Source organism: Paenibacillus sp. FSL F4-0125 (genome assembly GCF_038008565.1).
Taxonomy (GTDB): domain Bacteria; phylum Bacillota; class Bacilli; order Paenibacillales; family Paenibacillaceae; genus Paenibacillus_AQ.
In genome coordinates, this window is sequence record NZ_JBBOZJ010000001.1 from 5,882,492 (window position 1) to 5,940,162 (window position 57,671).

At 42.6% G+C, this 57,671-nt stretch carries 54 protein-coding genes and 2 pseudogenes (2 of these 56 running past the window's edge); 8 read left to right on the top strand and 48 right to left on the bottom strand.

Translation table 11 applies throughout. The annotated features are described in order from the left end of the window. Positions 1–437: the 5' portion of a CPBP family intramembrane glutamic endopeptidase gene (locus tag NST74_RS26135; RefSeq protein ID WP_341115244.1), read on the bottom strand. The gene continues 373 nt to the left of window position 1, outside the view; the window shows 437 of its 810 coding nt (coding positions 1–437); its start codon is at positions 435–437; its stop codon lies off the left edge, out of view. A gap of 248 nt (positions 438–685) precedes the next feature. Here NST74_RS26135 and NST74_RS26140 point away from each other — a divergent pair, with 248 nt between their 5' ends. Continuing rightward, positions 686–865, top strand: a complete 180-nt coding sequence (locus tag NST74_RS26140; RefSeq protein ID WP_076120322.1) for a hypothetical protein — start codon at positions 686–688, stop codon at positions 863–865. Between the two features lie 64 nt (positions 866–929). Here NST74_RS26140 and NST74_RS26145 read toward each other — a convergent pair whose 3' ends face one another. From NST74_RS26145 to NST74_RS26205, 15 genes and pseudogenes are all read right to left on the bottom strand, one after another. Next, the gene (locus NST74_RS26145; RefSeq protein WP_197069716.1) at positions 930–1,514 is read right to left on the bottom strand and encodes a dihydrofolate reductase family protein; all 585 of its coding nucleotides are present in this window, start codon (positions 1,512–1,514) and stop codon (positions 930–932) included. 59 nt (positions 1,515–1,573) lie between these two features. Further along, a complete protein-coding gene (locus NST74_RS26150; RefSeq protein WP_042131118.1) occupies positions 1,574–2,572 on the bottom strand; it encodes a globin-coupled sensor protein in 999 nt (332 codons plus the stop codon). Positions 2,573–2,808: 236 nt separating this feature from the next. Continuing rightward, entirely contained in the window at positions 2,809–3,432 is a 624-nt protein-coding gene (locus NST74_RS26155; protein WP_341115250.1) for a nitrite reductase, read from the bottom strand. A gap of 32 nt (positions 3,433–3,464) precedes the next feature. Beyond that, positions 3,465–5,897 carry a heavy metal translocating P-type ATPase gene (locus tag NST74_RS26160; protein ID WP_341115253.1) on the bottom strand — a complete coding sequence of 811 codons (2,433 nt, stop codon included), beginning with the start codon at positions 5,895–5,897 and terminating at the stop codon, positions 3,465–3,467. Between the two features lie 206 nt (positions 5,898–6,103). Then, positions 6,104–6,433: a four-helix bundle copper-binding protein gene (locus NST74_RS26165; protein WP_341115255.1), complete on the bottom strand. Its 330-nt coding sequence runs from the start codon at positions 6,431–6,433 to the stop codon at positions 6,104–6,106. A gap of 121 nt (positions 6,434–6,554) precedes the next feature. Next, a complete protein-coding gene (locus NST74_RS30050) occupies positions 6,555–6,740 on the bottom strand; it encodes a glutaredoxin family protein (RefSeq protein ID WP_445668218.1) in 186 nt (61 codons plus the stop codon). Then, positions 6,728–6,820 (bottom strand): glutaredoxin family protein, encoded by a 93-nt coding sequence (locus tag NST74_RS30055; protein ID WP_445668161.1) that lies wholly within the window; start codon positions 6,818–6,820, stop codon positions 6,728–6,730. The genes NST74_RS30050 and NST74_RS30055 overlap by 13 nt, the downstream gene beginning before the upstream one ends. A 111-nt stretch (positions 6,821–6,931) precedes the next feature. Next, complete coding sequence (locus NST74_RS26170; protein ID WP_042131123.1) at positions 6,932–7,252, bottom strand: metal-sensitive transcriptional regulator; 321 nt, start codon at positions 7,250–7,252, stop codon at positions 6,932–6,934. Between the two features lie 74 nt (positions 7,253–7,326). Continuing rightward, a complete protein-coding gene (locus NST74_RS26175; RefSeq protein WP_341115257.1) occupies positions 7,327–8,337 on the bottom strand; it encodes a cation diffusion facilitator family transporter in 1,011 nt (336 codons plus the stop codon). Positions 8,338–8,575: 238 nt separating this feature from the next. Continuing rightward, positions 8,576–9,292, bottom strand: a complete 717-nt coding sequence (gene deoD / locus NST74_RS26180; protein ID WP_341115259.1) for a purine-nucleoside phosphorylase — start codon at positions 9,290–9,292, stop codon at positions 8,576–8,578. Between the two features lie 114 nt (positions 9,293–9,406). Then, a complete protein-coding gene (locus NST74_RS26185) occupies positions 9,407–9,538 on the bottom strand; it encodes a hypothetical protein (RefSeq protein ID WP_341115261.1) in 132 nt (43 codons plus the stop codon). 15 nt (positions 9,539–9,553) lie between these two features. Continuing rightward, on the bottom strand, positions 9,554–10,228 hold the full coding sequence (locus NST74_RS26190; RefSeq protein WP_341115263.1) for a methyl-accepting chemotaxis protein: 675 nt from the start codon (positions 10,226–10,228) through the stop codon (positions 9,554–9,556). Between the two features lie 225 nt (positions 10,229–10,453). Beyond that, positions 10,454–11,983 (bottom strand): alkyl hydroperoxide reductase subunit F, encoded by a 1,530-nt coding sequence (ahpF, locus tag NST74_RS26195; RefSeq protein ID WP_283909160.1) that lies wholly within the window; start codon positions 11,981–11,983, stop codon positions 10,454–10,456. Between the two features lie 14 nt (positions 11,984–11,997). Then, positions 11,998–12,561 carry an alkyl hydroperoxide reductase subunit C gene (ahpC, locus tag NST74_RS26200; protein ID WP_042131127.1) on the bottom strand — a complete coding sequence of 188 codons (564 nt, stop codon included), beginning with the start codon at positions 12,559–12,561 and terminating at the stop codon, positions 11,998–12,000. A 229-nt stretch (positions 12,562–12,790) separates the two neighbouring features. Further along, positions 12,791–13,668, bottom strand: a pseudogene (locus NST74_RS26205) (aminoglycoside phosphotransferase family protein). A gap of 170 nt (positions 13,669–13,838) precedes the next feature. Between NST74_RS26205 and NST74_RS26210 the strand changes: the two are divergent. Further along, positions 13,839–14,432: a YdeI/OmpD-associated family protein gene (locus NST74_RS26210; protein WP_341115265.1), complete on the top strand. Its 594-nt coding sequence runs from the start codon at positions 13,839–13,841 to the stop codon at positions 14,430–14,432. 82 nt (positions 14,433–14,514) lie between these two features. Here the strand turns inward: NST74_RS26210 and NST74_RS26215 are convergent, their stop codons facing one another. From NST74_RS26215 to yidC, 4 genes are all read right to left on the bottom strand, one after another. Further along, positions 14,515–18,060 (bottom strand): alpha-amylase family glycosyl hydrolase, encoded by a 3,546-nt coding sequence (locus tag NST74_RS26215; RefSeq protein WP_341115267.1) that lies wholly within the window; start codon positions 18,058–18,060, stop codon positions 14,515–14,517. A gap of 747 nt (positions 18,061–18,807) precedes the next feature. Then, positions 18,808–19,212, bottom strand: coding sequence for a GNAT family N-acetyltransferase (locus NST74_RS26220; RefSeq protein ID WP_341115269.1), 405 nt, complete (start codon positions 19,210–19,212; stop codon positions 18,808–18,810). Between the two features lie 211 nt (positions 19,213–19,423). Continuing rightward, positions 19,424–19,774 (bottom strand): DUF6678 family protein, encoded by a 351-nt coding sequence (locus NST74_RS26225; RefSeq protein ID WP_341115272.1) that lies wholly within the window; start codon positions 19,772–19,774, stop codon positions 19,424–19,426. A gap of 330 nt (positions 19,775–20,104) precedes the next feature. Continuing rightward, entirely contained in the window at positions 20,105–20,947 is an 843-nt protein-coding gene (gene yidC / locus NST74_RS26230; RefSeq protein ID WP_042132504.1) for a membrane protein insertase YidC, read from the bottom strand. Between the two features lie 23 nt (positions 20,948–20,970). Here yidC and NST74_RS26235 point away from each other — a divergent pair, with 23 nt between their 5' ends. Beyond that, on the top strand, positions 20,971–21,120 hold the full coding sequence (locus NST74_RS26235; RefSeq protein WP_341115275.1) for a hypothetical protein: 150 nt from the start codon (positions 20,971–20,973) through the stop codon (positions 21,118–21,120). 437 nt (positions 21,121–21,557) lie between these two features. On the opposite strand, the gene NST74_RS26240 is transcribed toward NST74_RS26235, so the two are convergent. From NST74_RS26240 to NST74_RS26255, 4 genes are all read right to left on the bottom strand, one after another. Then, positions 21,558–22,046: a DUF2199 domain-containing protein gene (locus tag NST74_RS26240; protein ID WP_341115277.1), complete on the bottom strand. Its 489-nt coding sequence runs from the start codon at positions 22,044–22,046 to the stop codon at positions 21,558–21,560. Positions 22,047–22,261: 215 nt separating this feature from the next. Beyond that, positions 22,262–22,930 carry a Type 1 glutamine amidotransferase-like domain-containing protein gene (locus tag NST74_RS26245; RefSeq protein WP_341115279.1) on the bottom strand — a complete coding sequence of 223 codons (669 nt, stop codon included), beginning with the start codon at positions 22,928–22,930 and terminating at the stop codon, positions 22,262–22,264. A gap of 106 nt (positions 22,931–23,036) precedes the next feature. Then, positions 23,037–23,537: a cysteine hydrolase family protein gene (locus tag NST74_RS26250; RefSeq protein WP_341115984.1), complete on the bottom strand. Its 501-nt coding sequence runs from the start codon at positions 23,535–23,537 to the stop codon at positions 23,037–23,039. A gap of 100 nt (positions 23,538–23,637) precedes the next feature. Beyond that, positions 23,638–24,543, bottom strand: coding sequence for an NAD(P)/FAD-dependent oxidoreductase (locus NST74_RS26255; protein WP_341115281.1), 906 nt, complete (start codon positions 24,541–24,543; stop codon positions 23,638–23,640). A 429-nt stretch (positions 24,544–24,972) separates the two neighbouring features. Between NST74_RS26255 and NST74_RS26260 the strand changes: the two genes are divergently transcribed. Then, positions 24,973–25,131, top strand: coding sequence for a hypothetical protein (locus NST74_RS26260; protein ID WP_341115283.1), 159 nt, complete (start codon positions 24,973–24,975; stop codon positions 25,129–25,131). A 498-nt stretch (positions 25,132–25,629) separates the two neighbouring features. Here NST74_RS26260 and NST74_RS26265 read toward each other — a convergent pair whose 3' ends face one another. From NST74_RS26265 to NST74_RS26355, 19 genes are all read right to left on the bottom strand, one after another. After that, positions 25,630–26,595 carry a glycoside hydrolase family 43 protein gene (locus NST74_RS26265; protein ID WP_341115285.1) on the bottom strand — a complete coding sequence of 322 codons (966 nt, stop codon included), beginning with the start codon at positions 26,593–26,595 and terminating at the stop codon, positions 25,630–25,632. Positions 26,596–26,747: 152 nt separating this feature from the next. After that, positions 26,748–27,602: a carbohydrate ABC transporter permease gene (locus tag NST74_RS26270; protein ID WP_042131138.1), complete on the bottom strand. Its 855-nt coding sequence runs from the start codon at positions 27,600–27,602 to the stop codon at positions 26,748–26,750. Continuing rightward, positions 27,592–28,578, bottom strand: coding sequence for a carbohydrate ABC transporter permease (locus tag NST74_RS26275; RefSeq protein ID WP_042131139.1), 987 nt, complete (start codon positions 28,576–28,578; stop codon positions 27,592–27,594). Before NST74_RS26275 ends, NST74_RS26270 begins: the two co-directional genes overlap by 11 nt. 62 nt (positions 28,579–28,640) lie before the next feature. Further along, positions 28,641–30,047, bottom strand: a complete 1,407-nt coding sequence (locus NST74_RS26280; protein ID WP_341115288.1) for an ABC transporter substrate-binding protein — start codon at positions 30,045–30,047, stop codon at positions 28,641–28,643. 202 nt (positions 30,048–30,249) lie between these two features. Further along, positions 30,250–31,503, bottom strand: coding sequence for an extracellular solute-binding protein (locus tag NST74_RS26285; protein WP_341115290.1), 1,254 nt, complete (start codon positions 31,501–31,503; stop codon positions 30,250–30,252). A 69-nt stretch (positions 31,504–31,572) separates the two neighbouring features. Next, complete coding sequence (locus NST74_RS26290) at positions 31,573–32,376, bottom strand: response regulator transcription factor (RefSeq protein ID WP_341115292.1); 804 nt, start codon at positions 32,374–32,376, stop codon at positions 31,573–31,575. Next, a complete protein-coding gene (locus NST74_RS26295; protein ID WP_341115295.1) occupies positions 32,373–34,124 on the bottom strand; it encodes a sensor histidine kinase in 1,752 nt (583 codons plus the stop codon). Before NST74_RS26295 ends, NST74_RS26290 begins: the two co-directional genes overlap by 4 nt. A 255-nt stretch (positions 34,125–34,379) precedes the next feature. After that, positions 34,380–34,751: an iron chaperone gene (locus NST74_RS26300; RefSeq protein WP_341115297.1), complete on the bottom strand. Its 372-nt coding sequence runs from the start codon at positions 34,749–34,751 to the stop codon at positions 34,380–34,382. A gap of 787 nt (positions 34,752–35,538) precedes the next feature. Beyond that, positions 35,539–36,360: an acyltransferase domain-containing protein gene (locus NST74_RS26305; RefSeq protein ID WP_341115300.1), complete on the bottom strand. Its 822-nt coding sequence runs from the start codon at positions 36,358–36,360 to the stop codon at positions 35,539–35,541. Between the two features lie 316 nt (positions 36,361–36,676). Continuing rightward, complete coding sequence (locus NST74_RS26310; RefSeq protein ID WP_170880365.1) at positions 36,677–37,102, bottom strand: hypothetical protein; 426 nt, start codon at positions 37,100–37,102, stop codon at positions 36,677–36,679. Between the two features lie 141 nt (positions 37,103–37,243). Further along, a complete protein-coding gene (locus NST74_RS26315) occupies positions 37,244–37,549 on the bottom strand; it encodes a MerR family transcriptional regulator (RefSeq protein ID WP_341115303.1) in 306 nt (101 codons plus the stop codon). A 535-nt stretch (positions 37,550–38,084) separates the two neighbouring features. Next, positions 38,085–39,917, bottom strand: a complete 1,833-nt coding sequence (glmS, locus tag NST74_RS26320; RefSeq protein WP_042131171.1) for a glutamine--fructose-6-phosphate transaminase (isomerizing) — start codon at positions 39,915–39,917, stop codon at positions 38,085–38,087. A gap of 638 nt (positions 39,918–40,555) precedes the next feature. Further along, positions 40,556–41,896, bottom strand: coding sequence for a phosphoglucosamine mutase (glmM, locus tag NST74_RS26325; protein WP_042131172.1), 1,341 nt, complete (start codon positions 41,894–41,896; stop codon positions 40,556–40,558). 111 nt (positions 41,897–42,007) lie between these two features. Further along, positions 42,008–43,465 carry a CdaR family protein gene (locus tag NST74_RS26330; protein ID WP_341115306.1) on the bottom strand — a complete coding sequence of 486 codons (1,458 nt, stop codon included), beginning with the start codon at positions 43,463–43,465 and terminating at the stop codon, positions 42,008–42,010. Then, a complete protein-coding gene (cdaA, locus tag NST74_RS26335; protein ID WP_042131174.1) occupies positions 43,458–44,288 on the bottom strand; it encodes a diadenylate cyclase CdaA in 831 nt (276 codons plus the stop codon). Before cdaA ends, NST74_RS26330 begins: the two co-directional genes overlap by 8 nt. 214 nt (positions 44,289–44,502) lie before the next feature. Then, positions 44,503–45,117 carry a zf-HC2 domain-containing protein gene (locus NST74_RS26340; protein WP_042131175.1) on the bottom strand — a complete coding sequence of 205 codons (615 nt, stop codon included), beginning with the start codon at positions 45,115–45,117 and terminating at the stop codon, positions 44,503–44,505. Between the two features lie 121 nt (positions 45,118–45,238). Further along, on the bottom strand, positions 45,239–45,805 hold the full coding sequence (gene sigW / locus NST74_RS26345) for an RNA polymerase sigma factor SigW (protein ID WP_036681288.1): 567 nt from the start codon (positions 45,803–45,805) through the stop codon (positions 45,239–45,241). 513 nt (positions 45,806–46,318) lie between these two features. Continuing rightward, positions 46,319–49,111: a phosphoenolpyruvate carboxylase gene (gene ppc / locus NST74_RS26350; RefSeq protein ID WP_341115310.1), complete on the bottom strand. Its 2,793-nt coding sequence runs from the start codon at positions 49,109–49,111 to the stop codon at positions 46,319–46,321. Positions 49,112–49,347: 236 nt separating this feature from the next. Continuing rightward, positions 49,348–50,241, bottom strand: a complete 894-nt coding sequence (locus NST74_RS26355) for a LysR family transcriptional regulator (protein ID WP_042131177.1) — start codon at positions 50,239–50,241, stop codon at positions 49,348–49,350. 167 nt (positions 50,242–50,408) lie between these two features. Between NST74_RS26355 and NST74_RS26360 the strand changes: the two genes are divergently transcribed. From NST74_RS26360 to NST74_RS26375, 4 genes are all read left to right on the top strand, one after another. Further along, the gene (locus NST74_RS26360) at positions 50,409–51,377 is read left to right on the top strand and encodes an ABC transporter ATP-binding protein (protein WP_341115313.1); all 969 of its coding nucleotides are present in this window, start codon (positions 50,409–50,411) and stop codon (positions 51,375–51,377) included. 86 nt (positions 51,378–51,463) lie between these two features. Continuing rightward, entirely contained in the window at positions 51,464–52,543 is a 1,080-nt protein-coding gene (locus NST74_RS26365) for an ABC transporter substrate-binding protein (RefSeq protein ID WP_341115986.1), read from the top strand. Between the two features lie 5 nt (positions 52,544–52,548). After that, positions 52,549–54,228 (top strand): ABC transporter permease, encoded by a 1,680-nt coding sequence (locus NST74_RS26370; protein WP_341115315.1) that lies wholly within the window; start codon positions 52,549–52,551, stop codon positions 54,226–54,228. After that, on the top strand, positions 54,225–55,535 hold the full coding sequence (locus tag NST74_RS26375) for an MBL fold metallo-hydrolase (RefSeq protein WP_341115318.1): 1,311 nt from the start codon (positions 54,225–54,227) through the stop codon (positions 55,533–55,535). The genes NST74_RS26370 and NST74_RS26375 overlap by 4 nt, the downstream gene beginning before the upstream one ends. A gap of 102 nt (positions 55,536–55,637) precedes the next feature. Here NST74_RS26375 and NST74_RS26380 read toward each other — a convergent pair. The 5 genes and pseudogenes from NST74_RS26380 to NST74_RS26400 form a co-directional block, all read right to left on the bottom strand. Then, a pseudogene (locus tag NST74_RS26380) lies at positions 55,638–55,919 on the bottom strand (holin). 13 nt (positions 55,920–55,932) lie between these two features. After that, positions 55,933–56,625, bottom strand: coding sequence for a M15 family metallopeptidase (locus tag NST74_RS26385; RefSeq protein ID WP_341115320.1), 693 nt, complete (start codon positions 56,623–56,625; stop codon positions 55,933–55,935). Then, positions 56,626–57,030, bottom strand: coding sequence for a hypothetical protein (locus NST74_RS26390; protein WP_094871759.1), 405 nt, complete (start codon positions 57,028–57,030; stop codon positions 56,626–56,628). A gap of 72 nt (positions 57,031–57,102) precedes the next feature. Continuing rightward, entirely contained in the window at positions 57,103–57,234 is a 132-nt protein-coding gene (locus NST74_RS26395; protein ID WP_341115322.1) for an XkdX family protein, read from the bottom strand. Beyond that, positions 57,234–57,671: the 3' portion of a hypothetical protein gene (locus tag NST74_RS26400; protein ID WP_341115324.1), read on the bottom strand. The gene runs 3 nt beyond the window's last position; 438 of the gene's 441 nt are visible here — the last part of the coding sequence; its start codon lies off the right edge, out of view — the gene reads right to left on this strand; it ends in the stop codon at positions 57,234–57,236. The genes NST74_RS26395 and NST74_RS26400 overlap by 1 nt, the downstream gene beginning before the upstream one ends.

The following is a 57,671-nucleotide window of genomic DNA, read 5'->3' on the forward strand; positions in this document are numbered from 1 at the left end:
CTAACTCTTCCCATCCATTGAAAACGCGGGAGCAGCCAGCCTCTCCAGCCTATTTCTTCACCCAATGCGGATAGCGAACCCAGAACAATATAAACGATCAAATATATAGCAGTCTTGATCCATGAATCTGGAGGCACCAAGCTTGATGCCCATCCTGTCCAATAGACAGCATATCCTGCTCCCAGTGAAATTACAGGAATGACTAAAGCCAATGCGTATTCTTTCCCTCCTCTAAATTTGAAGCCTAATCTCCTCCATCCCTCAGCACGATAACCGTCTCGCACAATCAAAAACATCATGAGACATACTGCCAGTAACGGAGTGAATCCGTACAAACCTTGTGCTGATTCTGGGAGTAGCAGCATTCCAAGCGCCATTGCCCACACGATAAAAATAAATAGAAGAGATTGTTTCTTGTCCGAGAGCAATACTCTCACCTCACTTTTTTCGTTTTATAGCTTCCTATTTTTCCTATATAATCCAATTCTACAACGACAGTCAGGACCTATCACCGAAAACAACTGCCGTTAAAACCACAAATATATTGCGTTGGTACGTGTGTGTACCGCAATATAAAGACTTTTGCACTTCACAAAAAAAGTCGATTAGCGCTCCTGGATCCGTAGCAACCAAGGGCTGGCATAAAATTCAAACTTCCTTCTCATACTATGGGGAGAATATGGAGGTGAATGTCATACCTAAAAATAATGCCAGTCCCAAAGGTGAACCGGGAAAACATCAACCGAGTAAGAAAAACAACGCACAGAATAACAATAATTTTAATGAAGCGGCTCAGATGGTAAACATCGATAAAGCTGCCGATTACGTCCCCAGCTTAAACGGTGTCTCTAAAACAGACGTCTAAAGTGCATTGCTAAACCAAAAAAACACTCCTCAGAATATTCTGAAGGAGTGTTTCAATTCAAAGATTATATGCGATACGTTAAGCCTACCACACCGTTGCTGTAAGCTTTTGAGTCCACAAGCTGAAGAGGAACCAGATTCGTGATTTCGTCAAAAAGCCGCATTCCAGAGCCAACGACTACGGGACAAATATTAAGCCTAAGCTCATCTAGCAGTCCATTCATCAATAGGGATCGAACTAATCTCGGACTGCCAGGAATCTGAATGTTCTTTCCAGGCTGTTGCTTTAGCTTCGTAATTTCCTCGAAGAGCTTCCCCTTAATCAACGTCGCAGGTTGCCATTTGAGCTTATCCTCCGTAATTGTACTTGAGACCAGATATTTAGCAGAACGGTTCAGAAATCTTGCCATAGGCAGATCGTCACTCTGATGCTGCCAGAACTGGGCTAGCATTCTGTAAGTACGTGGTCCAAGCAGTACAGTGTCCGCCTGAGCGACACCTGCAGCAATCGTCTCGTTCATTTCAGTACTCCCCCACTTCTTAGGTGAGGCTTCAAGCGAGTCTACCACTCCATCCAGCGACATGAATAATCCTGCCACGATCTTTCTAGTTGAAGCTTCTGCATCTTGTACATAATGTTCTACGGACACACTCATCGCTCCCTGTATCAGGAATTGAGACTTAATAAATCAATCAGCAACTTGCTTGTTCACTTCAATTTTTCTAACTCAACGGTCACTTTTTCAATCAGACTCACGAAAGATACCAGTTCTTGAGAGCCCTTCACCTGATCTCTGGAATACATAGAATTGTGTTCCGACTCTTTTTTCACCTTGGACAGTGTGGAGTTGATATTATTCAGCTTCTCATCAATCGTACCTACTGAATCTTTAGAGCGACGCGCTAACTTTCTTACTTCATTCGCAACAACTTCAAAGCCTCTTCCATGCTCCCCTGCTCTTGCCGCTTCAATCGCCGCGTTTAAGCCCAAAAGATGCGTATGATCAGCCACTTCTCTAATCATTGTACCCACTTGATGAATAGACTCTACCTCTTTGTCGAGATATAACACAGTTTGATGTGTTTTCTCTTGATAATCAGCATTCTTACTAGCTAATTCCTCTATAGATTCACTGCTGTCTTTTAGTTGAACCATTAAGGATACTAATTCTTGAACCGCAGAACTAACCCCTGTAAGCAAGTGGTTTTGCTTTTCCAATAAATTTTCTATTTTCGCTTTTTCATCGACTTCGTAGGCTTCAAGAACCAACTGAGAATCCAGATTAAACATCTTAGTTAATGCATGAATGACGGGTTTCCACTCGGTCGGTAATATCCGTTCAAAATAAGCTGTAGCGAGATCCAAATATAATATGTAAGTGCCCAAATACCAATTCGTTGTCAGACCAATACGCGAGTGAATTTTACCAATAAGCAGGCGTCTTTCAATAAATGCTTCATCAATCACACCCGATGCCATGGATAAAAAATACCACTGTTGCGTTTCCTTCAATCGATCAAGTGTACTGTGCTGTTCAATGATGTGGAGTAGCTCAGGCTCCTCAATCATCTGTTTATACAATTCATCTACAAGCGAGCTAACGATTTGCTTGAATTCTTTTTCCTTACTTTTCAATACATTTAAATCAGCCTCAGTAATCCCAATATAGCTAACTTGCTGTTGTCGCTCTGAACTAAGATTGATCATAATTTGGTCAACTTCCCTCTCATACTGTTTATATAATGATCATCGCATCTTCCATGCCATCCCCTATGGCATCTATTTATCTTGATAATAAAGGTATTATTTTAATAAATTTTAACACTATATTTACTTAAATAGTTTATTAATTTTACAAACTTTGCATTTCGCAGCATTATTCTTAGATCACACTAAAAAGAGGAGCTCCTATAAAGGAAGCCCCTCTTAAAATTATAATTTTACTATACTGCAACAACTTGTTGCATCGATTCTAATGTCATCCTGTCAATAAACTTTCTGAATTTCTCTTTCCCTTTGGCGTTGGCCTTATAGTAGTTAATCAATGACAAAATCAGTGGAATGAGTTGATCCTCAGTCAGCCCTGATCTAAAGGATTGTGCGATTGAAGTCTTAAGCCCCTTAGGTTCTCCTCCAACAAAAACCTCATAAGTATTACGCATTTTCACAACGCTAATATCTTTCAACAAGGGTTCACTTGTTCCGAGTGCACAGCCCGCATAACCAATCTTCAGTGGCCAAGGTGTTTCAATCCCTGCTATAGACTGATTTAATTTCTGTGCAACTGCCAGCCCCGCATCCTCAGCCCCTCTGCAAAAATTACAGGCAATCAGACTTTTTGTGACAAAACCTGCAGGATATACTTCCAAGCCCGTACGCTCAAGTTGTTCCACAATCTCTTCTCGTTGCTCCAGAGGCACCTCCAAATAAAGCTGTTTAAAAGGTGTCATCTCAATTTTTGCATTCATCCCTTGAATAGCTCCTATCGTAGCAAGCTGCTCTGGTGTAAACAGGCTTCCCCCCACTTGAATTGGAGGCGCAACTGCGATTTTCATTATCTCTCCCATATCCTTATCTCCGTCTCCATTCCTCTAGTGATTTAGTTACGGATCTTCACACGTTGCAGACGAAGTGCATTAAGAACAACGGAAACCGAACTGAGAGCCATTGCTGCACCCGCTAGCCATGGAGCCAAGAAACCAAGTGCTGCGATTGGAATCCCAAGTGAGTTGTATCCAAGTGCCCAGAATAGATTTTGTTTAATATTAGTCATCGTTTTACGGCTCATGTAGATGGCATCAGGAATACTGGATAGATCGCCACGCATTAAAGTAACATCCGCAGCTTCCATAGCCACGTCCGTACCGGTACCGATGGCCATCCCAATATCTGCAGTAGCTAGAGCTGGAGCATCGTTAATACCATCGCCGACCATAGCTACTATCTTCCCTTGCGCTTGTAATTTTTTCACTTCCTCCGCTTTTCCTTCTGGAAGCACTTCAGCGCGTACATGATCAATGCCAACTTGGGCAGCGATCGCCTTTGCCGTACGTTCGTTATCTCCGGTAATCATAATGACCTGGATGCCCATTCCTTTCAAGCGACTGACAGCAGCCTGAGAGGTTTCTTTAATGGTATCCGCTACAGCTACCATACCCACGTACCCTTTATTTATAGCAACAAGCATCGCTGTTTTACCGGATTCTTCTAAAGTAGACATGATGTTATAAGCATGACTTGCCTCTACTCCGTATTTGTCCATGAGCCGACGAGTACCAATTAACAGCTCTTTGCCTTCCACGACAGCCTTGATTCCAAAACCCGGTATGGCTTCAAAAGATTCTGTCCCTGGCAATTCAATATTTCTTTCTAAGATGCCTGCGACAATAGCTTCTGCAAGTGGATGTTCTGAATTCTTCTCAGCTGCACCCACCAGTCTAAGAAATTCCGTCTCGTTTCCTTCAACCAAAATATCGGTAAGCTCAGGTTTGCCCTTTGTTACTGTACCTGTTTTATCTAAGATGATCGTGTCAATTTTATGCGTTTGCTCTAAATGCTCTCCACCTTTGAACAGGATTCCCAGTTCAGCTGCACGTCCGGAACCAGCCATAATGGAGGTTGGTGTAGCCAGACCCAAAGCACAAGGACAAGCGATAACCAGAATCGCGATTGCCTTTTCCAAGGCTCCTGCAAAATCACCTGGTGTTACGATGAAGTACCACACTAAAAATGCAATAACGGCAATCCCAACAACGATAGGAACAAAGATACCGGAGATGACGTCAGCAACCCGTTGAATAGGAGCTTTCGAACCCTGCGCTTCTTCAACCACTTTAATAATCTGTGCAAGAGCAGTTTCTTTACCTACTTTGGTTGCTCTGATTCGAAGCATACCGTTCTTATTAATCGTCGCTCCAATGACGGAATCTCCGGCTTTCTTTTCAACAGGGAGGCTTTCGCCTGTCAACATGGACTCATCTACCGACGAGATCCCTTCCAGAACTTCACCATCCACAGGGACTTTATTCCCTGGACGAACAAGGACTATATCACCTGCAATAACTTCCTCTACAGGAATACTTAATTCTTCACCATCGCGGACAACCAAAGCCGTCTTAGCTTGCAGACCCATCAAGGATTTAATTGCTTCCGATGTCCGTCCTTTTGCCAAGGATTCGAACAATTTTCCCATTAGAACGAGAGTAATCAATACTGCACTCGTTTCATAATACATTTCTGGTCCATGATGCGCGCTCCCACCATCAACAGCCCAAACTATGGTTAGGTACAAGCTGTAAAAAAAGGCTGCTGAGGTCCCCAGTGAAACCAGTACATCCATATTCGCACTGCCGTTACGTAGCGCTTTATAGGCACCGATGTAAAACTGTTTACCAATATAAAATTGAACCGGTGTTGCCAAAACCAATTGGAACCATGGATTCATAAAAAGATCCGGCAGCCATATCCACGAAGTGAACGAAAAGTGGCTCACCATCGCCCACAGTAGCGGAAACGATAGAATTGCGGAGATCAGAAGCTTTCGTTTTTGCTTGGATAAATCTTGTTGTCGCTGCTCTGAGGGGTCACCTTGCTCCTGTTTGGGAGCAGCCTTGTATCCAAGCTTCTCTACCCGCTTCTGCATATCAGATACAGAAACTTCAACGGGGTTATATTCGACATGGGCTGTTTCCATCGCAAAGTTCACATTAGCCGTGCTTACGCCTGGTAGCTTATTGAGAGTCTTTTCAATTTTCAGCGCACAAGCGGCACATGTCATACCTACAAGCTGTAAATCTACAGTTTCTTTAGCCGTGCTATACCCAAGCTTCTGAATACTTGCTTCCATCTTACTTACGTCCACTATGTTCGGATCATAAGTCACTGTAGCCCTCTCCATTGCGAAGTTTACGTTGGCTTCACTTACACCTTCTAGTTTATTCAAGCCTTTTTCTATGCGGTTTGCACATGCTGCACAAGTCATCCCTGTGATCTGAAGTGACGTTTGCGATTGCCCCGCCCCAGTAGTAGCCATTATATAAACACCTCTTCCACTTTTGTGATGATTCCATGGTTTGTATCATCTTCTTCTTAATGTTAATATACCCCCCTACCCTATATTATGTCAAGCAACAAGCTCTACTGCAAATACCTAAAAAGGAGCATTCTCAGAAACAGAAATCCTGTTTCTGAGAACACTCCCTCTTTACATTCGTCTGATTTGAAGCACTCTCTACTAGGTTAAGCGGCCATTTCACGACAAACTTTTGCACAGGCAAAACATGCTTCTGCACATTGCTGGCAATGCTCGTGGTCATGTCTTTTACATTCGTTTCCACAGGCTTCACAAGCCTCTGCACAAGCTAAACATAGGGCTTTAACATATTTACTATTCATCGACATGGCATGCGCAGTGAATCCGCATATCTCTGCACATTCACGATCAAGACGAATGCACTCCTTCATCATGGCAATATGGTCTTCCTCCAAGCAAGATGAGTAACAGTGATTACAAGCAACCATACATTTTAAACACTCTTCAATACATGCTTTATAATTTTGATGTGACATCGTAAAAGCTCCTCTCAAGTTGTAGTTTAGGATAGTCCCCTACTCTATATATACCCAATTGTGAGCTAACTTATCATGCTCTGAGAAATTGCCGGATGATGATTATAAAAAGTCCTGAGCCTTAGACAAGAAGCTGCTTCTTAATTTCTTGACGATTGAACACAAATCCGAAGAATACCTGATTGTTAATGAAAATGGTAGGAACCAGCCTTTTTCCTGTTCGATTAAATAGTGTATCTGCATGCTCAGGATGATCTGCAATATTAAATTCAGTAAATGGAATACGATGCTCATTTAAGAAGTAAATGGAATACGATGCTCATTTAAGAACTTTTTAAAACTTCTGCAATCCTCACAGGTCGGTGTTGTAAATACCTCTACATTCATATGGATCTCCTTCCTTCAGTATATTCTCTAGCATCATTAGTATACCCCCCTATACTATATTTGAATCTAAATAAAAAAAGGATTCCACCAACGAATCCTTTCTATTATCCATTATTTAATTAATTTATTGATGGTAATTAATAACTCGTCTAACACTTCATTTTCACCATCTTGGATTCGTTCCACGACACAGCTCTTCATATGATGTTCTAACAAAAGCTTTCCTACGCCGTTCAAAGCAGATTGGACCGAAGAGATTTGATGCAGCACATCATCACAATAGGTGTCCTTTTCAATCAATCCTTTTAGCCCTCTTACTTGTCCTTCAATTCTATTGAGACGGCTAACCAGGTTCTTTTTAGTCTTTTCAGAGTGATGACTTTTTCGTTCACCCGTGCTACATGATTCGTGCTCGTGCGTATGATCTTCCATGCACCAATCACTCCTTTCCATATAGTTTTATTATACTATAGCCCTCCTATTCTATTCAAAATATAAAATACCGTTTAGACTTTCATCACATCATGGGATATCACCGATGTCTCAATTTGAATAGTAGTATGCTGGATTTTGAAGCGTTCCGCTATTAACTGAATAGCTTGCTGTAAAATACGTTGATCATCCTCCTGGTCATTGATTAAGAGATGGCAGCTTAGTGAATCAAGTCCGGAGGTAATCGTCCAAATATGAAGATCATGAACATTTATAACGCCTTCGATATTTTCTAGAACTGCCTTCACCTCAGATGGATTCACTGTAATCGGAGTACCTTCCATAAGAACATGAACGGTATGTTTGATGATTCCCCAAGCGCCTCTAAGAATTAACAGAGCAACTAGTACACTTATAATCGGGTCGGCAATATACCAACCGAAAATCATCATGGCTAAACCTGCGATAATAGCCCCTACGGAGCCTAAGGCATCGCCAAGCACATGAAGATAAGCACTGCGAAGGTTAATGTTATTCTTTACATCCCCTTTTCTCATAAGAGACCAAGCACTTGCAATATTGGCTAAAAGACCTATACATGCGATCAGCATCATAGAACCACTTGCAACCGTAGGCGGCTCGAAGAATCGGCCATAAGCTTCCACGATGATAAAACCAGCAACTACAAATAAGGTGACCCCATTCAATAGTGCCGCTAGAATTTCAAACCGATGAAATCCATATGTTTTATTAGGAGAGGCAGGTTTAGTTGCAAACCAGACCGCTACTAAGCTTAATGCTAAGGAGCTTGCATCGTTTAGCATATGCCCACTGTCCGATAGCAGCGCTAAGCTGTTAGTGACCAGTCCGCCAAAAAACTCCAAAAACATAATTCCTACTGTAATTATTAATGCAATCATTAGTCCTTTTTTGTTTCCGCTAGGATCAAAATGATGATGACCGTGAGGTCCATGGGAATGATCGTGTCCTGCATGGGAATGATTGTGATCGCTGTGATCGTGATCAGAGTGTTGCCCGTCTACATGCTCAATCTGATGATTGTGATTATTCTTCTTGTTCTTCATGATTTACCTCCTATTTACCTTCAGCAAGATAGTATTTGTATGCGCGCGCAGTGGTATTCAAAAGCTCCAGATCATAACAACATATGAACAAGTGCTCATATGTTATTATGATCTGGATTTTTCTTCTTGTCAATAATTAACCTAAGGGGTATAGTCTCTTAAATCTTGAAAACGCAAAAAAACATCTCTATACAATTTCTGTATAAAGATGTTTTAGTTTATCTTTCACTTCTTAATCTTAAAGGGAAATCGCTGCTTCTAATGCAACTTCCATCATGCTGTTGAAAGAATTTTGTCTTTCTTCTGCCGTGGTTACTGCATGGGTAACTAATGAATCCGAAATGGTAAGAATACATGCTGCTTGTTTACCTAATACTTTCGCATTATGGAACAGTGCATAGCTCTCCATTTCTACACATACACAACCATGTTCATTGTAAAATTCATTGTGACCTGGCACGTTGTCTTCATGATAGAACACATCGCTAGAATGAATTCTTGCAGTCAACAGTGGCTTATTAATGCGTTTCGCTGCTGCTTCAATGATCTCATTCAATTCTTTACTTGGCAGTTGCACGTCTCCTTCTACACCACTTTGCACATAGGCGTATGTAGATTCACTCCAAGCACTATCCGCCAGCACTACGTCAAATAAATTCAATTTATCTGTGTAGGCACCAGCACTACCGATGCGGATGATGTTCTCCACACCATAGTTTTTGTATAGTTCATAAGAATAAATACCGATACTTGGCATTCCCATTCCCGAACCCATTACTGACACTTCTTTACCTTTGTAAGTACCTGTATATCCAAACATATTCCGTACCGTATTAAATTGGGCCCAATTCTCCAAATAGGTTTCTGCGATATACTTCGCTCTTAACGGATCTCCTGGCATTAATACTGTTTTGGCGATTTCACCATTTTGTGCTGCATTGTGCGGTGTTGACATGATTTATTCCTCCTAAGTTTGTTACTCCACTACTATCTTACTATACCATCCATGAATTTAAATATACGTTTAAAATATTCTTTTGTTTCAACAAAAAAAGAACTGATTCTCTTACTACAATTTATTCGCAAACTCGTTAAGCTTTTGGGACATCATTTTTATTTCCTCAATAAATGCAGAAGTATGCTGAACAGATGCCGCCTGTTCTTGTCCGATCGCAGCTATCTTCTCTATCGAGTTAGCCATTTGGTTCGTAATCCCCTAAATCTGTAGCATGGTTTCATTTATATTTTGTGTCGAGGAAACGGTTTCCCGTGAAAATTTTCGAATTTCCTTGGCTACGACTTCAAATCCTCTTCCCTTCTCACCTGCATGCGCCGCTTCAATGGCTGCATTTAGCCCGAGTAAATTCGTTTGGTCAGCAACCTTTTTAATAATCGATAGGACCTCTGTAGTATTCTCCACATCTCTTCCAGCTTGCTGGGATTGTATAAGTAGTTGCTGAGTGTACTCCGCAAGTGAACTTGCGCCATATGAAATATTATCAATTTGCTCATTGGCTTGGGTTAGTGATTCTGAGATCTGTTCTACAATAGCCTTTAATTCACTTTGTCTACGAATCTGAACTGCAATCCCGCCAATGACTTGACCCGTTTGATCGTGAAGAGGTGTCGCTGTACCCGTAAACTCGAATCCATAAAAATTGGCCGGAACATCGGACTTTAATGCTTGATTCTCTCGTATAGCTATGTAAAGCGGTTCTTCTTTGTTTAAAAGCTGTCCTTCGGTAATGTTTAAATTAATGGTATCGCCAGGAAAATAAGCAACAAACCGTTCCAAATCACAGATGGCTATAGATAAATCAGCCGGAATAGATAATTTTATTATAGGTATAATCGCGATAAATTTGTCTAAAGATTCAATATTATTAATCACAGAAATATAGTCTCCATTCCAGCAAAAGGTTTTTCCAACCGTGCTAAATTCTCAATTTTACTTAATTCATATTTGAAATATGTATTCGAGGAATTCTCATAAAATCCTCCAAAAAAGTTTACAAATCCCCTTTTTTCGCTCATAACATACGGATAGCATACAAAAAAGCCCCCACCTTGTGAAAAGTGAGGGCTTTGGGCTACTTGCTTTTATTAACTGTATCGATTAGTTGCGGATCAGATAATCAAATGCACCTAAAGCTGCAGTTGCACCGGATCCCATCGAAATGATGATTTGTTTATAAGCACTATTAGTGCAATCGCCAGCAGCAAATACTCCTGGTACATTTGTGGCACCATGGCTATCTACAACGATCTCGCCAACGCGAGTACGTTCAACCATGTCACCTAACCAATCTGTGTTCGGAACCAAACCGATCTGTACAAACACACCCTGTAATTCAATATGGTGAGTTTCTTCTGTCGCACGATCGATATAAGAAATACCATCTACCTTATCCGTTCCGGTAATTTCTTTCGTTTGCACGTTCTTAAGCACAGTAACGTTAGGTAGGCTGTAAAGACGATCTTGCAGTACAGCATCTGCTTTGAGCTCTGGAGCAAATTCCAGAACCGTTACATGCTTCACTATACCCGCAAGGTCAATCGCTGCCTCAATCCCTGAATTACCGCCGCCGACAACGGCAACATCTTTGCCTGCAAACAAAGGACCATCACAGTGTGGGCAGTAGGCTACGCCTTTATTCTTGAATTCAGCTTCACCAGGCACACCCATATTGCGCCAACGAGCACCTGTCGACAGAATGACCGTCTTACTCTTTAGAACAGCACCGTTCTCGAGTTCAACTTCAATTAAATCATTCTTATCTAAACGTGTGGCACGTTGTAACTTCATCACATCAATACCGTACTCTTTCACTTGCTCTTCGAGTTTAGCCACTAGCTGAGGACCTTCAATGTAATTTACACTGATAAAGTTCTCAATGCCAAGTGTGTCGTTAACCTGTCCGCCTAAGCGTTCAGCGACAATCCCTGTGCGAATTCCTTTACGCGCTGCGTAAATTGCTGCACTTGCACCTGCTGGGCCACCGCCAACAACAAGTACATCATAAGGAGCTTTATTGTCAAACTCTGATGCGTCTACAGTACTACCCATTTTAGCCAGAATTTCTTCAACCGTCATACGACCACTTTCGAAAAATTCACCGTTAAGGTAAACGCTTGGAACAGACATAATTTCTTTGCGTTCTACCTCTTCTTTGAACACTCCGCCGTCAATCATCGTATGGGTAATGCCAGGATTGAAGATACTCATTAGGTTCAGTGCTTGTACAACATCAGGGCAATTATGACAGCTTAGGCTGACATAAGTTTCAAACTTATATTCGCCACTAATGCTCTTGATCTGATCAATAACACTTTGCTCAACCTTAGGTGCTCTTCCGCTAACTTGCAATAGAGCCAACACTAATGAAGTAAACTCATGTCCTAGCGGAGTTCCAGCAAAGGTAACGCCCGTATCTTCACCCACACGATTTACGCTAAAGCTTGGGGTTCTAGGCAGTTCGGTTTTTTCTACCGTGATCCTAGCTGACATTTTGGCAATTTCATCAACCAGCGCTTCCATCTCTTGCGATGCTTCGTCAGATCCTGCACTGATTTTCAGTACTACGTCGCCTTCCAAGAGTTCTAGGTATTGAGCTAGTTGAGCTTTGATTTCTTGATCTAATTTCATTTAGCTTTCGCTCCTTAAATCTTACCTACAAGATCGAGACTTGGTTTAAGCGTTTCTGCACCTTCGGACCATTTTGCTGGGCAAACTTCACCTGGATGATTGCGTACATATTGCGCTGCTTTGATTTTGTTAACAAGTGCGCTAGCATCGCGACCAATACCACCAGCGTTAATTTCAACGGTTTGGATAATACCGTCTGGATCAATGATGAATGTACCACGATCAGCAAGACCGTCAGCTTCGATCAGAACATCAAAGTTGCGGGAAATCACATGAGAAGGATCGCCGATCATAATGTATTTTACCTTGCCGATGGCTGCAGAGCTTTCATGCCATGCTTTATGTGTAAAGTGAGTATCTGTGGAAACGGAATATACTTCAACACCCAGTTGTTTCAGGGTTTCATATTGGTTCTGCAGATCTTCAAGTTCAGTTGGGCATACGAATGTAAAGTCAGCTGGGTAGAAGCAAACTACACTCCATTTACCTTTAAAGTTTTCTTCTGTAACATCGATGAATTTCCCATCTTGAAATGCGCTTGCTTTAAATGGTAGGACTTCTGTTCCGATAAGTGACATATTATTTAAATCTCCTTTAAGTTTTATTTTTTGTGGATACAATATTCAAATCTGCAAACATCACATATCTGAATACTATTTGTAATTATTATAATTAACCAAATTAAGGCCTGTCAAGTTATTTATAATAATTCTAATATGATAATCGTTGTCAGTCGCTAAATGTTCATAAATTATCATACTTATGAACTAGTATGGGTTAGTTTAGACGTTTTATGTAGGGCAATTTCTACAATTCGAAGTCATCTGCTATGAGATTAATTATTTCTAAGGATTCCCTCGCTACCTTTGGGGTAGAATATCGATTTCCATTATATGTGATTAAAGCTTTCCATAAAGCCCATCCTCTTGCTCTATTCCAAGTCTCTTCATCCATCTGTAATACATCCTTGAACACCTTTCTGCTATCCTCATCAAAAAAGGTCCATGCCATTGCCGCATCACAAGCAGGATCGCCTACACCCAAGATTCCGAAATCAATGACTGCACACAACTTTCCATCTTTAACTAGTAAATTCCCTGGGGCAATATCTCCATGAACCCAAACTGGCTTGGAATTCCATTTAGAAGCTAATGCCAGTTCCCAAATTCCTCTCAATAGCTTCTCATTAAAAATATCTTTATTATGCTCAATCGCATGTCTAGACTCTTCATCATATACAGCTAAAGCTCCACCTCTATAGAAATTATGCTCTCCTGCTAAAGGTCCTCCACTAGCATCAATAGATTGTAACTCTATTAAGAATGCTCCCAATCTCTTGCAAACTGATTAAGATTATTAATATTTTGGTACGTTAATGTTTCACCCTCTACCCACTTATTGATAGACCACGGCAATGGATATTCTTCGTTAGGCTTCCCTTTGGCTAATGGTATTTGAATAGGTAACGTGAGTTCTTTACTTAATATGGGCAACCATAGTTGCTCTTTCTCTACTTGTGGAGCATAAGCTGCTGCACTTGGTACCCTCACGCTCATATGCTCACCTAAATGAAACGTTCGATTATCATTCCCGCTGAATTTTACTGGTCTAATCTCTAAATCGGACCACGCGGGAAATTGTTCATTAATTAATCTTGCAACTAAATCGACGGTAATTGTATTCATAAATACCTCGCTAACATAAGTTTTACTAGCCATTTCCATATGAGACATCTAATATTATGTTAGCTATACTAGTGTCTGTATGCAAACTATGCAATTAGATCAACCGCAAAAGGGACAAGCTAAGCAAATAGAAAGCTTTATATAATTACGAGGAAGAAGGGTGTTCCTTAATGACAAATAGCAGAACCAACGCTAAGGTGGACGGATTCTTAAGAAAAGTAAAACAGTGGCAGGAAGAATACGAGACGTTGAGAAATATCATTCTTGACTGTGAGTTGACCGAAGACTTTAAATGGATGCATCCTTGTTACACGTTTGAGAACAAAAACATAGTCTTAATCCATGGATTTAAAGAATATATTGCACTGCTGTTTCATAAAGGTGTCTTATTAAAGGATACCCATGGGATTCTGATTCAACAAACGGAGAATGTACAAGCAGCACGCCAGATCCGGTTCACCAATGTTCAAGAGATCCTTGAAAAAGAAAGCATCATAAAAGAATATATTTATGAAGCCATCGAAGTTGAAAAAGCTGGTTTGGAAGTGGAATTTAAAAAGAATACAGATTTCATCATTCCTGATGAATTTCAAACTAAACTTAATGAAATACCTGCCTTGAAAAATGCTTTTGAAGCCTTGACGCCCGGTCGGCAAAGAGCATACCTTCATCATTTTTCAGAACCCAAGCAATCCAAAACCCGTGTGTCTAGAGTTGAGAAATGGATGCCTCAAATTCTGGATGGAAAAGGATTAAATGATTAAGTTGTATATGAAGAAGCAACCTTAGATCGGTGAATAATCCGAACTGAGGTTGCTTCTTCTCTTTTTACTAAAAGACTTTATTCTACTTCAGGTAGGTTCCGGTTACTCCAATTCCACCGCTACCGTTCAATACATACACTCTAGCGTTTCCTTTTCCGGAGCATATCAGAGTGATTGTACCGTTAGTAACGTTTTTGGTATCGCCAGTCACCGCATCCACGTAAGTTCCGTTCGGAATTCCGGTAAATGTCGCATTTCCTGAGATCGTAACTAACGCAAAGCTATCAATACCTTTTGCGCTGTCGGTATATCTTCTTTTAAACGCCAAATCACCGGATACATTTTCTGTGGAATACTGGCCTTTTTGCAAGGCTGGAACAGCTCTTCTGATTAAATTGAGTTGTCTGATATGTTTTGCCAAAGGATAGTTCAATGAATCGGCAAGTGTACCAGTAGCATTTGTATACTTACCGTAGTCCTGAACCGTAACGCTACCCTCAATATGATCTCCAAAGTAAGCACGCCCTGTTGAGCTAAGTGGTGCATTTGGACCTACATCGATGACTGATCCTTTTTTAAACTCGATTTCAGAACCATAATAGATCGCAGGTATTCCCCGGAAGGTGAACATCAGCGAGAGATTCTCAGCCCAAGTGTCTTGAGTCCCTGCAAATCGTTGATTCTCAGGGGCTTGGTCAGGTGCATAGTCATGAGAGTCAACATAAGTTACATTCCAAGTAGCATCGTTATAGTACTGATCACCGCTCTTCATACTGAATGCTTCCTGTGCAGTCTTGAATGCCCAATGCATTGGGAAATCAATAACATCCATACCCGATTTCATCGAATAGTCAGGTGCATGATAATTATTGCCTATTAAAAAAGCATTATTTGAGGTTGGTTGCCCCGCTGTAGTAGAGTTATCTGCCCACTCTTGTTCTACTGACAGCTTGTTGGAAGCGTAGTCATTTTGTCCGTCACCCGGATAGGCTTTCGAGCTTTTCCAAGTATAGAATGGAGTCGATATTGCCGGAATTCCACTATTCCATACATCTCTGTACCGAGTAGCCACTTCACCAAAGACAAAGAAGTTTGAGCCCCCTCTTGTTTTCCAAGCAGGAACAAAGTATTTGTTAAAAATATACCGGCTCACATGCTTCACAGTATCGACCCGGAAAGCATCAACACCCATATCAATATACTGATTATAGCTGTCAATTAGATACTGATTCACTACAGGGTTTTCCGTATTCAAGTCTACGGCGTCTCCTGCAATCTGTCCTGTCTGTACAGTGTAAGATTCCCAGGAAAGACTTTTTTCAGTATGATACATGTTATTGTTGGTTTCCGCATTTTTCATGATTGCGAGTCTGGCCTGATATTGCTGATCAGGGGTCATCGTATCATAGTTAGCTGGCAGTTTATCCGTAATTTCAAGCATGTTATTTACGGTGTCCGCTGCAGTCGGATCTTTCTTGAACATAGGCAACAGATTCTCTTCCCCAAAATTACCGGTATGATTCACAACAACATCCTGAATAACCTTTATCCCTTTGGCATGAGCTGCATTAATTAATTCCTGATAAGAAGCTCCTGCTGACTCATACCTTGGATCTACTTTGGAAAAATTAATCGCATGATAGCCATGATAATCATACCCGCTGGCATTCTGCACAACTGGGGTAATCCAAATAGCACTGAATCCGAGCGCTTTAATGTAGTCGAGCTTTTGAATCAGTCCTTTAAAGTCACCTCTCCAAGCTGGGTCTAAATCCGGATTGCCTGCCTTGGCATCCTCCCATGAATGCACGTTATTACTCGGATCACCATCATAGAATCGTGAAGTAATCACGAAATATATGGTGTCTTCACGGAAATCGCCTTTATTTCCAATCGTATAGACAAAGCTCTGTTTCGTTTCATTTCCGGCACCGTCGACCACCAAGAATTTCAGTGTCGTCGTCTTATTAATAAGAATGGACGGTCCTGCCAGAGCAGTTAAAGCATTGCCAGAGATATAGAGATTTGAACTAGTAGTTGGTTCCGTACCATTATCTGTGTAATATGCTGTGGTCGTTGCTGCTTTGTTATCTTTTATATTAAAAGAGACGGTAACCGCAGAGCTTGAATTCCCAACAGGTAGATTAGCTGTTATGGTTGGGGCTTGCAGGTCGAGATTTAGGTCAATGACATAAGCAAAAGTGCCTACACTGCCTGCTTGACCTAAGGAGTTAACACCAAAAGCCTTAATAGTTGTAGTAGAGGCTACTTGAATTGGTGTCGTGTACAAGGTAGAAGCTGTCGTAGGGGTCGACCCGTCTGTCGTATAGTAGATTTTATCGCCAGTATTGATACTGGAGAGCTTCACAGTTTGAGCAGAATCATATGTTTTCGGCGTAGGAGAGACTGAAATCACAGGAATCTTCGGAATTTCCGGATTAGCGTCATACCATACGTTATCTGAAGAATACCAGCCCTCTTTTACACTGCGGGACAAGTCAGCAGTCTGTTTGCCGTTGCCATCATTAAAGATAAGGCTTGTGCCGGCGGCATTGGCAATAGTATAGCTGTACCAGTCGTTTCCGTCCGATTTCATCAGAATTCCTGGCCAAGCTCCGCTTGTTGGAACCGTTGACGGACTCAGATTCCAGTAATGAATTCGGATCGTTGAACTCCAATTTGCTGGTTTCTTAAAATGAACTGTTAAGCCAGCCGAAGTTGGCGTTGGGGTCGGCGTCATAGTTGCGGTTGGGGTTGGGGTCGGCGTTGGTGTTACGGTCGGCGTTGGCGTTGGTGTAGGAGTTGGTGTTACGGTCGGCGTTGGTGTTGGCGTTGGTGTTGGCGTTGGTGTAGGAGTTGCAGTTGCAGTTGCAGTTGGTGTAGGAGTTGCGGTAGATGTTGGTGTTGGCGCGTTTGAAAGAGTTACATAGTCGATATTTATATTCCCAGTATCATCCGAGTCATATTTGTAAGCGATCGTATTATTGCCTGCTTGTAAGGAGAGCGTTTCTGTTTGGTCCCCCCATGCATCCCAGTTTGCCAAGTTCGCTAAAGTGGTCTGCTTTACCTTTACTCCATTCACATAAATAGAAACTTTCTTGGCACTGCCCGTCGCATTGGCATAGTGGAGCGTTGCGTTATAGTCACCTGCATCGGAAGACTGAACGTTAAAGGCGGTTGTTGCTCCTGCGGTTGTGTATCCATCAACAAAACCGGTACCAGTATATCCGGTGTGATTCGTATTTATTTTTGCGCCACCTGACAAGGCTGCGCTCTCAGCTTCGTATTTCCCAGCAACCGGAATAACAACCGTCCAGTTCTTCCCTCCGTTGCTGTCCCAACTATCCGTTGGGGCTGTGATGTGATAACAATATATAAGTGTGGCGCCCTCCTGAACATTGAGGTTGGCCGTAAATGTGGTCCCATTTTTAGTCATGACCGTGTCGGTAATATTCGTCCAGTTATTCGTGGTCCAATGTAGTGTTACAGCAGATGCTGTGGAGTTCGTATAAGAGACTGTATAATCAGTGTTGCTGGCTGAAGCCCCGCCGGATAAACCGAATAAACTAAAGATAAGCGAAAAAATGATCAACCAAGAAACAAACCGCCTAGATTGTTTACGTACCAAATAAATAACCTCCTCATTAATTTTAAGTGCAAATTCCGTTGTGCAAACGTTTGCAAAAATGAGAAAAAAAGAAACAATCAAACTTATACAATCTCCTCCTTCTAAGAAAACATGGAAAAACCTCATTGTATGCGTTTACAAATAGGGCTGTTGAGAAATCCTCAGGTTACAGATAGCTCTATATCTAATGAATTTTCCCTGTTTATGATTATAGGCTCCAACCTTTTCCGGGTCAATGCATCTTTTAGGCTAAAAATATATAAATTTAGTGGTATAATTTCAAAAGTTCAATCGTTTTCATTCAACAGTTGTTCAAGGCATTTTAAAAAATTTAAAACTACCGCTATTTATAGAACTATAGTTTCCCGTTTGTTGAACGAATGATTATCAAGACTTGGGTGACAACTTCTTCGAACTTACCCAGTACTTCCGAAATCAGTTCTCGGGATCATGTACTTTATTCACCCATCCGTGTTTTCAATGGTTCTAAAACTTCCGTTTATGATACGGAAGACCCTCGCCTTCTTCGCAATACTGTTTAAGACTGTACAAAAAAATAGCCCAGTTATAATTACATACGCGATAAAATGAGGTCACTTCCACCCATTTCATCTGACGAAGAATGATTGACCGTTGAAGCTGGAACATTCACGGTCTGTAAGTGCTCGATATTTGCCGTATTGCTCATCCCCTTTTTTTAAGGATTTAATTTATGTAATTATTTGTATACGAAAATCATACCATCAATCATATCAACTCTGAGATAAACATTGGTGTAGCTCCATCCTCTGTATTAAAGCCAAATTTATTATAGAAATCCACTGCATAAGGATAAGAAATTAATACTTTTGTTTTACACCCTTTATATCTATCAAGCATTATATTCATCATTTCCTTACCTATACCGATACTCTGATAACTCGGATTAATAAGCATATAATGAAAATATACCGTTAAAACACCATCTGACAAAGCATTTATTAAACCGACAAGCTTTCCTCCTTCCCAAGCGGTAACAATTGAATGAGACCCTCCGATTGCTTGTAAAAGCTCGTTTGGATACTTGCCAGACTCCCATTCTACCGAAAGAAATAACTCTTGGAGTGCATCCTTAGTGATATCCTCTTTGCTTGAAGCGTAATAAATGCTCACCCTATACCTTCCTTTCATAAAACTAACTATGGCACAACATCTGTTTTAAGCTCCCATATTTCGATGGATTTGCAATCCTTAAGAAGCCATAAAATAATACCGACATAGCAATTTCGGATTTATCAAAGTGAATAATTACTTTAATTTACCTCAATATACTCTTAAAAATATGTATAGATAATGGATTAACTGAAGTGTAATTTGTATTTATTCAAATATAATCAATGAATTCATTAGTTTTGTTATATCCATAAATTATGATGGAGTCGGTAGTTACTTCACCTGGAACATGTATTTTTTCCAGGAATTGAATTAAATCAGTTTTTATCAAGTCATCTTCAGCATGAATTTCTAACCACTCAATAAATTTGTAGCCACCATCTGAATAATGGTAATACCAATCTCCATCCCAAAGGCTGATATAGCCAGTATCAATGTCTTTAGTTCTCCATTTGGTTGGAAAGGCATAGTTGAGCATTGCTTGTCTTATTTCTTCCCATTTTGTGTTGTTCATTAAAGGTTTTAGTTCATTTGAATCCATATATTCACCTTTTTCTCCCATCAGTACTGCAAGTGTTTATTCCAGCTTATCATTTTCTCTTGTACAAAACTGCCCGTTAGCAGAACAAAGCTGCCGATTCAAGTCGGCAGCTTCGTTCTGATGTTATTGAGCTATAGTTTCCCATTAGCTTAATCGTTATTTATGATACGGTTCTCCGCGCTGTCTGTAACGGTAAGTTTTAGGGCCATCCTTTTGTGGGATGGCCCTTTCACTTTTCTCATTATGTTGAACTATGTTCCCCGTTAACGAGCCGCCAACATAAAAACAGAGCATCTGAGGTCGCGCCTCAGATGCCTTGTATTTAGTATTGTTTTATGACCTGGTTCAATTTTATAAATCTTCTACACCGGTGGGTAAGTTTTTACTCGCTACATTTGGCTTCGTGTACATTTTATTGAGTATGATCGTTTGCACGATAATGAATATACCGCCAACTGCCCAATATAATGGTAACGCGGCGGGCATCTGAAAAGAAAATACACCCATCATAATCGGTGACAACAATCCGATGAAAGCCATTTGGTTATTTTGATTTTGCTGATACTGCGCTGAAACGGATTGAGACACGCGGAACTGAACGTAATACACCGCAGCGGCAATAAGCGGCAAAATCATATCTGTTTTCCCCAAGCTAAACCACAGAAAATCGTCCGCTGCAATCTCTGGGGTACGACGAATGGCGTAGTAAAATGCGAGGGTGATCGGCCATTGGAGAAGCATCGGTAAACACCCCATATTTAAGGGATTAAATTGATGCTTCTGGTAGAGCTGCATCATCTCGACTTGCTGTTGTTTTTTTGCATCCGCACTGACGTCGTTCTTATACTTCTCCTTAAGTGCAGTTAACTCCGGTTGGAGGACGGCCATCTTTTCTTTCATGTCCATTTGTTTCTTGGTTTGATTCATCATGAGCGGCATGATCGCGAGTCTGATGATGAAAGTCATCAGCACGATCGATAATCCGTAGTTTCCGTGAAATGCATTCGCAAAGAATTTGATCAAGATCGAAAATGGATAAATAAAAAAGTGGTTAAATACCCCTGCTGAATCGGCATTAATCGAGTTTGAATGGGATGCTGTCGAACACCCGCTGAGCACAATGATCGGAATAACTCCAATCAACATGACGAGAATGGGCTTGGCCCATTTTTGAAACAACAAAATCTTTTTCATCGTTGTCCTCCCTAATTGAAAGTATGGAATATCAATGTGGGGAAGGACTATGGTCTTCTTCATTAGGTGCTTCTCTTCGTCTGGTAGTACGTACTATCCACCGCAGAATGCTGCTCGGTTGTGACAGTCTGACAGCCACAAACCAAGTTAAACCGGCTGGAGCAATTTCATAACCCCAGTGAATCTCTTGTGTAGAAAAATAGGTGAATGGAATTGACACTAAGGAATAGATGAGAGCGATCGAGAACGCCAATTGAACCAAGTCATAAAAATGCTCCAGTCAAGTTCACCTCTGTATGAGCAATATTGGAAAAAAATTGAATAATGATTATACGTTTAAGAAAACTGTGTGGTTTCATTAACCTGCCCGTTAGTTGAATAAATAAAAAAAAAGGCTGCCGAAGCAACCGCTATTCCACTAATGTGCCCCGCTAGCTTAATCGACATTACGCACCGAGTCCAATGGATTTAGCCTTGCGGGGTTGTCTGCTGATTACGTTTCACCGAAACCCCTTAGCAGACCAAGGAGAGCGCGACGCGGCGTAGATACGATTTTATGAGCTGTCGGCACGGCAGCTTTTTCGACCATACTTTCTTTCAAATTCTTCTCTTACAGACTATGATTTATTAAATGAGCAATTTCTTTAACTCTCGCCATTGTAATTCCTTCTCTTTGTTCAACTGCAAGTGGATGATCCGTTTGTACTAATTCGATTAACGGAACAGCTCCAACTTCTTGTGTATGTACCATTGTCTTTAACGATAATGTAGTTATTGGATATATTGAAAGTTCAGTCGATAACCAACCAAAATAAGGTTTTTCAGTTTCCCTTCCTTCTACGTGCAGTAATTCATTAGATTTCAAAAAGTTTTCTTCACTAAGAGAAACCCAAACACTCCATATAAATTTCTCTTTACTATCAATTATTGGTATTTCGATATGTCCTCTAATAAAGAAATGCCGTTCATCAATTACACAAAAATCTCTAATTAATTCTGTTCTTTTCTCTTCTGGTACAGTGTAAAAGTAATAGGGTGCTTCACTTCCGTAACATAAAGGAAGTTCAATTAATTCGTTGTTACAGTGAGGGCATTTCATGTTTTCTGCTCCTTATAGTTTCTCGCTGATTTCTTATAGCGTCTTATTCGTGAAATTACTGTGTTATCCTGCCCCTTACTTCAATAAAATGGGCAGCTAGCATCTGCCGGACATAGAAAGACCGCCATTGAAGGCGGTCTTAAAAATTTATCATTTTTGCCCAACAATAAGTCCTGGGGATTTTAAAAACCTGAGATGATTCGCTGTAAGCCTAATTAGAGCGTCTCAACCAATTTCTGAATCTTTGAGTGGGAGATTAAATATACAGGACCCATTATTTCTATTTTCCCGTCCTTTATACGCATTGCACTCTCCTGTTCTGCCGCATAAACATCAATCTCTTCAGACAAGGGGAACAGGTAACCTTGAACAAACGTAGCGTAGTTGCGTTTAGAATGAGATTCATAGGCAAAATGATCAAAGCCAATACCATCATAAATAGTACTTGTTTCAACTTCATTGCCAGTGTTTTTCAAGCATAACCATTTTGCAGCCATGTTTATCGCACCGGCGCTGGCACCCATTATAACGGCATTGCTGTTCTTAATAACATTTGATAATTTATAATCGGCCAAAAAATCGTTTTGTAAAACAGGATCTCCACCGCATAAAAAAATGACAGAAGCGTTGTGAATTAATCGCTGAGCATCTTCCTTCTGCATGCGGTAATCAATGAAATGATATTCATCAAAAATAATGTTAGCCTGATTTAACCATGTACATTCAGAAACATCATCAATGTTAATTTGCTCACCTGTATAACCAGACGGTTCAGCGCTAATCATAACAAGTGATTTTCTGTCTTGTATATCCTCATGCAAACAATGGACCAGCTTCTCTGGAAAAAAATTATTAAACCAACTGAGATAGTAGTGAGTACTCAAACTTAATTACCTCCATATGTATTTTTTACAATTATAAAATGGAGTTACATATTAGTTATCTAATACGTAACTCCAATTATAAACAATAGCTTCTGTTAGTAGAATCTCAAGCAATGGTCTCCATTAAAAATTCGATCACCGGGTAAGAGATCATATGCCGATCACGGTAAATCGAGGTAATAGCATCTGGCCGTGTGCTCAGGATTGCCTTCTGTAAAAGGGCTGCTTGAAAGCCTCTTTCTTGTGCACCGTTAATAGTAAAGGTTACACAATGTTCTGCGGCGAAGCCCGCAACGATGATGAATTCAACACCATGTTCACGTAGAAGTTGTTCCAAATCTGTTTTCCAAAAAGCATTAGAGAACTCTTTTTCTATCTGGATATCCGTAGGTAACACTGTAATTTCCGGAATAATATTTCTTGCTTCTGGATCCGTATCTGCGTTTGCCCCTTCCACGTCTTTTATATGAACGACAATTTGGTCTTTTGCACGAAGTAACCCCGACACATGATTAATGTATTCACAAGCCTGGCTTACATTTAACTTCTCCATATGATCGTGTAAGAAAAGGTTTTGCATATCAATAATTAGGAATCCAACTTTTATTTTAAACTACCCCTCTCAGAACAAATATAGTTTCTATATTAATCTGGATGTAAGTTCAGCTCAAGGGAATAAATGAATTAGACTATTTTGTACAATAGCATCAGATGTTACGCCATTCCTCTTCATTTAGTTCGTTGTTAATGCCCACCCCAGCTAAGGAACCCATAGAAGCGGCAATAATGGCTTGATGAAGATGTGTTGCTGCATCACCGGCACTATAAACGCCTGGAACGTTCGTTTTACCGAGATTATCGACAATAACTGTTCCAGCTTCTGTGATCTCGCAACCGATGGCTTGCGGCAAATCTGATCCGATCATTAGCTTTGGTCTGAAAAATATCCCTGTACATACGATGCTAGTACCATCCTTCAGCACAACTTGCTGTACCATACCATTGTCAGATTCGATCGATTGAATCGGCAAATCATAGACCGGAATGTTATGTTGTTGAAGTTCCTCGCATTGTGCATTCGTCAAGTCATCAGATCCATTAGTACATATGGTAATGTTATTCGTCCAACCAGATATCACTTGGGCCATATGCGTTGCATCGCCTCCCTTAACAATTACTACAAGAGGCTGATCTCTTAGCTCCCAACCATCACAATAAGGGCAGATAAAGGCGCTTTTGCCATACACATCTGAGAGCCCCTTAATTTCCATCGGAAGATCCTTCATGCCTATCGCAAAGAGCAGCTTTTTACTTCGATAGGTCTGACCCTGAACAGTCGTAACTTGAAAATCACCATCGGTTCCCGTAATCGATATAGCGGTATCTTCCGCAAAAGTAACGGATGGATAGGCACTTATCTGCTCCTTCGCAATTCGTCTAAAATCGCTTGGACTTATGGAATCTCTAGTAAGAAAACCATGCGTTTCTCGAGTAACCCTATTACGTGCGCGTCCTTCATCAATAACAACCACACTTTTTCTTGCCCTGCCTAGCACCAGAGCAGCATTTAGACCTGCCGGTCCTCCTCCGATAATAACACAATCATAAGTCATTTCTATTCTCCCTTTCGCTTTTCAATTTATATTAAAGATATTAAAGACTTATATTATCCATTATAGTCTCAAAAAAAGAACGAACCTCACTTCGTTATAATTAAAGACTTCACGAATCCATAATAACCTCAATATATATAGAAGGCAAGGTTTTATTCTATTCAATCATTGCCCCTTCATAACCGCCTATAGTATTCTGAGTCTAATGATGCAAAGTCTATCCTGCTGAAAAAATATCCAAAGGAAGTCATACGCCTCATTAAAACAGCAGACCTGAACGGGGACAAAAAAGACGAAAGCATAATACTTACGGACTCCGGAAATTTATTTTTAGTTAATTCTAAAAATGTTGTAGACTATTTGCCTTCCAATACCCAAGTCTATGTATATTGTTTAGAACAAGGAACATTAGTTAATAAGCTACAATTTATGGCTGACTATTCTGCTGAAATCGATGAAAAGGGCCGATTCCATCAATACTGGAAAAAGTACGCAACAGAAGGCGGATATAGTTTAGTCCATGGTACTTTTACATGGGATACTAAAAACAACAAATACAAAGCTAGCGGTCAGTTTGTACTTCAATAACCAATTAATATAGCTCCTAGCGTAATCACCCACAATAACGGAATAGCACTAATAAAAAAGATAGTTAAAGATTTAAATCTAACCCTAAAGAACCAAGATAAAATCGAACAAATAACAACAGCAACTGGATACAATGAAACAATTATCATTATTGATATTCCCCATGCTGAGATCCCATTGTCAAAAACCATAAAGGATAATCCCCAAATTACGAACCAAGGAATTAGAGATAATAAATATAAGACTTGAATAATAACCAGATAAAATTTCATTGCTTCAAATCCTTTGCGTTTTATTCCATGATTATACATCTGCGATCCATAGAGCGATAGCCCTACAAAATGAATACAATATTAGATGATGCTTTTTACCTTCTAAAATCATAGCGCCCTGACGAAATATAAAACAACAAATAAGGATGTCTCTGAAGTATTAGCTCCAAGACATCCTTAAGTAATTTCATAATACACCCTATAAAAAGGGAGGCTCTACCTTCAATTAGAGTATTACCGGCCGGATTCTGCCGTCTTCCTCATAATGAAGCTCTGTAAATTTCATACTGCGTTTATGATCTACGCCGCCAGACAGAGATGCGTCATGGTAGAACAAATACCATTTCTCGTTAAATTCCACGATGGAATGATGGGTCGTCCAGCCGATGACTGGATTCAGGATCGTCCCTTGGAAGACAAAGGGTCCGCAAGGCTTGTCACTTACCGCGTAGACGATCTTATGGGTTGTGCCCGTGGAGTATGAGAGATAATATTTCCCTTGATACTTGTGCATCCATGGACCCTCGAAATACCTCCTGTCCTCATCACCCGCAAGAATTGAGTTTCCCTCTTCATCAGTAATAATGATTTCCTGAGGGGCAGATTTAAATGCCAGCATGTCTTCACTCAGCTCAGCCACCCAAGGACCATAAGCCGGCTCCTCTGGGCCCTTTTCTACCGCATCTTGCTGAAAAATACCGTCCTGCCACTTTTCTAACTGTCCGCCCCATAAGCCGCCAAAATACATATAGGATCTATCATCCTCGTCCACGAATACAGCGGGATCGATGCTGAAGCTACCTTCTATATAGCTTTCTTGAGCCTGAAAAGGACCCGATGGTGAGGCTGACGTAGCCACTCCGATGCGGAAGATCCCCTCCTTATCCCGGGCCGGGAAAAACAAATAATATGTCCCATGCCGGTATGCGGCATCTGGCGCCCACATTTGCTTCGAAGCCCAAGGCACATCCCGAAGATGAAGCGCCTCTCCGTGATCTACACAGGGGGATGTAGGATCTTCCAAGGAAAACACATGATAATCTTCCATCGCATATTGGTCACCATTATCATTTGTAGGTCCACCATGGTCGATATCATGGGACGGGTAAATATACAGCTTGCCCTCAAATACATGAGCGGAGGGATCGGCTGTATAGAGATGGGTAACTAACGGCTCATTTGGGGTTGCCATAATAGGATTCTCCTCCTCATTGAGATTACGCCTGTTGATTAGCCAAAAAGGTACAACAAGTCTCTTTCAGGGTATTTTTAGCTAATCAACAGGCCTAGATTGGAATAAATTCTTTCCACGGTGCTGCCCTTATTCGAAGCCAGCAGCCGAGGTTATTCTTTGACGCCTCCGAGTGCTACGCCCGCAATAATGTATCTGGATAACAAAAAGTAAACCACAAACAGCGGTAAAGCTGTTAAAGCCAGCCCCATATAAATCGAACCGAACTCCATCTTGTAGATATCACCTCGGAGTAAACTTACCATGATCGGCATGGTGTATTTCTCCTTCTGCGTTAGCAATATCAGCGGCATGAACAGGTTGTTCCAATTGGCTACAAAGGCAAAGATAGCTTGTGTTGCTACTGCTGGCATCATCAGCGGTAAGATGATCCGGTTGAAGGTAAAGAACTCTCCAGATCCATCTACGCGCGCAGCTTCCACGATCTCTATCGACAGAGTTGCAAGAAGGTATTGGCGCATAAAGAACACTACCGCCGGTGCAGCAATCGCTGGTAGAATCAGCGGAAGAAAATTGTTGGTCCAATGTAACTTATACATGAACTGATAGAATCCGATAGCGCTTGCCTGGGAAGGAATCATCATCACGCACATGATAAAGGTAAAGAATGGCCCCCGCAGCTTCCAGCTGTAGGTTACGAGCCCATAGGCCGCCAAGGACGAGAAATAGACTGTGCAGAGGGTTGCAGAACTGGCAATAATGAATGAATTCATGAACCCTTGAAGCGGATCAAAGCTCTTATCGAGCAATACTTGCAGATTGCTCATCATGTGGCTCGAAGGAAGCAGTGAAAGACCACTTTGGATTTCCGGTGTAGAGCGTGTGGCATTTACAAACATGACCCAAAACGGCAGAATACTAAGTACCGCCAAAGAGATGCAAACCACATAGATAATCGTCTTATTTATCTTTCGGTTAACGGTTCCGCTTTTCTGATTATTTGCCATGTGTTACGCCTCCCTCACGGGCTGCTATAGCAGCTTTTCTATACTTTTGCTTTTCTATTTTTTTAAGTCTTGACGCATCGCGGTCACGCATCACATAGAACAGGATTCCAGCCAATATCGCCGAAATCAAGAACATGATCATGCTCGCTGCTGCAGCACGATTGTACATATAGCTGCCCTTGAATGCTTGCCCATAGATAAACATGGACGTGGTAAGCGTAGAATCATCCGGTCCGCCTGCAAGGAATAATTGCGGAATATCGAACATGGTCAAACCACCCACCATAGATGTAATCAATGTGAACAGCAATATCGTACGCAGACTCGGCAGTGTGATGCGGAAGAAGGTTTGAAACCCGTTCGCCCCATCAATCGATGCGGACTCGAAGAGCGCAGGATTTATACCCATAACGCCAGCGATCAGGACGATCATGGTATTGCCGTACCACATCCAGAACTGGATGAACGCGACAATGCCCCGTGCTGTCGACTTATCCTGCAGGAAGAACACTGGAGCGTCTGTCCATCCCAACATTTGAAACAAACTGTTTACAGGACCCATCGGATAGGCGAATAAAGTACTGAACAACACGGCAATCGTACTAGCAGTGATGATATTAGGCATATAGAGCAGAATCTTGAACAAGCCTTGTCCCTTTATGTTGAGACGCTTATTCGTGAACCATGCGGTTAGCAAGAGCGCGAGAAGCATCTGGGGAACGAAGTTAGTAATCCAGAGCAATCCGGTATTGAATAAAGACTTCCGGAACGAGGGATTATCAAAGAGAAGATCTTTGAAGTTTTGAAAAGGATTATCAAGAATATGGATCGGTTTTGGTATGATTCCTTTCATATCGGTGAATCCAATGACTGCGGTATATAAAATGGGATACAGTGAGAAAATCAGAAATGCAAGGACAAACGGGAAGGTAAAAATATAACCGTATTTCGAATAGTTCACATTTTTGCGGCGCATGCTCTCACCTCTTTAGTTGATATGAAGGGGCGGGATTACTCCCCCGCCCCTCCGAATCCTTCTTATTCGCTTTCAATGCCAAGTTGGTCTTTGACTTGTTGCTTAAAGGTTTCGATCGCTTTGGCACGGTCCTTGTTGCCCGCAGTGTATTCACGTACTTGATCACGCCAGAGCTTGTTGATTGTTTCGTCGTACTGGGTCAAGTTCTTACCTGAAGCGTTTGCATTGGCCGGTACAAACACATCGAACATATTTTGACCACCGAGCAGTGGAACTTCACCGTTTGACTTCGACATCACAACAGAGGATGCAACGCTGTCCTTGGTACCTTGCTCGCCTTCCTTCATGGTACCGTTAGCCCAGTAATATTGGAGTCCCGTTTCTGAGGTGTCGAGTGTAACCCACTTCACAAAGTCCGCAACAGCCTGTTTCTTGGCCTCATCCTTGGTGACGTCTTTGTTGGCAAGCAGCCAAGTGCCACCCCAGAAGAAGCCTGTTGGTGGTTCGGAAACCGCCCAGTCGCCATTCGTGTCTTTCACTTGACCGTTCATCACGTAGTTGATGAGCCAAGCAGGACCGAAGAAACCGAAGATCGGTTGGGCGCCGGTACCGGACATATCCGCATACCATGCTTCCGTCCAGTCTGTCGTATCGTTATGATAGCCATTGTCTTTCAACTTTTTAGAGAGATCCAGGAACTCTTCGCGCTTCGGATCGATATGAAGCTTACCATCAACAAGCCAGCCCTTGTCCGAGCTGTTCTCGATTGGATGCCAGATATCTCCGTCACCGGAAACGATGCCGTATCCTTTAGCTTTCAGCTTCGCAGCTGCATCGTAGAATTTATCCCAGCCTGGTCCAATTTCATTTTTGATGGTGGCTGGATCATCTGTTCCAAAAACTTCCTTCGCAATGGAGCGGCGATAGATAAAAGCGCCGCCAGTCGCTTGATAGCCGAGGGCTTTCAATTTACCGTCTAGACTACCGATGTCAACCGAGTATTGGGCGATGCCAGCGTCTTTAACCATTTGGTCATCCAGGCCTATATCAGAATAGTTAGCTGCATAGCTTGAGGCGTCGCCTTGTGTATACTTGAGCACGAATGCTGATTCAGCTGCAAAAATGTCAGGGGCATCTTTGCCTCCAGCTGTCAGAGCCTGATCAAGAGCAGGCTGATAAGCTCCGTCAGTGGTTGCGATAACTGTAGTTTTGAACTCTACATTTGCGTCAGGATGGATTTCCAGATACTTCTTAGTCATGTTAGGAATTTCGTCCGTAAAGCTCCAAAGATTGATGGTGACTTTCTCACCTGTTCCTTTTGCTGGAGCTTCGGTAGTATTGGCTGCTGGTGCAGGCGCTGAACTTGGGCTAGTTGAGTTGGAATTTGAGTTCCCACCACATGCTGCGAGAGCAGATGACATCACGAGCAATGTAGAGATCCCCACTAAACTACGTTTCATACTTTTCATACTTTGCCTCCCCTTTTATATTGATCCTCGGTTTTATGTAACCGCATACATAATTATAGAGCCTATGATTCTCTAGCATAAGGACACCCTCTTTAGGAAAACTTCCACTATTTTTAGATTCAGTTCTATAGAGCGCAAAAAAAAAGAGACATCAAGGCATCTGTACCTTGGCGTCTCCATTATCTGTTTATATTTTTGATCATTACTTATCCGCTTTTAGCGCATCATCCTGCTTCTTAATGAATTCTTCTGGCGTGACTGCTTCGCCGAACAATGCCTGAATCTGGTTCATGTGTATAGTAGAAGCGACCGGTTTCATTTGTGTATCCAGATAAAGAGTTACTTTATTAGCCTTATTTAACTCGTTTAAAAGATCAATGAACATTTGCGGTAGCTTGATGGTCGCAGTATCTACTTTGGTAGCCGGGATTACGCCAGCATTGACAACAGAATGCTCTCCCCACTTTTGAACGAAAAAGCTGACGAATTTTTTGGCTTCGAGAGCATGCTTAGAATTCTTGGAAACGAACAATCCAGTACCTGGACCACCGACCCAATCATCCACGTTGCCTTTGCCGCCTACAACTATCGGGAACTTGAAATAACCGATGTTGACTTTAAATTCTTGGGCTATATCCGTAGTGGTCGTAAAATCCGGCAGCTCCCAAGTCCCTGTTACGAACATGGCTGACTTTCCATTCATGAACTGTACCTTGGCTTCATCATTGGATAATCCGTTGTAACCTTTGATGAATGTATTTAAGTTTACCAGCTCTTGTACTTGTCTTGCCGCCTCTAGCAAGGAAGGGTCTGTGAAGTCCTGATCCGCAACAGCCTTATCCATCAGGTTGGGTCCCCCAATACGATCAGCTAGATACATGTACCAGAAGGAAGCCGGCCAACCGTCCTTGCCACCAAGAGTAACGGGGGTTATACCATTGTTATTTAGTGTTCGAATGATCGCTTTGAGATCATCCAAGGTCTGGGGAGGCTGTAAATTAAATTCTGAAAATATTTCTTTATTATAATAGACTGGGACTATGTTCAGTTCGACAGGAAGAGCATATGTCTTCCCATCAAAGGAATATCCCTCCGTCGTACCGGCTACGAATTTTCCCTTCAACTCATCCTGTAAAAGATCGTCCACGGCTGCAAACTTGCTTCCTCTAACATAAGGATCCATAAAGCCTGCCGCCCAGGTGAATCCGATGTCCGGTAGATCGTTAGATGCGGCAAGCACCTTCAGTTTGCTTTTATACTGCTCATTTTCAAGAACTTCCGTCTTGATGGTGATATTCGGATTAGCTTCTTCAAATTCTCTGATGATTGCTTTCACCATTTTGTTTTGCGCGGAGTTATTGCTATCCGGCCACAGATGCATCATTTTCAAAGTGATCTTCTCGCCGTCGCTCTTGGTGCTATTCCCTTGGTCCCCATTGCAAGCTGTTGTTATCATCAATAATGTTAAGAAAAGTGTACTGTATAAACCGATTCTCTTCGTAGATATCCCCCCCTTGCCAAGCCATTATTGGATATTCGCTTCTATACCATTCCTCATGGAAGAACGATACTGCCCTGGACTCATTCCTTCGTACTCCTTAAACAGCTTGTTGAAATACTTAACAGTCTGGTAACCAGTAAGGCTTGCAATTTCCGCTATGGGCAGATTTGTTTTCAGTAATAATTCCTTCGACTTCTGCAATTTTCTGCGGGCGACGTATTCGCTGAAGTTCATCTGGCATTGCTCCTTGAAAAGGGAACTGAAATAACTCCCATTCAGATGTACTAGCCCAGCTACTTCCTGAAGGCTGATCGCCTCCTCTATATGCATTTCCACATAGTCTATCGCCTGGCGAACCGGGTCACTTAATGTGGCTTCTTCATTTCTTATGGCCATTAATTGCGGATCGGCCATCTTCCGCATGAAGCCGATATGTTCCTGCTCTTCCCCTGCCTTCAGGGCATCCTCCACAGATGCGATCAGCTTTTCCCGGCTAGCTGGCTTGAGCAAATATTCCACTACGGACAACTGGATCGCTTGTTGAGCATACTCGAACTCCGCATGACCGGAGATGAGAATAACGGATGGCTGACGCTGTATCTTTTTATCCCTTATTTGACTAACTAAAGAAAGACCACTGATTCCCGGCATGCGGATATCCGTTATCATAAGTTCCACCGGTGTCTCCTCCAGAATTTCTATAGCGGAGATCCCATTGCTTGCCGTAAGGATCTCATATTGACCGGCTGCCCACACCTCAAGTATTTTCTTCATTCCTTCTCTTGATCTTGGTTCATCGTCGACAATAAGAATCTTTCGGCTTCTCATGGCGTTATGTCTCCTCGGACAGGAATTTTAATGTTTATACGGGTGCCTTGACCCTTACGGCTATCTATGGTCATTACTGCACCCTGTTCGTTTTTTCCTGAAAAAAACAGTTGAAGCCTTCTATGCACATTGGCAATTCCAACGCCGGAATCTTTAGAAGAAGACACCTTCCCGCTTTCTAGCCCTTCCACAAGAGAGCGCAGCATCTCCTCGTCCATTCCCATCCCGTCGTCTTCCACCGTAATGGTGATCCATTCTTCGTCTCCAGCGACCGTTAGCTTTATCCATCCCGGTTCAATCTTGCTCTCGACCCCGTGTAATACAGCGTTTTCCACGAGCGGCTGGAGTAACAATCGAGGTAACTCCACATTCGAAAATTCAGAAGGAGCAACAATTTCCCACTCCAAGCGATCTTCAAATCGCATCTTCATAATAAGCAAATATCGCTTTACATGCTCCAGCTCATCATGTAACTTCACCCATCCCCCTTTACTCGAACCGGTGATAGTATAGCGGAATAAATCAGACATGGCGACAACGTACTCCGCTAGCTGATCTTCATCCTTATCCAGCAGCGACCAGTACAGAACATCCAGAGTATTAAACAAAAAATGCGGATTAATTTGTGCTTGAAGTGCTTTTAACTCCGTATGACTCCGGGATAACTCCTTCTCATAAACTAACTGGATCAGCTCGTTGATATTATCAACCATTTTGTTATAGGAATAATTCAGTTCCTGAATTTCCATAGTGGAAGATACGTTATCGATAGGCTTCAGAATACCTAGACGAGTACTTCTCATAGCTTTGATCAACTTGAATACGGGTCTCGTAATAAGAATTGACAGGAAAAATGAAAGTAAGGTGAATAACAAGGTACCCATCAAAGCCGATACGACGATGGTCGTTCGCAAGACCGATATCCCCTTCGTAATGACGTTAACCGGGGTTAAGATGAGTAATGTCCATCCCGTTACGGAAGATCGCTGTTTGACGACGATAAAGGACTGCTTGCCGATAGAAGCGATCTGATCGTCGGATTCTTCCACCAGCTTTGCTGCTGTCTTTTGCGAAATAGTGTCATCGTTGGACGTGATGAACTGGCCATCAGGAGCAAGGAGCAACACCGTTTCTCCGTCTCCCTCCCCGGACAGGGAACCCTTAAGCGCAAACTTGTCACGGTCTGAGCGGATGAGTAAATACCCGCCTGTCATGAAATGCCGATCGATAAGGCTGATCTGCCTGATCGCCACAAGCGAAGTGGAATCTTGCGGATCGATACCGAACCAGACGAGGCCTCCTTCCTTACTCGTCGCCATTTCAACCCAATCCTCCGGTACCTTATCTCTGAGGGTGCTGCCATCGAGCGGATACAGCCTCACTCCGTCTTTGTTGTAAAGCTCCACAGATTTAATGCCGTCCGTATAGATTTGGACCAGATTGATAATAGATGGCAGCGCTTGCCGCTCTGTAAAGGTAGCGGGATGACCTTCTATATCCCGTAAAAGCAGTTGCTGGATATAATCGTTGGTAGATACCAGCGTCGTCAGAGAATTAATCTGTTCGAGAACGCTTTCCAAACGGCCGTTAGCCTGAATCGCAGTTTGCTGAATATGCTTCTCCGCATTGTTCTTGAGTAGCGTCGAGACCGAATGGAACGTAATCCCTCCAACGAACGTTAGAATGATGAGCATGACGGCGAGAAAACCAAGCAACATTTGATTTCGCAGCGTATTTAACTTTAACATTAATAGTATCCGCCGCATGCAGTCTCTTCCCCTCTTCGTCATATAAGCAAGGAATGATCGCCCCTATCCGGAAAAAGTAAGGGTTTTCAACCTTTTCAGTCATTATATTAGCATGTTTGCTAATGATCCGCTAAGGAAGAATTAAGGAATCGACAAAAACAACTAAAAAAAGTCCCGATGATGTTTTCATCATTGAGACTAATCCGTGGTTTATGATATTCATATCACTAGTAAATCTGTAGCTTTTTTATATTTTCATTTTCGCCAAAACGTTGTACAGTCTGCCTTATCCATAATGTTAAACTCGATCATTTGCTCAAGCAATGAGTAATCAACCGGATGATCCCACCGGATCCGTAACAACTGCTTAGTGTGATCATATCCAGCCTGCACAATTGCATCAGAGAAATGATTAATCCCTGCAATTTCAGGTGCTACAGCCATATGTTGTTTGGATACGCTAAAGCCAATTATATAAGTGTCGTGATCGGTGAACATAGGTTGATTCCACGCAATTTTTGGTTTTAGTTCTGTGAATTTCTTAGTTACCCAACCCAACACCTCTTCCATTCGTTCCCGATGCTGCGGGTTATCAATTTGCGTTAAATATTCTGTAAAAACCTCCATGTTGATCACTCCTAACCTCAAAATCGCCGTTTGTATAGGCGTAGTTTGTACAAAAAACACCCCGTTAGATAATCATATCCAACGGGGTAAAAGGGTGCAACTTTTCATAACGTCGGTTCTCCGGATCTGTAATCCGTGCAAGACGAGCTATCTGCATGTAGGTTAAGGAGGAATCCTATATTTTATCTCAGCCGTTATCTTCTCGCATGGGTGGAGAAAACGAATGTCCCTCGGACCGATCTGAATTATTAGTGCGAAAAGTTTGTTAAACTTAGGATCATCAAAAACCCCCTCGACCTGAGGGGATTTTTTCTATTGCATGTATTATGTCTCTTCTAACATTTCCTACAAGCGCTAATATTAGATGAAGATGACGGAGAGAACGGCTTTTTTATCCCAGTCAGCATATTGATGTTCGACGCGAAAGCCGTGTCGTTTTAATAAAGAATGTAGCGTATCGTGACCCAATGCATGATGTGCTGGCTAGCATCGTAACATTGTGTGCCTGATCGCCATTCTGTCTCCTCTTGAAAGGATAACTCCGTTTCATCCGGTTACGGGCTTCGAATGCAAAGATTCCATTGGAAATGTTTGTGAAAGGTCGTGAGCAAATCGATTTGATCTTGATCACTTAAGAATACCTGAAATGCATTACCAGTCAAATAAATCATCGAAAATCGCAGCGCCATTCCTTACACTAACGTTCTCCGTTATCTTAATGATGCTGTTTCAATACAGTCTGAATTTAACAAATCACCTTTGAAGTTAATACTTAACCTCTCTCCCATTAATCCTTCCAGGGATCTTCGTGCAGTCTTCCGTAGGCTGCGCCAATGCTGCCGCCTTCCATCAGACGAACCTTGATTTTTTTCTGTAAGGATGTATGTTCCGGAAGTTCTTGTATTGGAATATCAGTTCTTCCATAAACCCATCTGATAGAGCTGTCATTCGCATCATCAACACGCATCAAGTCGAATGCCTTCTGAAAACCGACTATATTTGAGCTCTCTTGCAACAGCTTAGCAAGGACTGGAGAAAGCAGCCAGGAATCACATACCATATCCGACTGACCATACTCCGGATAATATTTTGCGAAAAATTCCCTAGCATCCTCATATGACTTCCGCAAACTCTCTCGCCTCATATCTGCGTCAGCAGGGATATGTATATTTATTAATTTCCTTTCTTTCTGCTCAATCATTTCATATTCAAGTACACCGATTCGGAATTCATGAAGTGAAATCTGTCTAGGAAACCACCATCCCCACGTGAATGCATATGTCCCATACACACTGTAATGTTCCATAATGAATCTGGTACAAAACTTCATCGTATCCGTAAAAATTGTCTCGCTAATTCCTCTTTTTTCATATTCCTTATGTGCCTTTACTGCATGTACAAGCATAAAAGAGAGCATTTTGCTCCCATTCGGATCCTCTCCCAGAACGTCTATTAGTTCTTTAACTCCCTTTTCCCAGGCAGACGGATCATACAGAGCAGCAGAAAGAGGCTTAATTGTTTTCTCATCAAATCCGCCAGCAAAGTCAAGCACTTTTCTTTTCATTTGATCTGGTAAACAAATACTTTCACACACTTCTTTTAAATTCATATTTACATTCTCCTGTATCAGATAATAACAACATTTAATTAATTTAGGACCAAATCCAGTCGGATTAAGGTTACAAATCAAGATATACTTCCACAACTCCATGTCCTATAGCTTTTTCTTTCTTTCTGAAAGAAAACAATAAATTGGTTTAATGCTATTTATAGTTGGGATTGTTCCTTAAAAGAAAGGCATATTCTATTATAACCTTACGTGTAAACTGCCTGTTGTCACGGAGCTATCGTTCACCTTTAGCGTGTTGCAAATCACTGGCAGTGATGAAATGCAGTTTAGTTCTTCAAACCTTCCTACTGGTTTGTTACGATTGACCTCCGAACTTTTTTTCCTTCATTCTTGTGCCCAATATGATAAATGCGACATAGATTAGGATGGCAATCGAATCGATTAACGTATCCGTAAGTGCCGAAACATCATAAAATGCTGTTATGCCGAGAATAACCATCAGACGAACGAGCAGAAGTGACGCGATCGTCCATGCAGCAGACCGATTCTTCGATCGCTCGCTTTGCAATGACAGGATAATGAATACAATACCGAAGACCAGATTCTCTGCAGTGATTATGTGCCAGACATACCTAAATATTATCTGTGTATCCACGGCTATATCATTCACAAAGAGCGTCGGCAGTACAACGGATTGCCCGTTCATAGCGTGCGTAACGGCAAACAGTATCGCAAGAACGCCAGCAATCAGATAATAATAATTCTTAATTTTGATGTCCATCACAATCCTCCTTAGTTCCAGGATCCTTCCTGTGAAGATCCCGGTAAATCTCCCGAACGAACACTGCCAGTCGCTGGTCGCTTTCATGATTTAAGTCCCTTAGCGCTTCAACTGCTACGTCGAGCAACTGACTGACCTTTTCTAGATGTGCAATTTTCTTGCGCGTTTTTTGGCATCAAGGAATTCAGCGACCTCCTGATAATAAGCAGGATCTACACTCTGCATTCTGTGGAACTGAAACTTCCCCTTTATTTCTTCTAGAGAAAAGTCCGCATACTGCATGATTTGAATATTCATCAAATCGACGAGGTCGTCCTTCGAATACCTACGGTAAGAATTGTGTTCCCGGGACGGCGATACGATTCCAATACGGTCATAGTACCGAAGCGTATCCTTCGGAATACCAAGGATCTGTGAAACCTCTTTTATAGAATATTGATTTTCCATACATTTACAATAACATTGGAGTTAACTCCAATGTCAATTCTTTTTTTACACGGTATTCAAACAATCTTTATAACTATCCTTCTCGTTAGCGTAACGATAGCCCTCGATTAATGCTTTATTCCTCTATCAAGCTCTTGATAATTTTCAGCTTCTTTGGACACTAGAACGGAGATGTTGTCCGCGCCTAGCACCGCCTGCTCCGAAGTATCTTGGTTTGCGGAACAGCTAGCTGCCTAGCCGGATGGGGTTTGCGCCAGTCTATAACTTTATTTGCTGAGTCTAATACTCTTTTTTAGTTTAGTTCACTATTTTCTTTTTACAGCTCTCATGACTATAAGAATAAACTTCTTTTCAACGAATTATATATTAAAAAAAGCCGCTCAAAATATGAGCGGCTTAATGGTATACAAATGATTTTGAATAGTAATTACGATCTATTTTGTGAAGACACAAACATTATTGTTAGGTTACTCACATTAATACTAGTACCTAACTTTAATGTCATTTTACACACATTGTCTATTCCCAACAAACCCTACTCCACAGTAACACTCTTCGCCAAGTTACGTGGTTTATCCACATCATGACCCAGCGCAAGAGAAGCATAATAAGACAATAATTGCAGAGGTACTACGGACAACGCTGCTGTCAGCATTGGCAGTGTCTTAGGAATCACAAACACTTGATCCACTGATCTAAGCAGGTCAGTCAAATGCTCTTGATGAGTGATCGCAAGCACGTCAGCGCCGCGAGCCTTCACTTCTTTAATGTTGCTCACAGTCTTCTCAAGCACAGCTTCCTGAGTTGCCAGGGCAATAACCGGAACGCCCTCTTCGATTAGAGCCAGCGTACCGTGCTTCAATTCACCTGCGGCATAAGCTTCGGAGTGAATATAAGAGATTTCTTTCAGCTTCAAGGATCCTTCTTGAGCAACAGCGTAGTCTACGCCGCGGCCGATGAAGAAAAGGTTTTTGTGCTCAGAAATTTGTTCTGCATAACCTTTGATCGCTTCTTTTTGAGCCAGGATCTCTTCTACTTGCTCTGGTAGAGCTTGCATAGCTGCTAGAATCTTAGCCACTTGTGCTTCGGTTTGTGTACCACGAACTTCAGCTAAATAAAGAGCAAACAATCCGAAGGCAACCAATTGTGAAGTATAGGCTTTGGTCGAGGCTACTGCAATTTCAGGACCTGCCAAAGTTACCAACACATCATTCGCTTCGCGAGCAATAGAACTGCCCACTACGTTAGTGATCGCTAATACATGTGCACCGTTAGCTTGCGCTTCACGCAGAGCAGCCAATGTATCCGCAGTCTCACCGGATTGGCTGACAACAATAACCAAAGTTTCTGGTGTCACGATCGGTGAACGGTAACGATATTCCGATGCGATATCATTCTCAACCGGAATACGAACCAAAGATTCGATCATAGTACGTCCTACCACACCAGCGTTGTATGCCGTTCCGCAAGCAACAACTTGGATGTTACGGATGTTCTTGATTTGTTCTTCCGTCATGTTCAGCTCTGGCAAAACAACCTTGTTGCCTTCGGCATTAATACGACCACGCATAGTGTCGCGGTAAGCCTTAGGCTGCTCGTGGATCTCTTTCAACATGAAATGCTCGTAGCCGCCTTTTTCCGCGGTAACTGCATCCCAATCGACAGTAATCATTTCCCGAGAAATAAAGTTGCCTTCAATCGTCATCAGTTCGACAGCATCTCTTGTCAGGACTGCCATTTCGCCGTCGTTCAAAATATATACATTACGGGTATACTCAAGCAATGCAGGAATATCTGACCCGATAAAGTTTTCTCCTTCGCCAAGACCGATAATGAGCGGGCTCGCTTGACGCACAGCCACCAATTTATCTGGTTCATATTCAGTCAGGACGCCTAATGCAAACGCACCGCGCATGAAGGTAATCGCTTTTTGCACAGCCTTCACGATATCCCCGTCATATTCACGAGCAATCAGATGTGAAATCACTTCTGTATCTGTTTCAGAGACAAAGTGGCACCCGCCAGCAATCAGCTCTTCTTTCAGATCCAGATAGTTTTCAACAATACCGTTATGAACGACCGAGAACTTCATGCTGTTATCCGTATGTGGATGCGAATTCTCATCGGATGGTTTACCGTGAGTTGCCCAGCGTGTATGTCCGATACCGGCGCTACCTGCCAGTGGGCTGCCTTCCAGCTTCGACTGCAGATTCGCCAAACGGCCTTGTGCTTTCACTACTTGCAATCCTTCCCCAGTGAATACAGCAATACCAGCGGAATCATATCCCCGATACTCCAGCTTCTTCAATCCTTCAACCAAGATCCCCTGCGAATTCTGATTACCAATATATCCTACAATACCACACATTATAATTTCCCCCGTCCGAGTTATCGTAATGTGGCGGCATAAGGAAAGAAACGTGCCGTGCGGCATGTTTTTGAGAAAAAGCAAATATTCTGTTGTGTTTTGGATCAACAAAATAAACTGTCACTTACATCCTATGTTCATGAAATGCACAGCCTTCTTCTCTGCCGTGGCAGAACTACCGTGTTTCTTTACGATGCGCGCACACATGAATTTTTATATTTCTTATGCACCCATGAAAACGTTGTGTGAAAGGTCGCCCTTCCATTTTCCGTCTCCATTTACGGCTCTGGTACATCACCGGGAGGTCCCCGCCGAACATTTCGAACACCTCCACCTCGTCAGCTTACGTCTGCCGTGATCCGGTCAAGCCCTTGTCTACATAACCATGTAGCAGCTTTCCCTTCTCCCCCGCGCTAGACCAAGCTCTGGCGCTTGCTATTGCAAACCTCACAATCCCCGCTTTCCTTCTAGAATGACACTTAATCTATTATATGCACCTTGTAGTACTTTGGCAATGCTGTACCAACCCAAATTTCCATTTCCTGTTCATTGGATCCATCCTATAAGTGATAAACACCGGTGTAATGAGTCCGAATTAATCTCGCTCACTACACCGGCTATATAATTATGGGAATGAATTATACCAATTCGCGTTGAACCACTTCTACAATTTGATTCACATAAAGATCTAGATCTGCCTTATCTGGTCCCTCTGCCATAACCCGGATTAGAGACTCCGTACCGGACGGACGGACAAGCACACGGCCATTGTCGCCTAGCTTGCCTTCTACTTCAGCGATAGCCGCTTCGATAGCCTGGTTGTTAGGATAATTGGTCTTATCCTGAACACGAACATTAACCAGTACTTGAGGATACTTTGTCATCATGCTTTTGAGTTCACTAAGCTGCTTACCTGAAGCTATAAGTGTATCTACCAGCTGAATAGCCGTCAGAATACCATCACCTGTAGTATTATAATCAAGGAAGATAACATGTCCAGACTGTTCTCCACCTAGATTAAAGCCGCCACGGCGCATTTCTTCCATCACATACCGATCGCCCACAGCTGTTTTAGCAGTGTTCAGGGATAATTTCTCGGTAGCTTTGTAGAATCCAATATTACTCATAACCGTTGATACAATTGTGCTATCTTTCAGCTTGCCGGCACGGTTCATTGCATCCCCGCAAATACAAAGGATAAAGTCTCCGTCAACTTCATCACCTTTATTATCAATCGCAATCAATCGGTCAGCATCTCCGTCAAAAGCAAGCCCCAAATCCGCTCCTTGACGCAATACTTCTTCACGCAAAGTCTCTGGATGTGTCGAACCAAATCCAGCATTAATATTCAAGCCATCAGGCTCAGATCCAATAGAAATAACTTCAGCGCCAAGCTCTCTGAACAATCTTGGTGCAAGTTCATACGCTGCGCCGTGAGCACAGTCGAGTACGACCTTGACCCCTTTAAAATCCTGAGAAATTGTAGTCTTCAAATACTCTAAATAGAGGTACTTAGCATCATTATCAACCGTAACCATACCTAAACCTGAACCGATAGGACGCGGCAATTCATCTACCTCAGCATCCATAAGCTCTTCAATACGCAGCTCAGTTTCATCCGTAAGCTTGAAACCATCTCCGCCAAAGAACTTAATGCCATTATCTTCAACCGGATTATGTGATGCAGAAATCATTACCCCTGCATCGGCCTTTAATAATCTAGTAATATAGGCAACAGCAGGCGTACTCACTACACCTATACGGATTACATCTGCTCCAATAGACAGCAAACCAGCAATAAGAGCCGATTCAAGCAAAGGACCGGAAATACGTGTGTCCATTCCGATGACAACCTTTGGTTTATGCACGTTACCCGCTAGTACATATCCTCCGCAACGACCAATGCTATAGGCCATTTCTGCTGTTAATTCACGGTTCGCTACTCCCCGCACACCGTCAGTTCCAAAATACTTCCCCATTATTTTTCTCCTTTGAATACGCTACATTAGCTTAATGTTCTATCATATGACTTGAATACTATTTTGGTGTACCTTTGGGACATATCCTAAAAGACGTATTTCAATAAAAGGTTATGTTCCCCCTGTACCTACAGGATTTTCGGAATTCGTACTTGTGTTAGCTGTGCCGTTATTCTCTGGATTGCTATCTGTCGGGTCAGGCGTTGCTGTCCCACCAGCCTCTCCACTATGGGTGGGCTTCTCAGTGGCTCCCTCATCGCCTATAACAGGCTCAGAGCTTGGCTCAGGAGTAGTTACACTCCCCGTATCTGGATGAGGCGTAGGCACCGGCGTTGCAGGTGATAGTAGTTGCACAGTCACCGTAAGAGGCACGCCTGAATTAGCCAGTGCAATGAATTTGGGCAGTGATACCCGTAAAGAAACCTCATGAGTCCCGGCAGTAAGGCCAGTCACATCTGCCACAACACTTAAATCTTTCTTATCTAGTTGATTTAACAAAGTAGGTGCACCCGTTAAGGTAAGGTCTATATCCTTACTTGGTGGATTAACAATACTTCCCTCTAGCCCATCACCCACACCTTGTAATTTGATGGGTACCGCTTCAACCTTCCGTTCAGCAATTTCTGAAATCGTTAATGAAACATTCACAGTTTCAGGCATGACCTTCTCAGTTCCAGCCGGAGGCTTCAGATCTAACTTCAGCTGCTTCGTTCCTGCAGAATCTATAGCGCTAAGATCAACACTTGCTTCATAGGTTGATAAAGCTGCTAATGCATTTGCTTGACCATATACAACAACTGATTCCAGTTCTGGTGTCACATTCGATAAGACGAGAGAATCTGGAAGTTGACCGGTAAAGCCGATATCCAGTGGCAGGCTCTTAAAAGGCAAAGTAATTGGCAATTCCACCGATACGGTAGCTGGTTCAATTACAGCGTCCTTCACTTCTTTTCCTTCACTATCATAAGCGTGTAGCTTCAATTTCTTCTCTTTAAAGGTTTCATTCTCCCCATTTAGCTCAATGGTGCCTTGTACCTTTACCACTTTGCTTAACTCATTATCAGGAAGCGTAACCTCAACAGTATCTGTAGGCTGCATGACAGGGGTGCCCAATTGATAACCCGCTGCTGGTTCTCCCTTGGTAACCAAGGTTATGGGAAAAGACTTTGTATTTCGCAGCTCTACATGTACGTTGACCTCTTTAGGGGTCATTCTGACGAGCGTTACACCTCTAGGTAATGAATAAGAGAGTGGCAACGTATTATCTCCAGGCTCAACCTTACTTAGATCAAGAGTCACTTTATAGTCGTCCGAGAACTGAAAGGAGATATCAGAGTTCTTCCCCTTAACCTCCATACTGACACTATCTACATCCTTGTATTCCAGCACATATTTATCTTTATCTAGACCGACCTCTTCGATCTTTACATTCTCAATAATCTTCGACTTAGTATCGACCGTGGTCTGTCCAACAGGTGCTGTGTCGACACGGACCATTGTAAACAGAATAATCCCAAACGCAAGGGCAAGAATCTTATTGAAATTGTTATTGCTCATCCACTTATCCATGATTTTTGTCCCCCTTCCGTTTCCAGAAAGTTGAACCTTTCTCCTTCAGCGATGAACTTACACTTAGCTCTTGATGGAGCTTCGAAATCATTGATTCTTCTTTAATGTCCCTCACAATTTGACCATTGATGGCCAGAGAAATCTGTCCTGTCTCCTCTGAGACAATGACAGACACAGAGTCCGCAACCTCACTGATCCCTATAGCTGCACGATGCCGTGTCCCCAGTTCCTTGCTAATAAAAGGGTTCTCAGACAAAGGTAAATAACAAGCAGCGGCGGCAATCTGGTTTCCTTGCATAATAAGGGCTCCGTCATGCAGAGGTGTGTTAGGAATAAAGATGTTAATCAGCAACTCCGAGCTGACTAGAGAACGCATGGCGATACCCGATTCCGTATATTCATTGAGGCCTGTCTCTCGCTCGAATACGATTAATGCCCCTATTTTTCTATGTGATAAATAATTTACGGCTTTAATGACTTCGCCAATTAATTTACTGAGCTCTTCATCACTTTCCCCAGCCCGTCCGAAAAATCTGCCTCGTCCAAGCTGCTCCAGTCCCCTTCGTAGTTCCGGCTGAAAAATGATAAAGACCGCCAGCACCCCGAATGTAAACATTTGATTCATTAGCCATTTGAGCGTATAGAGATCTAGGATGGTACTCACAGCCCAAATCAAAACCAGTACGAGAATCCCCTTTAGCAGTTGAATCGCTCGAGTTCCGCGCACCATATTAAGCACTTTATAAATAATGTAGCTGACGATCAAGATATCAATTATATCTTTAATGGAGTCTTTCCATGTTAAATCTGTAAAATAACTCATTGCCTAAAACCCCCGTCATTTCATATTAGCTGGGTTTATGTAAAATGTCTGTTAGATCTATATCATATCTAGGTTATAACGTTCGGGCTCCAGTTGCAAGTTTAGTACCTCACGCATTTTCTAAATTTTCTAAATTAAGGCAACAAAAAAGCGCCATCTTTCCGGAAAAAGAGGCGCAAAATAATATTCCAGCTCAAGGTAACCACTGCCCGCATTAACGGTAGGCAACTTCAGAGAACATGTTCGTCACTTTATACCAGAGCCAACTTACTGCTTGGTCTATGCTTTTGACTTGCCCAGAAATATGAGCCGTTGAAGCCTGATACAAAGAGCCGTCAATAACTGTTACGTTGCCGTTCACTTCCCCATATACCTGTGCTTTACCATTCTCTATGGTAAGGTCACCGGTAATAATCTTGCCGGAAGGTACGATTACAGTATCCCCTTTGATGACCACTTGATCCAGATCTACTCCTCTAACTACAAGTTGTCTATCTGGACTCCAAAAAGTTACGGTGCTCATTAGCATTACGACAAGAAACAGAGATGCCGCTGTAAGTGCAGGGTGTCTCTTGATCCAGGTAATGAAAGCTTTTTCTTTCTTGGACTTTGGCAATGAACTCATTATCCGGCTCACAAGATCATCTGAGGCGACGGGATTCTGATGCATAAGGGAGAACATCAACATATCTGTCTGTTCTAATTCTTTAAACTTTGCACGGCAATCTGGACAGGATAGAAGATGCTCCTTCAATTCCCTCTGCTGCTGTTCGGGCAAGTCGTCATCCAAGTAATCGTGCATCATAGAGACGGCCAGTTTGCATTCCATAGGAGCCAATCCTTTCATGAGTGCTATTTAATTATCCTAAGACAAAGGGTCAGGACACATAAGACTTGCTTAACTTACATACGTTGCTCTTCAAAAGATGTTTCATAAAAAAAATCAATTATTACATTTTCGGGCCTAATTTTTTACGCAAAAATTCACGACCGCGGTGAACACGCGTTTTAATCGTGGTAACAGGCATGTCGAGCACATCACTGATCTCCTGAAGTGATAAATCCTGCAGGTATCTAAGAATCATTACAGACCTGTATTTCACAGGCAGACTGTCAATCGCCTCATAGATTAGCCCCTGCGTCTCAGAGAGCAGTAATTCGGTCTCAGGTGTCACATTATCACTTGGAATCAATGAATAGCCGTCAAGGCCCTCCTGATCGTTCATTTCTGCATCGAGCGAATAGGTTGGTTTCCGTTTACGTAATCTATCAATACAGAGGTTCGTTCCAATCCGATAAATCCAGGTAGAGAACTTCTGTTTATCATCATACCGATCCAAGTTTCTATACACACGCAAAAAAGTCTCCTGAACAATATCCTCCGCCTCATGGCGATTGTTCAGCATCCGGTACGCCAGATGATATATTTTGTCTTTATATAGTTCCACAAGCTCGGCAAATGCCCTTTGGTCGCCTTTTAAGGCGAGCTTTGTCAATCTGCCTTCCAAATTCTCCACCTGTTAACTCCCCCAGACTTGCCGCCCTTGGTATTTATTTTGAAATATCCACGGTACAAGCAATTAAATCGTAATTCAAGTTTGTATAAAAATCAAGGATTGTATTGTAACCTTCTCTGTAAACTGAGTTAATTTCTAGGAATAAAAGATAGGGTGAATCCAATGACATTCCTAAGAATGTTGGACTTTCGGTCGCTGTTATCCTCTGATTTCCTGATTATAAACCGCATATAGCAGTCGAAATCTGAGGATAAAGGCGAACGCTGGCGCTCCTACAGTTCCAAAATTCTTTTCCATGCACTCTTTCCCCTAATTTTATATCCCTCCTAATTTACCTCCGATTACATCTCGGTTACTTGGGTAGGGTAAAAAAAGAAATATCGGGTTTGACTCTCCAATATTTATGAACAAGTAAAATCCACAGCAACAATAATTAGTTTATGATCATAACAGCTCGTATTAAGCACAAAAAGTCCGCCCAATAAAGGGCGGACTTTTTGTGTTAAGACTATATCAGCCGGTATTCCGAAGGCCGGCGGCAATGCCATTGATAGTAAGCAATACTTCGCGAAGCAATTCGCTATCGTCTCCATCGACTTCACGGAGCGCTCTAAGCTCAGATAGCAATTGAACCTGCAGGTAACTAAGTGGATCAACGTAAGGATTGCGGAGTCTAATTGACTCCTGAATCACAGGGACGTTATCCAAGATATCCTGCTGCCCAGTAATCTTCAGGATCAGCTCAGAGGTCAGTTTGAATTCATCTTCAATCTGGCCGAAGATCCGTTGACGTGCTTCCTCGTTCTTGCCCATGCTGGCGTATTCCTTAGCAATGATCAAGTCCGCTTTTGAAATAGCCATTTGCAGCGTATCTATCAGTGTAGTAAAGAATGAGAAGTTCTCATACATATGCTGCATTATCTTCAGATTCTCTTCCTTACCCTCATAGAAACTCTGCAGTCCGGTTCCAGCAGCATACCACGCTGGAAGCAAATAACGGCTTTGTGTCCACGCAAATACCCACGGAATTGCACGCAAGTCTTCAAAGCGATCACTGTTCTTCCGTTTGGAAGGGCGTGAACCAATATTAAGCTCTCCAACCTCAGGCAGAGGTGTGGATTCTTTGAAGTAAGTCAGGAAGTCCGGATCACGGAATATCAAATCCTGATATTTGTGAAGCGAAACTTCAGAGATACGGGCAACAATCTCTTCCCACTTCTTTTCATATAAATCCGCTTGTGGAATTCTCGCATTGATCGCTGCAGTCACAAGCGCAGATGTCGCTTGCTCTAGACTACGGTAAGCAATCCCTTGCATCGAATAACGGGAGGAGATTACTTCTCCCTGCTCGGTGATCTTAATGCCTCCGCCAATCGTCGAGGCTGGCTGAGCCAGAATGCTGCGGTTAAGCGGCATGCCGCCACGGCCGAGCGCTCCACCACGACCGTGGAAGAACTTCAGCTTGATTCCGAACTTATCGGCTGTAGCTGTAATCTCTTTCAGAGCAACACGCAGTTCATAGTTAGCGGTAACCACGCCGCCATCTTTGTTACTATCTGAATATCCAAGCATGATTTCCTGCAAATCATTCATTGCTCTTACTGCATCGCGGTAGATAGGCATGCTGAGCAATCTATTCATAATTTGTGGTGCTTCATGCAAATCATCAATCGTTTCAAAAAGTGGCACAGCTTGCAGCGTACATACGACTGTACCGTCATTATCTTTGCGGAATAGTCCTACCTCTTTGGAGAAGACCATAACCTCCAGAATATCGCTTGCCGCTTCTGCCATACTGATCAGATAACTAGTGATACATTGTTTGCCGTACTCTTCTTGCGAAGCGAAGATCGTCCGGTACACTGCAAGACATTCCTCTGTACCCTCACTATACGTCTGATAAGAAGAAGTGATTGGACGTGGATCATTCAACAGCTTCTCCAGTAGCTCAATCTTCTCATCTTCAGACAGTTTGGAGTAATCCGGCGTAATGTTCATTTTCGCCAGAATTTCAGTCATAGCATTCTCATGTTCTTGACTGTGCTGACGCACATCAAGTGTCGCCGTATGGAAACCGAACAGCTCCACTTGGCGGATCAATTTCTTAATATAAGTGTCGGCCACATAATCGGCATAGTGATGCCGTAAGCTGCGGTCAATCACGTTCAAATCATCGATAAACTCTTCAGGTGTAGAATAACGCTCAAGAGTATCTTTTTTCTCATCATCCAGAACATTTTGTGTCTTGGAGATCATATAACTAAGCTTAATACGGTAAGGTTCATTGTCATTGCGCCATTCTTCCATCTTGCCGAGATTGATGATCTCACGATCAGCTTCGATGGATTCAATGAGCTCCGGCGTTACCTTAACAATACTAGTGCTAAAGCTTAGATATTTCATGAGTTCACGCATAATCCGCTGATATTCCCGAATCGCCAGCTTACGCTGCATACGCAAAGTCTGTGAGGTAACTGTGGAAGTTACCGAAGGGTTACCATCGCGGTCTCCACCAATCCATGAACCAAAACGCAAGTAGGTTGGTACATGCCAGTTCTGTCCTGGGTAGTATTTACTCAGACAACGTTCAAGTTCTTGATAAACGTCCGGCAATACATGGAAAATCGTCTCGTGGAAATAGTACATCCCATTGCGCACTTCATCGAGTACTGTTGGCTTGCGGTCACGCAGTTCATCCGTTTGCCATAACGTAATCACTTCATTTAATAACTTCTCACGGAGCTGTTCACGCTCCCGGAAGGTTAAAGTAGGGTTATCCAGACCCATAACATCATCAGATATCCGCTTATGAATATCGAGAATAGCACGGCGCATAGCTTCCGTAGGATGTGCCGTCATTACAAGTTCCAGAGATAATCCTGCAATAATCTCGTTAACTTCCTCATGAGAGAAATCACGTTCACGAAGCTCTTTAATCGCGCTTTCTATAGAACCGGGTTGGACTGTCTCCCCAGCTGAACGTTCATAGTCACGTTTGCGGCGAATCCGATGGTTCTGTTCGGCAATATTCACGAGCTGAAAATAAATGGCGAACGCTCTTATTACCTGATGACGGTTCTCTGGATCCAAAGAATTGATTAACTCCTTAAATTCACTGTGCAGTTCAGGTAAAAATAGTGAGCGCAGCGATTTACTGGTTTCGCGAATTTTCTCCACGATCTCTAGTAGTTCGTTACCGCCTTGGTGAACCAAGACCTCTCCTAAAATGTTCCCCAAGAACCGTACGTCCCGTCGCAGCAGATTGTTAGAGTTGCTTTTGCTGACGGTAGTCGTAAGTTCGGTCATGCTGCTCCCCCCATTCTCTTCCGGATCAATGTGTTAATTATTGTCTGTCTAAATATCTTCTATTAAAGCTTTCCTCATATCATACAATAAAACCGCGTGAAAATCTCCAACTTTTTTGTGCTGTAAAGCGACACAGTAATTAAGATTATACACCAATTTCTCAATTTATACAGTCCTTATATTTTATGTATTCTTTCTTATATATAATGGCTCTAGAATGCCTTCAGTATGTGTATTTAAATACGGAGTGTTCGGATCTGATCGATGAACAGGCCAATAAGCGGAGAATAATGACGATCGCGGTTATACGAATAATAAATATGTCTTTGAAAATTATAATCTGGAATGGTGCGCATTAGCAATCTTCCTCTGGCTACCTCGTCCTCCACAGCAAGCCGCGAGATAAACGAAACATACTTTCCACTCATAAGTGATTGCTTTATGGCCTCCAGTGAATCCAGCAGAATATAGGTTCTGGGTTCATTCCCTTCACGCTCAAACCATTTATCCGTCAGTTGGCGTGTACTTGATTCCTTGTCATGTAATATAAAACTCGCTGAAGCAATCATAGCCGGGTTTAAATTAGAAAATGCGGCAAATTCGTGGGATGGCGCAAAAACAAGCACAAGCTCGTCTTCACACAAAGCTTGAGTATGCAGATCAGGCAGATAGAAAGATTCCGTAGACAAAATACCAAGGTCAATCTCATGACTAGCCAGCATTTCTTTGATCACAGGGGAAGGCTTAACCGATAAAGAGATCGTAATCCCCGGATGTTGTTCTCCAAACAGCCCTAATATTTTCGGAAGAATATAAGTAGCTGGAACGTAACTGGCACCAATCTTAAGCGTTCCCCGACCCGCCTGACTGAACTCTTTTACAACCCGCTCCGCTTCTGCAGCCAGTGCATTGATTTTAGTCGCATAATGAAGAAACGCTTTTCCACTCTCCGTAAGAATCATTTTATCCATTCTGGATTCAAATAACTTCTCCCCCAATTGCTGCTCTAAATTCTTCAAATGATACGTAACGGTGGGCTGCTTCAGTCCAAGTTTATCGGCCACTGTGGTTATTTTTTTATGTTTATTTAGCAGTTCTACGATTTCCAGCTTGATTAAATTAAGGTTCATTATCATCCACTCCCTCGCCTATTCCCTAAACGGTACCATAGAAGAATTCTATGAATGTTAAAATAAATCGGCAAAAAAGTTAATATCACAGTTACATTCAGCAAATATAGCGGGAATTCTTTACCTTTACACTAAGAACAAGCTTAAGAACAGGCAGGTAGATAGAGATGAAGGAAATTACAATCCATAGATTGGAAAAGAAATTCGGAGATGTGCATGCCTTGAAGGCTGCAGATCTGAAGATTCCCGCTGGAAGCTTTACGACATTACTCGGTCCTTCAGGTTGTGGAAAGACGACACTACTCCGTCTGATTGCTGGGCTAGAAACACCGGATTCTGGAGAAATCCTAATCGATGACGAGTTTATTTTCTCAGGTAACAAAAAAATTAGTCGCCCTATCCATAGCCGAAACTTTGGGATGGTCTTTCAAGATTTCGCACTCTGGCCGCATCTAACTGTCTTCGAGAATGTCGCCTTCGGACTTCGTGCCTCTAAGCAGAAAAAGGATTTACGGATTAGGGTTCAGCAAGCCCTTCGTTCCGTAAAGCTGGAAGGACTGGAGCTGCGCTTTCCCCATCAGCTATCCGGTGGACAACAGCAACGGGTTGCTTTTGCCAGAGCAGTAGTGACTAGACCCCAGCTTGTATTGTTCGATGAGCCGTTAAGTGCACTGGATGCGGTCTTGCGAGATGAAATGAGGCTGGAGTTAACCTCCTTGGTGAGGAACATGGGCATTACTGCTCTATACGTCACCCATGATCAAACCGAGGCGATGTCTATGTCAGATGAAGTGGTCGTGATGCAAGGAGGAACTATTTTACAAACAGGTTCACCTGAGGAGATTTATCAGAAACCAAATCATCCTTTTGTAGCCCATTTTATTGGAAAATCCAACTGGATCCTTCCCGATAAGCAAATGCTTCGTCCGGAACATTTACGTTGGTCTCAGGAGGATGCTTCCTCTCTTCCTTTTACGGGGACGATTCGACATGTGAGCTATATGGGTGATCGCTATGAGGTCATTCTGGACATGGAGAACCGAACTACTTGGACCGCTTATCATGATCAACGTCTACCTGTTGGAGAAACGATCCAGGTCTACGCTTCTGAGCACCAGATCCATCATCTGAATTAAGCGTCCACTGCATGGAATAGCTCGTATGATGCTGTTCCATGCAGCAAGATGCAAAAAATATTAGGGAGGCATTCACATTGAAACCAATGAATAATACTAAAGGACTTAGCGCACTTCTTCTAACAACTATAATCGGAGCAAGTCTAGCCGGCTGTAGCTCTACTAACACGCCTGCAGCTAACGCAAGCAATCCAACCTCAAACGCTAACACTACAGCTCAAACTGAAGCACCACAACCAACAGAGAAAGCTCTAAGTGGCAATCTTATCGTCTACAGTGCAGGTCCAGAAGGTCTAGCCAATAAAATTAAAGAAGGCTTTGAAGCCAAAACCGGCATTACGGTCGAAATGTTCCAAGGTACTACAGGAAAAATATTAGCCCGTATGGAAGCAGAGAAGTCTAATCCGGTAGTCGATGTTGTCGTTCTTGCCTCCCTTCCGTCTATGCAAGGGATGAAGAACGATGGATTATTACTTCCATATAAAGAAGCAGTGAATGCAGATAAACTCGTAAGCGATTGGTCAGACACAGCAGATGGAAATTATTTCAGCTACAGCGCATCCGCACTGGGGATTGTCTACAATACAAAAAAAGTTAGTACGCCTCCGACTTCATGGGATGATCTCACTAAAGCGGAATGGAAAGGAACCGTCAATATTCCAGATCCTTCGCTATCTGGCTCGGCTCTAGATTTCGTAACTGGATATTTAAGCGCTAAAGGGGACAGCGGCTGGGATCTTTTCAAACAATATAAAAGCAATGATGTAGCGATGGCGGGCGCCAATCAAGAGGCACTTGATCCAGTTATTACCGGCGCTAAATCCGTCGTTGCTTCAGGTGTAGATTATATGGCTTATAAGGCAAAAGCTGACGGTGAGCCTGTAGATATCGTCTACCCTGCTGAAGGAACAGTGATCAGCCCTCGTCCGGCTGCGATTATTAAGACAAGCCCAAATGTAGATAATGCTAAGGCTTTTATCGACTATCTTCTATCTGATGAAGCCCAAGCCCTTGTAGCCAAAGCTTACTTATTACCTGGCAGAACCGACGTGAAAGCAGAGAATCGTGCGAATCTCGATGAAATTAAGACATTTGATGTGAAATGGGAATGGATGAACGAGCACAGCGATGAAGTTTCCTCGACCTTCACACAAATTTTTAAATAAGCGTAATGAATATTAACTCTTTACGCTCATTTAAATGGGTGAGCGGCGGACTTGCTTTATTTATACTGGCAGTGCTCGTACTGCTGCCACTCCTGCTCATTTTTTGGACCAGTATCTATCCCAATAAGCAGCTGGATATAGCCGCGCCACTACGAACCATTATGAGTAGTCATGACCTGGTTGAGGTACTGCTGAATTCTATCGGGCTCGGGGTAAGCGTTATTCTACTAACTACGCTATTTGCACTACCTCTGGCCTGGATTATGGCTAAAACGGACTTAGGGCATCATAACTGGCTGGATGTTGTGCTGCTTATCCCATTTATGACGCCACCATACATTGGTTCAATGGGTTGGATGTTATTTATGCAGACAGGCGGGTATATGGAACAGTTTCTGCCCGCTTCCTCCGTGCTGACTCCGTATTTCTTTAGTTATGAAGGGATGGTGCTGATCATGAGCCTGCATCTCTTCCCATTCCTGTATTTGCTGCTGCGCAATGCGCTTTTGCAGATTGGGGGCAATCTGGAGGAAGCAGCCTCTGTTCATGGCGCTCCGTTCTTTTACAGATTTAAAAGAGTAATCATTCCCTTGCTGTTATCCAGCTATGGGCTTGGAGCTCTTCTCATCTTCGTCAAAACGATTGCCGAATTTGGTACCCCTGCGACCTTTGGTCGTAGGATCGGCTTTTACGTTCTGACCTCTGAGATCCATAAGTATATCTCTAGTTGGCCAATAGATTTTGGAAAAGCTACTTCACTAGCTTCCTTGCTGCTCGGAGTTTGTCTCGTCATGTGGTACATCCAGACTCTAATAAGCAGCCGCTTCTCTTATCGCTTAATAGGCGGAAAAGGGACGCGTACCAAACGTTATAGAAGTACGGGAATCGTAGGGGTCCTTAGTTGGGGGTATGTCGTTCTATTACTGCTATCATCCATCGGCATTCCATATTTCTCAATCATAACAGCCTCATTATTGAAGCTGCGAGGAGAAGGCGTATCTTGGAGCAATTTAACTTTAAAACATTATGCAGAGCTGCTATCACCGGGTTCTCAAGGACTTGAAGCCTTATTGAATAGCTTTACATTAGCCATTGTTGCTTCCAGTATCGCTGTTATCCTTGGGACTTGGTTTGCCTTAACCGTAGGAAAAGGGGCTACATTCAAGCAGAAAATTACAGATTTGTTCAGCCTACTTCCCAACACAGTTCCTGGAATTGTAATCGTAGTGGGGTTAATCCTGCTATGGAATGCTCGCTGGATGCCTATCCCGCTCTATAATACCTACTGGATGGTTGTGCTAACCTACGTTGTGCTATTCATCCCCTATACTGTTCAGTATGTAAAAGCGAGCTACGGGCAGATTGATTCTTCCCTCATGCAAGCGGGACAAGTATTCGGAGGAAGCAAGCTTTATGTGTTCCGCCGTATCCTGCTCCCACTTATTCTACCGGGGATGGTGGCTGGATGGATGATGACCTTCACCATTTCCAATCGGGAACTGGTAGCCTCCTTACTCATTCTTCCACCTTCAATGCAGACCTCGGCGACCTATATTTTTGCCCAATTTGAACAAGGTGCAGTGGCGATGGGGATGGCCATGGCAGTAATCTCTGTCGGCGTTACCACTATATTACTACTAGTATTAGAATATTTAAGCCCAGATAGAAAGCGGAGACAACGATGAGCACACTAACGATTTGGGGAGGGGCCGGAGAGCATGGCCGTTCCTCCTATCTTTTGCAGAAGAAAGATGGGCAATCTGGTATTCTACTCGATTGTGGTGTCAAAAAAGAAGGTCCAGGTGAATACCCCCTGCTAGACACAGACATCATCCCACATTTGCAGGCCGTGTTTCTGTCCCATGCGCATGAGGATCATTCCATAGCACTTCCCCTACTATATAAGTACGGATATTCAGGTAAGGTATGGACAACGAAAGCTACTGTTAAACAGCTTCCCGATTACTTCGAAGCATGGGATAAATACGTGGCCGCTCAGTCTGTATCACTACCTTACGAAGAAATAGATAAACAATCTATTGAGTTCATGTATTTAGAGGAGCATATCCCCCCTCAGACTTGGCTGAGGATTGCCCCTAATCTTCGAGTACAATGGGGGCGAAGCGGACATTTAGCAGGTTCGGTCTGGCTGATCCTCGAATGGGAGAGAACAGTCGTATTTTTCTCAGGGGATTATACGAAGGAGTCGCTGCTGCTCATGGCAGATTCACCAACGATTATGGAAGCCGGAGCTAAAGATGTCGTCGATCTATCCATTATCGATGCCGCCTACGGCGCGGATCCTGATGAGCAGCTTGTAAAGTTACAGCAATTAGAGTCTGCGATCTGTAGCACGCTGCAAAAAGGGGGATCCATCCTCCTGCCGGTGCCTATCCATGGCAGAAGCCAGGAATTGATCGTATGGGCAAGCGAGTGTTTCCCGGATGATCAGCTGATCGTCGAAGAAGAGCTCATAGCACCTTTAAGAAGTTTGAGCGATAAGACCGAATGGCTGAAAGAGGGCGCTATTCAGCGCGTAGATACGCTTTTTAACAGAAAGAACTTGAGTATTGTATCTAATGCAGACGAACGTGCAAAGGCATTGTTGAATCTTAAGGGTGCAATCGTATTTACCAATGACGGGATGATGCAATCGGCAAAAGCACAAGCGTACTTTCATCAGCTCTCTGCTTCTCCTGACAACCATGTGATCTTCACGGGACATTTGGCGGCAGGTAGTTTCGGGCACCGTCTCGTTAAAGGGTCTTTGGGAGAAGAATCTAGCAACACGAGTTGTACAATCTCATTAATTCGCTATAAAGTCCACCAAGGCTTACCGGACATTCGAGAAATGCTCCAAACGGTTCCCAGCCGCCGGTCGGTGCTCGTTCATGCTCCCAAATCGCATATTGATCATGTCACTTCTATATTAGAAGGAGAAGGTTTTGCAGGGCTGTACTCTTTGCTGCCTGGAAGTACGCTTTCGTTCTAAAGTTTAACTATGTAGTCTCGTTAGGAGAAAATAGGGCTCTTCCTTAGGTCTATTCAGACGTTTTGGAACAGCCCTTTTTTATGATTCGTAACTATTATCCATTTACTCTTTCGTCGTCCCCGGACGATTCTTAAAGACTAGCTCGAATAGCCCCGTTGCAGATAAACCAGCCAGACCTCCAGCCCAAAGGCGAAGAACGATATCCAGTTAGGTAAAAGGATACGCCGCCGCACCAATGAACAAACCTATCAATAGTCCGATGACAGGGACTACATTACGGGGGATGTTGATACTATTTTTGACCAATTGGACCAGCGCCAGTACGAATACTGCTAATATTGAGGCAAACGCCATAACTTCATCTAAAATCTCTCTAGTTTCCATGATAGATACCTCCTTAGTGAGTACTTTTAATCTCAACCGTTCGAGTGGCGGAATCATAACCCACCTGTGCACCTAGCGCTTCTGCAATAATACGAACGGGAACGTAGGTGATGCCTTTTTCAAGCACTCCATCTGCAACCTTAACTCCGTTAACCTTTACGACAGCTATTGCGTCACCCTTCAAGGTTTCCTCCTCCTTCCGATTGATGATTTTGTACGCTGACTCCACTGCGGATATTGAGGGCTTTGCCCCTGCTCGTAACTGTGTGAGCGTTAAGCCAAATGCCATTTGAAAATGTGGGTAATCTTTAAAGTTCGTCCAATCGCCTCCCCATTCGAAGCCAAGTGCCTTAGCCTCTTTTACAACCTCCTGCCAATCTGCAATCTGATCGTTATTCCCGTCCAGTCTCATATCCCATGACACACTCGATCCATTCGGCAGCAAAAGAGCAAAATCTATCGCTAATCCAAAATTATGATAGCTGTACCCGCCACGCGCATTGGTGACAATCGCTCCAGGCTTAGTGCGTCCTTGTGCGTAAAGAGCATCCTGCTCGGCTATTGTGCGGAGGCCTTGGGTAATGAGAATGGGAATGTTGAATTTGTAACAGCGTTCGATTAGAGCAGTAGCAGCAGAACGGACTACGGGATGTAGGTTGGTTAGACGTTGGGCTGATTTATTTTTGATTTGAGACAAAGTGAGCATCTATACCCCTCCTTTAAATAAAAAGGCAATAATAGCAAAGATAGTACCAGCCAGCACGTATTTAAGTAGATCAACAAACACTTTTCGTTCGCTCTTGCTGTCCGTCTGAGATTGTTGCAATAGCTGGAACACACGTGAGTCTAAAGTGTCCCAACGCCTCATAATCTCGTTAAATTGAATTTTCATTTCTATTGTTGATTGTTTAATTTGCTTCACATCTTCCTCATGGCGTGATTGTTTTTCTTTTAATATTAGAAGCTCATTACTAAAACTTAGATGTTCCGTTCCAAATCTAAAAATCTCGTCTTGGATGACTACAAGTCTATTTTCAACATCTTCTAAACGGTGCTCAATGGGCGCTGCTTCAGCATCGCCTCCTCCTGAATTTACTCCCACAATGGTCATATAACAGCCCCCTTCTAAGTGATAAATAAAACAGCCCCCGTAGCAGCTACGAGGGCAAAATAAAAACGCCTACTATTTGGCGCTATCTGTAATCTCTATAGCTTGCTCTGATGTGATCTTGTTGGCAGTTACAAATACTTGAACTTGATCCTTTGAATAACATCCTGCGTCATAATAGCTTTTAATGATTACGTACCAATCCATTATAATACACCTCCCGTTACAAGAGTGAGCAACAAGTCGGCGTGGTCTTGTTCCGCCTGGTTGAGTCTAGCCTGTGTTTGCGCTAGTTCTAGCGTCAGCCCGGCATTATCGGACTCCACAAGCTCGATACGCTCGGACATAGGTACTTGATATACAAGCGCTTGCGGCTCGTCAGGTTCGATGTTAGGGTCAGGATAGCTAAACTCCAATCTTCCCGTTTCGATGCTTACCTTGTAGCCGCTGCATGCTGCAAAGTCTTGCTTGTATTGCTCGTAATCAAGCTCTAAGCACCCCACCGTTTCCGCTACGCGTTCGGCTAGTGCTTTATAGACTGTTAAATCCAACGCCTGTGTTGTCTCCACATCGCCGGAATGCTCTCCGGTATCAACTAATACGTTACCTGTGGCGTTATCATAATAAATTTTTCTGCCTATTTG

Excerpts from the sequence above, each read along its gene's own strand:
- NST74_RS26150 (WP_042131118.1), bottom strand. The coding sequence starts at position 2,572 with ATGATCAATCTTAGTTCAGAGCGACAACAGCAAGTTAGCTATATTGGG.
- NST74_RS26155 (WP_341115250.1), bottom strand. The coding sequence starts at position 3,432 with ATGGGAGAGATAATGAAAATCGCAGTTGCGCCTCCAATTCAAGTGGGG.
- NST74_RS26160 (WP_341115253.1), bottom strand. The coding sequence starts at position 5,897 with ATGGCTACTACTGGGGCGGGGCAATCGCAAACGTCACTTCAGATCACA.
- NST74_RS26165 (WP_341115255.1), bottom strand. The coding sequence starts at position 6,433 with ATGTCACATCAAAATTATAAAGCATGTATTGAAGAGTGTTTAAAATGT.
- NST74_RS30055 (WP_445668161.1), bottom strand. The coding sequence starts at position 6,820 with ATGAATGTAGAGGTATTTACAACACCGACCTGTGAGGATTGCAGAAGT.
- NST74_RS26170 (WP_042131123.1), bottom strand. The coding sequence starts at position 7,252 with ATGGAAGATCATACGCACGAGCACGAATCATGTAGCACGGGTGAACGA.
- NST74_RS26175 (WP_341115257.1), bottom strand. The coding sequence starts at position 8,337 with ATGAAGAACAAGAAGAATAATCACAATCATCAGATTGAGCATGTAGAC.
- deoD (WP_341115259.1), bottom strand. The coding sequence starts at position 9,292 with ATGTCAACACCGCACAATGCAGCACAAAATGGTGAAATCGCCAAAACA.
- NST74_RS26185 (WP_341115261.1), bottom strand. The coding sequence starts at position 9,538 with ATGGCTAACTCGATAGAGAAGATAGCTGCGATCGGACAAGAACAGGCG.
- ahpF (WP_283909160.1), bottom strand. The coding sequence starts at position 11,983 with ATGAAATTAGATCAAGAAATCAAAGCTCAACTAGCTCAATACCTAGAA.
- ahpC (WP_042131127.1), bottom strand. The coding sequence starts at position 12,561 with ATGTCACTTATCGGAACAGAAGTCCTACCATTTAAAGCAAGCGCATTT.
- NST74_RS26210 (WP_341115265.1), top strand. The coding sequence starts at position 13,839 with ATGACAAATAGCAGAACCAACGCTAAGGTGGACGGATTCTTAAGAAAA.
- NST74_RS26225 (WP_341115272.1), bottom strand. The coding sequence starts at position 19,774 with ATGGGAGAAAAAGGTGAATATATGGATTCAAATGAACTAAAACCTTTA.
- yidC (WP_042132504.1), bottom strand. The coding sequence starts at position 20,947 with ATGAAAAAGATTTTGTTGTTTCAAAAATGGGCCAAGCCCATTCTCGTC.
- NST74_RS26235 (WP_341115275.1), top strand. The coding sequence starts at position 20,971 with ATGGAATATCAATGTGGGGAAGGACTATGGTCTTCTTCATTAGGTGCT.
- NST74_RS26240 (WP_341115277.1), bottom strand. The coding sequence starts at position 22,046 with ATGAAATGCCCTCACTGTAACAACGAATTAATTGAACTTCCTTTATGT.
- NST74_RS26255 (WP_341115281.1), bottom strand. The coding sequence starts at position 24,543 with ATGACTTATGATTGTGTTATTATCGGAGGAGGACCGGCAGGTCTAAAT.
- NST74_RS26260 (WP_341115283.1), top strand. The coding sequence starts at position 24,973 with ATGGCTGACTATTCTGCTGAAATCGATGAAAAGGGCCGATTCCATCAA.
- NST74_RS26265 (WP_341115285.1), bottom strand. The coding sequence starts at position 26,595 with ATGGCAACCCCAAATGAGCCGTTAGTTACCCATCTCTATACAGCCGAT.
- NST74_RS26270 (WP_042131138.1), bottom strand. The coding sequence starts at position 27,602 with ATGGCAAATAATCAGAAAAGCGGAACCGTTAACCGAAAGATAAATAAG.
- NST74_RS26275 (WP_042131139.1), bottom strand. The coding sequence starts at position 28,578 with ATGCGCCGCAAAAATGTGAACTATTCGAAATACGGTTATATTTTTACC.
- NST74_RS26280 (WP_341115288.1), bottom strand. The coding sequence starts at position 30,047 with ATGAAAAGTATGAAACGTAGTTTAGTGGGGATCTCTACATTGCTCGTG.
- NST74_RS26285 (WP_341115290.1), bottom strand. The coding sequence starts at position 31,503 with ATGATAACAACAGCTTGCAATGGGGACCAAGGGAATAGCACCAAGAGC.
- NST74_RS26290 (WP_341115292.1), bottom strand. The coding sequence starts at position 32,376 with ATGAGAAGCCGAAAGATTCTTATTGTCGACGATGAACCAAGATCAAGA.
- NST74_RS26295 (WP_341115295.1), bottom strand. The coding sequence starts at position 34,124 with ATGTTAAAGTTAAATACGCTGCGAAATCAAATGTTGCTTGGTTTTCTC.
- NST74_RS26300 (WP_341115297.1), bottom strand. The coding sequence starts at position 34,751 with ATGGAGGTTTTTACAGAATATTTAACGCAAATTGATAACCCGCAGCAT.
- NST74_RS26305 (WP_341115300.1), bottom strand. The coding sequence starts at position 36,360 with ATGAATTTAAAAGAAGTGTGTGAAAGTATTTGTTTACCAGATCAAATG.
- NST74_RS26310 (WP_170880365.1), bottom strand. The coding sequence starts at position 37,102 with ATGGACATCAAAATTAAGAATTATTATTATCTGATTGCTGGCGTTCTT.
- NST74_RS26315 (WP_341115303.1), bottom strand. The coding sequence starts at position 37,549 with ATGGAAAATCAATATTCTATAAAAGAGGTTTCACAGATCCTTGGTATT.
- glmS (WP_042131171.1), bottom strand. The coding sequence starts at position 39,917 with ATGTGTGGTATTGTAGGATATATTGGTAATCAGAATTCGCAGGGGATC.
- glmM (WP_042131172.1), bottom strand. The coding sequence starts at position 41,896 with ATGGGGAAGTATTTTGGAACTGACGGTGTGCGGGGAGTAGCGAACCGT.
- NST74_RS26330 (WP_341115306.1), bottom strand. The coding sequence starts at position 43,465 with ATGGATAAGTGGATGAGCAATAACAATTTCAATAAGATTCTTGCCCTT.
- cdaA (WP_042131174.1), bottom strand. The coding sequence starts at position 44,288 with ATGAGTTATTTTACAGATTTAACATGGAAAGACTCCATTAAAGATATA.
- NST74_RS26340 (WP_042131175.1), bottom strand. The coding sequence starts at position 45,117 with ATGGAATGCAAACTGGCCGTCTCTATGATGCACGATTACTTGGATGAC.
- ppc (WP_341115310.1), bottom strand. The coding sequence starts at position 49,111 with ATGACCGAACTTACGACTACCGTCAGCAAAAGCAACTCTAACAATCTG.
- NST74_RS26355 (WP_042131177.1), bottom strand. The coding sequence starts at position 50,241 with ATGAACCTTAATTTAATCAAGCTGGAAATCGTAGAACTGCTAAATAAA.
- NST74_RS26360 (WP_341115313.1), top strand. The coding sequence starts at position 50,409 with ATGAAGGAAATTACAATCCATAGATTGGAAAAGAAATTCGGAGATGTG.
- NST74_RS26365 (WP_341115986.1), top strand. The coding sequence starts at position 51,464 with ATGAATAATACTAAAGGACTTAGCGCACTTCTTCTAACAACTATAATC.
- NST74_RS26370 (WP_341115315.1), top strand. The coding sequence starts at position 52,549 with ATGAATATTAACTCTTTACGCTCATTTAAATGGGTGAGCGGCGGACTT.
- NST74_RS26375 (WP_341115318.1), top strand. The coding sequence starts at position 54,225 with ATGAGCACACTAACGATTTGGGGAGGGGCCGGAGAGCATGGCCGTTCC.
- NST74_RS26385 (WP_341115320.1), bottom strand. The coding sequence starts at position 56,625 with ATGCTCACTTTGTCTCAAATCAAAAATAAATCAGCCCAACGTCTAACC.
- NST74_RS26390 (WP_094871759.1), bottom strand. The coding sequence starts at position 57,030 with ATGACCATTGTGGGAGTAAATTCAGGAGGAGGCGATGCTGAAGCAGCG.
- NST74_RS26395 (WP_341115322.1), bottom strand. The coding sequence starts at position 57,234 with ATGGATTGGTACGTAATCATTAAAAGCTATTATGACGCAGGATGTTAT.